The following is a 46,801-nucleotide window of genomic DNA, read 5'->3' on the forward strand; positions in this document are numbered from 1 at the left end:
GTTGCTTACCTAAATAATTAGCTCCTATCTGTTGAACTACATTAGGAGCAACCCCAAACTTTAAACCAATTTGATATGAGCTTTGCTCAGTATCCATAATTGCCTTTGCAATATCAGACTCGGTTATATTCTTATTGATTACCGAGGATACATTGGGCGATTTTTGCATGTTCAATATGCCTCCGCTTACTGTAAAACATGCATCAATCCTATAAAAGTCAGGGGTTAAATTATAGTACCGCTATACTTTACAATTACTTTTGATTTGAACTTTATTTGTTTTAAAGCATGCATCAGGACTGCATTTTTTAAAGATTTAAGTAGGCTTGGTGTGCAAAAGACATGTGCTACCACAAACGTGCTCTATAGGTATAGGGACATGTACGTATGTAGTTTGTTTGTGAGCTGTTGTGGCAGCATGGATTAATAGGGGATAAAGGCACAAAGCGTCCTTGTGCCATTTTTGCCTGTTAATGGCTATTGGTTCTCCTCATCCTTTAGGTAGTCGTACCAGCATTCATTAATCTGGCTATATAAGATCAAGTAAGTTAAGTTAAAGACCTGATGCTCATTAAAATCTAAAGTAACTAAATGTTCTTCTTCAAGATTAGCTGGGTTTTTAGTAGCCTTAGGGTCATTTACTTGTTCAGAGAGCTCTTTTAAAGCATTCTTTTGTTTAATGGAGGCTACTCTAAAAGAACGGCTATCTCTATCATTGATATTGCCGTAGACTGGGCCAGTTTGGGCATGTCTTGCCTGAGCCTCTAAATAAGCTTGCTCGTAATCATTAGCTAATTTTTCAGCGCTAGTATTGGTCTCTTGAGTACTATTTTCCTCAGTAGCCTGACTATCGGATGCTTCTTTAGCTGTAGCAGCACTTATGTCAGGGGCATTTTCCCCTTGCGGTAAGGCTGTAGCGTTATTGTTCTCTTGTGAGCTTGCCGCTTGAGAGTTATTGTTTTGGTTTGAATCGGCCTCAACGGTGGCTTGTGCTGTGGCAGTGTCAGCTGCTGTAGCTGTAGCTGTAGTTGTAGCTTCTGCTGGAGCAGAAGCGTTGGCTGGGGCTAAGTTGGTATCAGCTTGAGAAGGCTTCGACTCAGTAGGGGCGGTGCTCGGTTCTGATTGGGCATCAGCGGTGGCTTGAGCATTATGTTCAGAGCGATCTGGAGCTTGTACCTTCATTAAGAATGATAGGGAATCATCGCTATCGGAGCCTGGGGTAATAGGGCCAGAGCTGACATTTTTGACCACAGTTTTCTTTAGGGGCTCACGTAAAGTGCGTTGTTTGGCTCTAATAACAGGTTGTTGCTCAGGTGATTGAGATTGAGTTTCGGCCTGGGCCTGGGCGGCAGTCTGGGACTGCTCCTTTTTCTCTTGGTATTCAAGTTCGGCGGTAAGGGCACGGTGAGCGGCCAGGGCTTGAGCTACTAGATCGGCACGCTCTTGGAAGGCCTTAGCCATATTAGCAGCTTTTACGGAAGCACGTGCCTTGGCTAGAATAGCCATGGTATCAATTTCGGCTTGCTCACGCTCTTGCTCTGCTTTAGCATCAAATTCTTGGATGGCTAATTCTAATGCCGTAGGTTTGCCAAGCTTTGGGTGGTTGTCTACTGGAGTATATTGGACAGGATTGTTCATCACGTCAGGAGTAGGGGCCTGATGGAGATCGGCTGTATTGTAGACTACACTTAGAACGTGAGTTTTTGAGGTCACGATATTAGGATCAAGACCAATGGATTTGGCAAAATTGATTAAAGAGTCAATAAAGTACTCACTTAATTCTTTAGAGGAAAAGAGTGGTTCGACACACTTTAAGGCGCACAGACCTAAATAAATACAATCTTTTCTTAAGTTATCAATATTGATCATAAAGTCGAGGTTCTTGATTAAATAGCCATAATCAAGGGCAAACTCATAGGTTTCACGACCAATGCTGTTGTAAATGAGATCTTTTTCCTCTTGTTTAGTTATAGCTGCAAGCTGATTGGAGCTAATACAAGCACCTAAATAAACCAAGAGGGTATCAAGTTCATGGGTACGTAATAAGCACAGGCGATCAACATTATTCTCAAAGTAATAAGAGATATTATGATCTTCATGAAATTTTGCTAGTTGAGGGTGAACCTTATAAAGGCTGTCTTTGATAGCATCATTATCCTTTTGAGCACGCAAAGAAGACTGCTTAGCTCCAAAGTCAGCATTAAAGCTTAGAATGCGGCTGAGCAAATCGCCTTGATTTAATAAATATTGAACGTAGTAAGGACTCATCGCCATGACAAAAGGGCCTTTAAACGAAAAAACAAACTCAACAGAACAATCTAAGGCTCTAAGATACCTAAAAATCATTAAATTGCATAGTCATCAGACCAAAGGCTAATAATAAACCTATGCAAAATAGTTGCTCTTTTTTAGCTATCAAAAGCCAAATATCAGCCAAAAAACCGACCTATACTCTCGTAAGAGCATAGACTAAGCCAACCTAGCAATTAAGGTCTAATTAAGCTCATTCTAGGTTGTTTTATTGTGCTTGAAGGTAGGAATATAGGGCTCTTGATAATATTAGCTATCGTGGTTAGTAGTGGTACTTAACTCTTAAGATGGCAGTAGGCGTTTTAGCATTTTGAGTGGTGGTGTTTATTTGCTGGCGTTGGCTTGACTTGGTTTAGCTTAGCTTGATTTGGCTCTGAGGCTAATAGGCGGTTTGTATTGGGGTGATGGCGTGCGTGCGTTTTGAGAGAGGTTGGTTAGTTTTTCGTTAGGAGGGATTTTGGCGGTTTTGCGGGAGTTGAGAGTGGGTGGTACTGGGGTTTTAAATGTTTTTTGTGAAAAATGAGAGAAATGGGCAAGGAATTAATAGCATTTGCTCTAGGTAGCTTATGCATATAATCTTATAATACTTTGTCTTTTTTTACTTTTGCCTGAGCAAGGATAGCATGACATGATAGCTTTGCATATTTCAGCCTTGGTTTTTATGGCTTATGCCTTAGTATCTTTAATACTGCCACTTAAAATTAAATGGCTCTATAAGGGCTTATTAGCTTTAGTGGTGGTAGCTGCTGGTTTAAAGTATGTAGTGTACTCACAAACTGGTGGTATTTTAGAGCCAAAGTTAGATAGTTCCTATATTGTGGCTTTTGAGGCTGCTTATAGTGCTTTGATGCTATGCGTAGTCTTGGCTTTATTAAAAGATGTAGCGCTATTGTTTATTTGGATAGCTCGTGTTTTAGGTTGGCTTAACCAAGTCAGTATTGCTCATAGCAAAATCTCAACAGTAATTGCCATCGTAGGTATTAGTGCTGGTGTTTTAGGTACATTAAGTCAGTTTAAAGTGCCTCAGGTTTATGATGAGACTATTTACATCACAGATCTACCAAAGGATTTGCAAGGCTATCAAATTGTTCAGCTTACTGATTTACATATCGGCCCTATTTTAAAGAAAGAATTTTTACAAGGCGTAGTAGATCGCACTAATAGCCTTGAGGCTGATTTAGTAGTGATTACTGGTGATCTGGTAGATGGATCGGTAGCTAAGTTAAAGCAAGAGTTTGCTCCTTTACGTGATTTAAAGGCCCGTCATGGTGTGTTGGCTGTAACTGGCAATCATGAGTATTATTCTGGTGCCAACTCTTGGGTAAAAACCTGGGAGGAAATGGGCGTAAAGTTTTTAGATAATGAATCAGTGCTATTACAAAGTGGTAGTTCATTATTAAAGGTAGTTGGTCTACCAGATCCACGTGGTAAAGCCATGGGTGCTCCTGAACCTGATTTTAATCAGGCCATGAAAAATGTCATTACCTATCAATATGGTATGTCTACCTCTATTGAATCACCTCATGCCAAGCCTATGATGGAGGAGTTACCTACCGAAGCACTGGAGACTAATGCTCATGGTGTGATTAAGCAAGGTAAAGAAAAGACAGCAAAAAACAATACAGGTAAAAATAGTTTAGTCAGCTTTAATATTGGGCATAAGAACAATGATAAGGCCTTAAAGAGCTTTAGAGCAGGACGTGGTAATGCTGTTTTATTGTTAGCTCATCAGCCTGTAGTGGCAGATTATGAGGGCGTGAGTGCAGATTTAATTTTAGCAGGTCATACTCACGGCGGTACTATGTTCTTCTTAAAGCCATTAATTGCCCACTTTAATGCAGGATATGTATCAGGACTATATAAGCTCGACAGTAGAACTCACTTATATGTTAGCAATGGTACTGGCATTTGGTCGGGTTTTTCCTGTCGCATTTTTGTTCCAGCCCAAATCATGCGTTTTACTTTGCAAGCAGCTCCTTAAGGTTAGCAAGCATAGTGATGGGGCTAAATGGCTAAAGAAGGCTTTATTGGGCTTTAGGAGATTAAAGGCGTAGTGGGGTGCGTCCTTTAGCCCTAATGCCCTGTTTGACCTTAAGGGCAAAAATATTAAAATAGAGTCATTGGCTTTTAGACTTAAACCTCAATTAGTGTCAACCAGAGAAAAAAATTATGTCATATAAGATTTTATGGTACTCAATTCCTGCATTACACGACAATTCTAATGGTGCTGCTATTCATAATAAGATTTTGTTGGAGGCATTAGCCGCCCGTGGTATTCAGGTAAAGGTATTGAATGCTCTGGTTGGTGATGATGTTAAGGGCTTAGCTGTATTTGATCGCATTAAGTCTCAACTTAAAAAAGACGATAGCGAAAACTACTATCAGTTCCATGATAATGGAGTTGAGTATGTAGTTGCTAAAACTCAAGGCCATTTATCTAATGAAGTTACCGCAGCAGATCAATCACGTATTTTCGACCTCTATTTACAATTTTTAGAGAAGTTCCAGCCTGATGTCGTTATGGGTTACTCAGGTGATGTTTTCTCTGCTTATTTACGTATGGAAGCTCGTGCTCGTGGTATTCCTGTAGTTTATGCCTTATGCAATGGTCTACATCGCTCTTATGCTTTTGCCGACTGTGATTTAATCTTTACTCCATCACAAGCCACTTCTAAGTCCTATTTAGAGTCAGATAACATTGATGTTAAAGCTGTAGGTCAATTCTTAGATGTTAATAAGGTAAAAGATCCTAATCGTGACCCTGCTAATGCTAAGTATGTAACCTTAATTAATCCTACCCCAGAAAAGGGCTTAGCTATTTTTGCCAAGGTAGCTCAAATCTTTAGTAAAAAGCATCCTGAGCAAAAGTTCTTAGTAGTTAAGAGTGTAGGTGACTACAATAACATCTTATTAAGATTACATTATGCTGATGGCACTCCATTTGTAGTTAATGGCGTTAACCCAATTCCTAATGTTGATGTAGCTGAGCACACTGATGATATCCGTTTGGTTTATAACATTACCAAAGTCTTAATGACTCCATCAGTATGGCATGAGGCCTGGGGCTGTGTAGCTACTGAGGCTAATTACAATGATATTCCAGTGCTTTCATCAAAGAGTGGTGGCTTAATTGAGGCCGTACGTGAGGGTGGCATTTTATTAGATGCACCAGAGTGTACTCAAAAGGATTACTATTGTGTACCAAGCGATGAAGAAGTTGCTCCATGGGTAGAGGCCTTAGAGCGCTTATTAGTTGAAGATTGGACAGCCCAATGCCGTCAGGCCAGCGATGAAAACTCCTTACAAAAGAGTGTTGATCGCCTCATGATTTATTTACAGCCACTTTTAGATCAAGGCAAGGCTAACAAAAAGCCAATTGAAAAGTCCTTATACTTCTCTCAAAAGTGTATGGATAATCGCATGGAAGCTTATAAGAAGGCAGGCATTATTGCCGCTGATGGCTCTATTGTTGCCAAACTACAAGCCCAGGCCTCACAAGAGGCAGCAGCTGATCAAGCTGCTGCGGCTGCTTCTGCTGCTCCTGATGCAACTGGTGAGGGCGCTGCCAAGGCTACAGATACTGCACCTGAGGCTAAGGCTCCTGCCAAGGCTGCTGCTAAAGCACCTGTTAAGGCCAAGGCTAAGAGCAAGACTAGCAAGCGCAAATAGCAGATAAGCTTTAAGAATTTATTTTTACAGGCCCTTAAGCGAAAGTTTAGGGGCCTTGTTTTTTTTCTGGTGCGGCAAAAATGATCTTTTTGGCAACCATGGCAAGGTAATAAGAGGCAAAAGCTGCCTTATCAGTAAGTAAAGTACTAGGGGGGAGTTTTTTAGAAAATAAGAGCATTTTGGGGCGGCAAAAGGGCATATTTAAGCCATTTGTCTTGCTGTTGAGAGAACTTAATGGGCTTAAAACATGCGTTGGCATATTGTGTGCAAAACCATAAGTGCAAGTGGGTTTACTCCCTTATTTAGCTCACTTCTAGGAGACAACTATGTCAAGCTCTATTGTTAATTCAATGGCTCCTACCGATATCAGGGAAAATTGGTGGGATAAGAGTAATAAGCTTGATAGTTTCGCTAATTCATCAGTAAATGATATTTTTGGGGCTAATGAAACTAATGGTTCATCCTTTAGTGCTAGCCTTGAGAACATCTTGGCTCGTGCCGACGAAATTTCAGCCAACAATGGTTTGAATGTTTCTCGTGCTGCACCAACTACTGTCACTGGAGAAGCGGTAACTTTTGAAGAGCTTATCAACTCTGAAAATGCGCAGATAAGAGAATTTGCAGTATTAGATCAACAGCCCCTTTCACCAGACTGGGCCGTCTTGAAGAACGCTAATCCCGTTACTCCAAGCAATTTCAAGGCTCTTAATGGTTTATCAGATGGCTTAATGCTATCTCAGCGCTTTGCTAATGCTCTATATGCTGTGTAGCTTGATTAGTAAATAGTTGCAATAAGATAATTTTGATGGATGAGGTCTCGCTATGACCTTGAATCAGTCTTTCAATAAAAATTAAAAAATTGTGCTTACGTAATTTTTATTGAGATTATCTTAGGGCGCTACATACTAAGATTGGCTATATAGTGGCTTATTTCTCTTTACTAGCTTTACTGCTTAAAAGAGTGATCATAGTTAGGTCTTCGTTTTATCTTAATTAAAGGAGTTAGTTGTTGCTTGCTTGTAGTTAGCGGTAATTAACTAATTTCTTTAATAAGAGTTCAAGACCAGTTTTAACAAACAGTGTCTGATACTACTCTTTGACCCTGCATTGAGTGCATCAAGATTGGTGTGCTCTGGCATACTAACTGTTTATTAAAACAACTATGTTCGCCACAAAATGCTCTTACTGCGCAAAGCCACGCTTTGCGCAGCAAGAACTCGGCAGCATTAATAAAGCGCTGCTTTTGTTTTAACAGGCAAAAGCAGCCCTCTTATCTGTTAGTTGTTTTAAAGACATTTTTGCTAATGAAGTTAAAGATCATTGCTAAGCTATTTTGCTAAAGATAGTTTAATAATGATCTCTAGCTCGTTTGCTATTTCTTCTCTCCCTTAATCTTTCCAAATTTGATCATCTCATCAATTATTCACCTCTCTTTTAAATTAGCTGTGCTATGCTTAATTTGACCTTTAATTTTTTGTTTTGATGAGGAATTAAGCATGAACTTTAAAGAGCTTATGGAAACACGCTATACCACTAAGCATTATGATGCTACTCGTAAGGTGGATGATCAGACTTTAAGAGCCATTTTAGAGGCGGTAAGACTAACTCCAACCTCTGTAAACAGCCAGCCATATCATTTTTATGTACTTACAGGTGAGGCTAAGCAAAAGCTACGTGATGGTATTAAGGACTTTAACCAAAAACGCTATGACGCTGCCTCTCATGCTATTGTCATTTCTTGTAAGACCAAAATTGATGAGGAACACTTAAAGGCTGTATTAGAAGCTGAAATCAAAGATGGTAGATTACCAAATGAAGATTTAGTGGCAGCACAAGATAAGTCCCGCCATTTCTTCTCTAACTTGCATATTGAAAATGGTGATTTTGAGGCTTGGACTTGTAAGCAAGCCTATATTGCTTTTGCTACCTTAGTATATGCAGCTCACGATGTGGGGGTTGACTCTACTGCTTTAGAGGGCATTGATTACGATAAGGTCAACGAAATTATGGGCTTTAAGGACAAGGGCGAGGCCTGTGCTTTAGTAGTTTCCTTAGGTTACAGAGCTCAGGATGATTCTAATACTTTAGACAAGCGTCCTAAGTCACGCTTAAGCGTAGAGCAGTTAGTTTCTTTTATTGATTAATATAGTGACTGAGCGCTCAAGCTCTAGGTAAAGTAAGCATGTAGCTATTTTATAGCTGCTATAATTAAGGCCGTGTTTGACCAACAAACATGGCTTTAATTTTTTTTCATTAAATCAAAAAGACAAGGAACTTATTATGAGTGCTGAGTTTTTATCTATTCACCCAGATAATCCGCAGCCACGCTTTATTAAAATGGCTTGCAAGATTTTGCGTGACGGCGGTGTAGCCGTAGTGCCAACCGATTCTTCTTATGCTTTATGCTGTCTTATGGAGCAAAAGAACGCTATGGAGCGTATTGCGCAAATTCGTAAGATCAGTAAGAACCATAACTTTACTTTAATTTGTCGTGATTTATCTGAGCTTTCTACTTATGCCAAGGTAGATAATAATGTCTTTAGACTGCTCAAAAACAATACTCCAGGAGCTTATACCTTCATTTTACCAGCTACCAAGGATGTGCCTCGTCGTGTGATGAATGAAAAGCGCCGTACCATTGGTTTGCGTGTTCCTAAGTGTACTATTTTAGAAGCTTTATTAGAGGAGCTTAATGAGCCTTTAATGAGTTGTTCTTTAATCTTACCTGATGAGGAAATGGCTGAATCAGATCCTGTGGAAATCAATGACAAGATTGGCTCCATTGTGGATGTGATTATTGATGGCGGTGTATTACACCCTCATGCTACTACAGTAATTCGTTTTGAAGACGGTAGCCCTATAGTACGTCGTGTTGGTATTGGTGATCCAAGTCCTTTTGAATAGAGCATTTTGTTAGGGCAGGAAAATAATCGACAACTTACTATTCGCTCTGCGTAAGCTCATCCTTGATAAGGCGCTATTTGCGCCACAATCATTGGCATATACGCTACCGCTATCACTATTAATGGTGCTATAACTGATATAAGCACAGGTTTAGGTATAGGTATGGCCACAGGAATGGGAATGGGAGCTGGCACTGGCATTATCAATGCGCTAGTACTAAGTTGGCACTGCATGGTATGGCACTGCGTTGCATGGCATGGCATGGCATGGCACTATACTTTACTGTACTGCGATACACTAAACAACACTACACCAAACCACGCTGTATGGCGCTATGCTGCGCTAGAGATGAAGCTAGAGAGGTTGGTTGGTTAGTTGGCGTGTAATCTTAGGTGCTTACCCAATAGTTAGCTCCTGCCCTAACAGGAGAAGTTTTTTTCATGGTCTACTATCTCAGCAGTATTGAAACTGCTCGCTGCTTCTTTGGTCTTTAGATTGGCCCTGATAGTAGGGGCACATCTTACTTCTCTTTGAGAAGCATATATCTCTCCTTAACTAAGATTTCCTTGATTTGCTCAAATTTTTTTAATTTAGTTTTACTTTTTTACTTAAACATTAGCTAACTTTTAACCTTTAAAAGTTGTTTTTATCGGACTTATTCAAAATTTTCTTATTTTGTGAGACAGCTTGACACAAAATTCACTCAACAAAAGATGATTTTAATGTGCGTTTTATATTATTTTCATGAGTATCAATATTAAAGCCAGTAAACAAACTATCAAGGTTTGAGGCCAAGTCTATTTTTAGTCATAGTGATAAAAATTATCACAAAAGCCTTATTTGCGAAAAATTGCTCTAGAGAGCAGCTACAGCTGTGCTCGGTCACGCTAAACGCACGCAAAAATATTTTGTAATAAAATAATGCATCTAGGATAGCATAGTAAATTAGTGATAAAATTGATAAATATGAGCTGGCGCACAGATTACCAAGCATGAAAAACTTAAATTTGTGAGCTCACTTGCAAATGAAATTTTCAAAAGTTGGCCTGTGTAGCATATTTGAGAAAAGGGGATTTTATTTCCTTTTTACAATTTGCATAATTACAGCAACAAAAGCGAAGACAAAAATTTTATGTTTTAGCGAAAGATGTTAAAAATTGCTCTTTATCTAGAGTAAGAAATTTTGACTCAACTAAATAAGGAATTAGGCCTTGTATAAGGTCTAACTTTTTATTTTTTCAAAAGGCATCTTAATCAATAAAATCATATTTTTTGTTTTCAAAGGCAAAATACTCTTTAGCTGTCTTAAATTAAGTTTTCGTTTACTCGTGCTTTAAGCTCAGCAGCTTGCAGTACATATTGTCGCTTTGGACAGTAGTTGTTAGTTAGTTTGTTTTTGAAGTTTAAAGTTAAGGACGCAACAATCATTCAGACAAGGAAAGGATATAGCCTGTTAGGTAAAGTTTATAACTTTCTATAGGCTTTGATGCTAGTAGGGACTTAAATTGTAAGATTTAAGTGGCATAGGATATCTCTAGGAGTAGAGATTTTTACCCAATAGCATCAGTGCAGTTAGCATTTAGTATTTTCTATACTTTTATCCTAACTGCCGCAGCGAAAACTTTGTAAAGTCCAAGGTGATAAGAGTAGCCACTTGTATGGTCTTATTGTTAGGCGCTGGTTGGTGTAGAGCCAGTAGTTGCACAACAATACTAAGAAATTAGAAGAAAAGATAAGCAAGTAAGCTTATTCTTGTATGTCTGTACTGAGAATAAGACCAAATTTTTTCCTAAGCTAAGCATCTTATGCTATGTGCATTATGCATTTGATTGCTATCTTAATTTAGGGAAATATTTTTTTGTAAAGAGGACTCCTAGTGAGTCCTTTGCCGTATTTAGCCCTCCTACGCCCAAGCCCAAGCCCAATCACTATAGCTTGCCTAAACTTACTTTGTTTCTTATTAAGCTTTTGTTGCCATTGGAACCATCGTAGCCGTGGGAGCCATGCTTGAGTGCTAATCACATAATCCAAGCTAATAGAACTCTAGTCAAGCAACGCACTGCAAGGGCCTAACATCATGAGTAATAAAGCTTTGAGGCGTTTACAGTTCTTAAGGCTCTTACAGCCAATTAAAGCCCCTTACAGCCTTATGGCAGGGCAAAGTAAGAACTAAGATTGGTGCTAGAGCTATGGTGGGGAACATTATTCTATTGCTCTTGTATAGCTGCTCCATTGGCTAAGAGACAATTTTTAATGATTGTGTCAGGGGTTGAGGTGTGGGAAAGGGCAATTCCAGACTTCATATTAGGCTCGTTGCCGTTGTTAATAATATGGCAGGAGTCAATTTGTAGCTTGCTGCTATTTTCTACAACTATGCCCTTGGTGCAGGGGCCGATATTATTATGAATGGTTAAGTTCTCTAAGGAGAGCTTGAGGCTATTTAGTATGTGAACATTACAAAAAGATGAGTTTTGGCAAGTAATACCACTGACTAAGACCTTTTGTGAATCTTGGATGAGAATGCTCTTAAGGTTAAATCCTGGCTCTGATTGGGACTGTAAAATAGTCGTTCCTGAGCCATCAATAACGCCCTCTCCGCAAATTTCTACATCATGAGAGCCAATAATATTGATAAGACCTACAGGTGCGCTCTGAGAAACTCCTGCAATATTAGTTTGCAAACAAGGGTAGGTATCTTTGTCAGCAATAGCAACTAGGGTGGCGCCTTTTTGTAATACCAGCCTAATACGGGAGGTAAGCTTAATAGCAGAAATTAAGTAAGTGCCAGCAGGCACGATTACCTCACAAGCAATTTGTGCCCTAGGCAAGCTTTGTCCCTTAGCCTCAGGACAGAAGGGAAGCTCTGTTTTGGCTTTAGTAAATGGAGTTGGACGCTCTTTGCTTTGCTCTGGGCAGCAAGGCTTCTTGCATCTTGTGGCATCAGTACGGCCATTATTATGTCCCTGCCCATGTTCATACTCTAGACTGGAGGTCTCAGATAGTATGCTATCTTGCTCGTTAGGTGTTGGCTGGTGCTGTTGCTTGGCAGTTGAATCAAGCAAGATGCCAACATGTTTTTGGTAGATGGCTGCTTGGATGATGCCTTCGACGGAATGGGCAAAAAAGCGTGCTTGAATAATGGCTTCTTGAATGCTCTTAGTATCATTGGTAATACCATCGCCTGTAGCACCAAAGTCTTTGACATTAAAGCTTTGAGCTACGCAAATATTCTCTTTAGGAGCTGCTTTAGTTAAAGAGCTGATATTAGCATTAGGACAAATTTCGTTGTTGAGCAGAACAACTCCAGAGGATAAAACTTGCGGATCATTATCGAAAGCCATAAGAAAACTCCTAATACTTGTAAGGCAAAAAGGTGGGAGCAAAGCCAAGGTTGTTTGATCATGAGCAAAGATAGGTTCTAACTCATCAACTAAATATAGCACAAAAACCATCACATAGCCCTTATGATGTTGCACTCACTTTTGCAAATTGGGGCACAAGCATTAAGATAAATATAAAATTAGTCCTTAGATCGCAAAGTTTTAGCTAAGCTTAGCTTATAATTATATAATTCATTACAGACAGCGCTTTTGGCTGTAGCTAAGACCATAAGCTGCCAATGTGTTCGTTAGATTATAATCTTTTGCTGAATATACCTAGGATACTTTTAATGTATAACCTGCCAAATCTGCTCACTATCTTAAGAGTGGCACTTATCCCTGTTTTTGTAGGTCTCTTCTATTATCCAACCACCAAAACTAACTTTATGGCAGCTGTTGTCTTTGTGATTGCTGCACTTACCGATCTTTTGGATGGTTATTTAGCTCGCAAACTTAAGCAAACTACTAAATTTGGTGCTTTTTTAGATCCTGTAGCTGACAAGATCATGGTATGTACTGCTTTAGTATTGATTGTTGAGTACTATTCCGTTCATGTAAATGAGTTCTTCCCTCATATGAACTTATTAGTCTCTATCCCTGCTATGGTTATTATTGCTCGAGAGATTGTAGTGTCTGCTTTACGTGAGTGGATGGCTGAGATAGGTCAAAGAGCTCAGGTAGCTGTAAACTGGGTTGGCAAATGGAAGACAGCTATTCAGATGGCTGCAATTGCATTATTAATCTATCGTCATAATGAGCCAATGATTTATGCGGCTGTTGGTTTATTATGTGTCGCTACAGTATTAACCATTTGGTCAATGGTGGTTTATCTCAAGGTTGGTTTAAGCCACATGTCAGAAGAAGCCCCTGTTAAAGAGCCTCAAGTAACAGCCACTGTAGTTGCAAAGAGCAGCAGTCAAGATGCTCAGGTATCTGACGCTGCAGCTGCTGACACAGCTGATGGCAAAAATGATTCATTAGCCTCCTCACAGCAAGATGCTCCAAGTGAACCAAAGGCTGATAATGTGCCTAAAGTTTAATTAAAGTTGAACTCTTAGTTAAAAGAAAAGGAACCTAAATAGGTTCCTTTTTTTTGACTAAATACACTTAGCTGGTTTTGGTAGACCTGCTAGTTTGGCAGCACACTTAGCTGCACCGTCTGGAAAGAGTCGAGCTAATTTTACCGAGGAGGCCAGCTCTTCATGACCTTCTTTTTGCAAGAGTTTAATTAGGCCACGAATAGGAGGGGTAGTATCAAACTCCTCATAATACTTGCGTACCATAGCAATAATGACTAAGTGCTCAGCAGTAAGCTCTAAGCCCATTAAAGATGCAATATGATCTCTAAGCCCCTCTGAATAGTCATTTAAACTGAGCAAGTAGCCCTCATCATCAGTAGGGATTTGCTTGCCTTCAAATTCAATATAGCTCATAAAAACCCAGTCCTTAATAATTAACGCTCTCCTTTGAGCATAATACTACTGCTATTCATTCTCATAGTATGGAATAATACCAATTGAGTCTTTTGCTTGGCAAAAAATTGATGGGCATGCTGTAGAAATTGCTCAATATCCCAAGCAATAAAGTCAATATAGCCATAATGAGTGCCTGTAGCTCCACCTATAATAGTGGCAAACTCCTGTTTGTCCTCATCAAAAGCATCACGTAGATCAAAAGCTTCATCAGAGGTCATATTGGAGAGGTCAAAAGCTAAGAATCCTGCTACAGCGCCATCGGCGTGCAGCCTGTTAACACTAGACTCATCCAAGGCAAAATAATCACTAAGCAGGCCAATACAATTAGAGCCACCAGCAATGATGTCAGCCCTTAAAGGGAATGACTCCTCTTGAGTAGGATTCATCTTGTAGCCAATGTAATTATGGTCTAAAAAGTCTTGAGCACTAAAGTCTATGCTACAGCCGTCTTCTTTGAGCTTATCAAGGACACCTTTTAGAGTAATACCAGGCTCTGCTAAAGGCTCATCGAGTACATCCAAATTGTCGATGTAGCGCATATTAATCAGTTCGCCTAAATTAGTATCGGTCAGCAAAAAGAGTAACCAAGTGGCCTTATTCTTATCATGAGCAATAAGATCGCTAAGTTTAGAGCAATAGCAAGATAGGGTATAAGAGTTTTCTTTTTCTTGTTTAAGCCATACTTGGACATCACTGCCATCAATTTCAATGTCGTTAACTTTAAGAGCAAAATTGCCTTTGCCTGAACGGCCAATGGTAAAAGACCAATTTTCTAAGGCCTGCTTAGGAGCATGGTTCATAAAATAGACCAGCTCAAATAATCTCACCACATCGCCCTCAGGTGAGAAGGTGATTTCGTACTTTGGCCCATGATAGCCCACTTCAAGAGCTAAATCAGCAAAGGTGCGCTTAAAGATCTCTCCAAGCATAGCAATAATAGTAGCGCCATTTTGGTGGGCTTCATCTTCGATAAGGGCTTGTCTAATAATAGACTCTTGCTTCAGAAACTCTTGCCAAGTGTCTTTAGTACGTTCAGCAAAACAGCTACTAAAGCTAGGCAGAGCAATTGCTTGCTCGCAATGCTCAATAAATTCTTCAAGATCTGACTTAGGATTGATTAAAGCATTATCCTCAGGGTGAAGCTCTAAAGCCTGTTTAAAGTATTTAAGGGCTAAAGGTTCCTGATCTAAGTAGAAATAAGCGTAAGCTAAGCGAAAATTCCAATTGTAATCCTGATTAAGCTCATACTCTAAAGGTAAGAGTAAATCTAGAACCTTATACAAAGTGGCTCTATCTTCATAGGATCCTTGATTGGCAACATTATTGTAAGCTCGGGCTAGCTCACAAATCATAGCGCTATTTCTATCTGTGCTCTCAATAGCCTCTAAGCTCTCAATAATTTTGAGAAATTCACCTTGTTCATGCCACTTTTGGCACTGAGCTAATAAGTCCATAGTCAGACTCCTTTGTTAGTGCAATCTTATTGCTAAACACTGCATTAAACTAGCAGTATTTCAATCTTAGCGTATAAACCACTACAAGGGTACTAGGTTTGGGAAAAAAGCCTAAGCTTTGCTAGGGATAGCCTCAAAAATGATAAAGAGGGTGAGTGACTGGGGTGACTATGGTGGATACAAAAAACCCAAGCCTTCAAGCTTGGGTTTTAGTAAAGAGATAAGCTATTTTAATCTTGGTGATGGAGGAGGTGACCCATCTTTTGAGCTTTGATGCGTAAGTAGTCTTCGTTAAACTTATTTTCACCATACTCTAATGGTTCACGAGCTACTACTTCAATGCCATGCTGGGCAATGTCGTCAATCTTAGCTGGGTTGTTGGTCATTAAAATAACCTTAGTAAAACCCATAGCACGCATCATATCAGCACACAAGCCATAAGTACGACCGTCAGCAGGAAATCCTAGTTGTAAATTAGCCTCAACAGTATCTAAGCCATTATCTTGTAAACGATAGGCAGCAATTTTGTTAAAAAGACCAATACCACGACCCTCTTGACGCATATAAAGTAAAGCGCCACGACCTTTTTCAGAAATCTTACGTAAAGCAGCTTCTAATTGAAAACCGCAGTCACAACGTAAAGAGCCAAGAGTATCACCTGTTAAACACTCGGAGTGAATACGGGTAAGTACTGGCTCATCAGTGGTCAGATCGCCTGCATAAATAATTGCGTGCTCACGTAATTGGTGATCTTTGAACACTTTAATTCTAAACATACCAAAACGACTTGGAAGCAAAGCACTGGTGCCTTCCTCAAAGATTTGACTTTCTGCCACGATTAATACCTAATAATTCAATAAACTCCTAGCTAATAGTTTACTAAAATTGAGCTATAGCTAGACCACAAAAATAATTGTCTATTATACCTTAGCACTATTTAGCAAACAGAGTGAATTAATTTTTTTCTCAACAAAACTAGCTGCTTAGTATAAAAAGCTAAAAGAATAGTACTTTTAGTAGTGAGCACCATATGGTTAAAGTATTGTTTTGAGTTGACAATCATTTATACAAAAGCTGACTTTGCGCTATGATAGTTAAGGTAATTTAGATAATATATAGTCTAACTATAAGGTTTTTTTAACTACAGGAGGCATACGGCTTAGAGCTAACAGCAGTCATTTGCTGCTTAAGCATTGTGATTGTTATAGCGAATTAAGTTGTAGTTTTACATATGGGAAAGGCTTTTGTTATAGCTGTTGATGGCCCTGGTGGTGCAGGAAAAGGTGAACTTACCAAGCGTTTGGCTAAAGAGCTTGGCTATGATTTATTAGACTCTGGCGCTATTTATCGTGTACTTGCTTATGCAGTACGCAAAGCTGGTCTTGCCATGTTTGATGAGGACTCTATTGTACAAGAGGCTCAGGTCTTATCCTTAAGTTTTGAAATTCAAGACGATGGTGTACATGTATTCTTAGGCGACGAGGATGTTTCTAAGGCCATTCGCACTGAAGAGTGCGGTTTAAACGCCAGCAAAGTAGCTCCACACCCTCTAGTTCGTCAGGCCTTGTTACAGCGTCAGCGTGATTTTGCCAAAGAGCCTGGTTTAGTTGCTGATGGCCGTGACATGGGTACCATTGTATTCCCAGATGCTCAAGTTAAAATCTTTTTAGATGCCTCCCCAGAGGTAAGAGCTAAGCGCCGTGTGCTTCAATTAGAGCAAGCAGGCAAAGAAGCTGACTTTGATTTGATTTTACAAGAAATTACTGAGCGTGATGAGCGTGATCGCAATCGCCCAGTCGCTCCATTAAAGCCAGCTGAGGATGCTTTAATCTTAGACTCAACTAATATGAGTATCGAAGAAGTATTTAACACTGCTATGGATTACATTAAGTCCAAACAGCAGTAATTTATTAAGCATCATTTAGCAAAGCTTAATTTTTAACTAAAGGCAGTGAGCACCTCACTGCCTTTTGCATCAAAGAAATAAACAACACAACGCACCCACCTCCCATCCAAAGACCTCATTCTCATCGCCATCCTTCCATACCATAATGTCATCATAGAGCACTAAGCTGCCAGAGTGCTGCGACAATAAGCCAGCAGTAAGCTGCTAAAAGCCAACAGCCAGTGGCAAGAGGAAAGAGGCATAAGGCCTTTTAATAGCTCTATCAGCAAGATTGCCATGATTCATTGGCAAGGAGAAGGGCGATGGCTAGGGCTGTTGCAATTGCTGTGGTGATTGCACCGTATTGTCCCTATCTGCAAGCTAATCTAATCAAAGCTAAAGTAATAGCGGGGCCGCAGGTAGGAGTAGGGTTGGCTAAGAGAGGCTTAGCTGTGGTGTTTTTAATTGGGCTTAGAATAGAGTACATTGTGAAAAAATTTGTGTAATAACATTGATTCTAATCCAACTGTTTTGCTATAATTTGCGATTACTTAGTTAAATGTGTCATGGATGACACTACATTGATAATTACCTCCTTAAAGCAGGATGCTTTAGGGTGCTTTTGGAATCATTACCTTAATGACTTATAATTTTGCCGAACTCTTCGAAGAGTCCTTATCTCAACAAAACACCCGTCCTGGTGATACCACCAATGCTCAAGTTGTTGCTATTACTGATGACTTTGTAATTTTAGACTCTGGCTTCAAGTCTGAGTCCAGCATCCCAGTTGAGCAGTTCATGAATGCCCAAGGCGAGCTTGAAGTTGCTGTTGGCGATTTCGTGCCAGTAGTTCTCGAGTCCATTGAGGCTGGTGATGGCGAGACTGTTTTATCACGTGAGAAGGCCAAGCGCAATGAGGCTTGGAGCAAGCTCGAGAAAGCCTTTGAGAATGGCGATGCAGTTGTTGGTCTTATCGATGGTAAGGTCAAGGGCGGCTTCACTGTTCAGTTAGGCGGCATCCGTGCTTTCTTACCTGGCTCTTTAGTAGACGTTCGTCCAGTACGTGAGACCACCCACTTAGAGGGCAAGGAGCTTCAGTTCAAGGTTATCAAGCTTGACCAGAAGCGTAACAACGTAGTTGTTTCTCGTCGTGCTGTTATTGAGTCCGAAAACTCCAACGAGCGCGAGAGCGTATTGGCCACCTTACAAGAGGGTCAAGAGGTTAAGGGTATCGTTAAGAACCTTACCGACTACGGTGCATTCGTTGACCTCGGTGGTGTTGACGGCTTATTACACATTACTGACATGGCTTGGAAGCGTGTTAAGCACCCATCTGAGATCGTAAATGTTGGTGATGAGATTGAAGTTAAGGTTCTTAAGTTTGACCGTGAGCGTCAACGTGTTTCCTTAGGCTTAAAGCAATTAGGTGAGGATCCTTGGGCAAACATCGCTGCTCGCTTCCCAGTTGGCTCTAACATCGACGGTAAGGTAACCAACTTAACTGATTACGGTTGCTTCGTTGAGATCCAAGAGGGTGTTGAGGGCTTAGTTCACGTATCCGAGATGGATTGGACTAACAAGAACATTCACCCATCCAAGGTTGTTTCTGTTGGCGACAACGTAACTGTTAAGGTATTAGAGATCGACGAGGAGCGTCGTCGTATTTCCTTAGGCTTAAAGCAGTGCAAGCCAAACCCATGGATGGAGTTTGCTGAGGCTCACTCTAAGGGTGACCGTGTAACTGGTAAGATCAAGTCTATCACTGACTTCGGTATCTTCATCGGTTTAGATGGCGGCATCGATGGTTTAGTTCACTTATCTGACATTTCTTGGCAGCAGTCTGGTGAAGAAGCCGTTCGTGACTTCAAGAAGGGCGACGAGATCACCGCTATTGTTCTCCAGGTAGATCCAGATCGTGAGCGTATTTCTTTAGGCTTAAAGCAGATCGCTGAAGATCCATTTGCAGATTACTTAGCACAGCACCACAAGGGCTCCTTAGTAAACGGCACCGTTGAAGAGGTTGATGCTCGTGGCGCTACCATTAAGTTAGCTGAGGGTGTAACTGGCTATATTCGTGTAGCTGATATCTCCCGTGATCGTGTTGAAGACGCCACCACCGTATTAAAGGTAGGTGACGAGGTTGAGGCTAAGTTTGTAAACCTCGATCGTAAGACCCGTCAGTTAACCTTATCCATCCGTGCTAAGGATGAGGCTGAAGAGAAGGAAGCTTTAGACACCTTAAACGATAAGCAACAACAAGAAGCTGCTCCAAATGCAATGGCTGCTGCTTTCGCTGCTGCTCGTGGTGAGTAATTCTAAAGCTCAAAGCTCTAGACAGATTAGAAACTTTCATTAGTTTCTGCCAACTGTCAAGCTTATGAACTTGATAGTTAAAACCCAGACTTGGATAACACCTTGTCTGGGTTTTGTTGTTTTGGGGCCTATAAAAACAAAATAGTATAAAAACTATACGCAATATAATGGTAGAATTACCTTAGGCCAATTCATTAAATATTCTATAAGGTGCGCCTACTACCATAAGATAGCGCCTGATAGTGCCAGCGCTCAGCGCTTGAGCTTGCTTACTTGCCTTGCACTGGTACAGCTCCTACGCAGCTCCTGCTCATTGCCTTAATAGCACTTTTACTTGCTTAGCATTCGCACTTGCATAGTTTAGCTTGCGCTTGCATTGGCGCATGTTTCCGCTTGTACTTGTGCTTGCCCCGAGCTTGCGCTTGCGCCTTTGCTGCCCATAATGCAGCTCTACTGCATGCTTTGTCGTCTGCTCTATAGGGCTGGATCTTGGTAAATTATCCCTTTAGGGATAATATGCCAGTTGCATTTGCATTTGCATTGTCTTTTTTGCCTTTTGCTTTAGCTGGTGCTCTTTGCTTGAGGGATTGAGGGCGGTTGCGATAGGACGAGCTCGGCTAGCTTATGTGATTTCTTTTTTTAATTTTTTGTCTAAGGAGTAGGTTTGATGTTAAACCTTATAGGAAGTAAGAGTGCCTTGGTGGCGCTTTGTATGGCCTCGTCTTTGTTGGTAGGTTGCCAGTCCAATATTAATAGCGTGCTCAAGTTTACCTTGGGTGAGAAGCAGTACAATGAGTTGCAGTCTCATGAAATTAAGACTGTTTCTGTACAAAGACGCTATATTCTTGAGTTTGCCGAAAACAAACCTTTGGTACAAGCTACTGCTATGCTTAAAACCTCTAAGGCTAAAGAGGGTGTTAAGCAACTAACTGAGATGGCTAATCAAGGCAATAGCTACGCTATGTACTTTTTAGGTGATTATTACACCAAGAAAGGACAACGCAAGTTAGGTAAAGAATGGACGCAAAAGGCCGTAGTGGCTCGTAATTATCTTGCCTTATTAGAGAATTTAGAGGCAGCCCGAAAAACGGCAGATCAGCAAGAAATTGCTAAATATACTCTGGAGCTGGCTATTATTGGCGATCTATCCTGTCAAGTGCTTACAGGCTACAACTATATTTATGGCAATGGCTTGCCTACCATGCATGAGGAAGGCTTAAAGTGGTTGCACAAAGTAGCTGATATCAACACTGATCTTTATGAGTGTGTGCCTGAGGAGGTTGATCAAGCAGCAGACATGATTGCTTCTGCCTCAGGTATCTTGGCTGAAATCTATCATGGCACTGTGCTTTTGGGTCGCTATCAGGATGAAGGCAAGTACAAAAAGTACTTGGCTAATGCTGCTGCCTATGGTTTAGCCGACAAGCAATTAGAGCTTGCTATGATCTATGCTCAATCCAATAGCACTAGCAAATTGGATAGGGCCAATAAAGTATTCCAGCTTGCTTTAGACCCAAAAAATAAATCTCATAAGGTTTATGGTTTAGCCGCTTATGCCTATGCTCAGTTTATTGATGCTCATCCTGAGATCGCTGTTAACCAAGATAGCAGCAAGTATCTCAATATTGCCAAAAAGAAAGGCGTGCTAAATGATTATGGAAAATTGGGCAATTATTACTACAACATGCTTGATTACAGCAATGCTAAGTTGTACTACGAAAAGGCTCTTAACGGAAATCAGGATGACAAGGCCAATGGCTTATTTGGTTTAGGTATGCTTTATTTTGAAGGTAAAGGCGTAAATCAGGACTACAGTCAAGCTTTATCCTATTATGAGCAAGCAAAAGCGCTCAATCATGCTGCGGCTGCGGTAAGATTAGGCCAGATGTATGCTCAGGGCTTGGGAGTGGCGCAAGATAAGGCCAAGGCCATAACTTACTTTAACCAAGCTTGTACTATGGGTGATATTGACGGTTGTGATGCCTCTAAAGAGCTCAGAGGTATAGGTATTCGCTAATCAGCCCCTCCAACTGCCAGAAAGAAGTTGGTATCTTTCAAGGCTGCTAGTGCTTAGAGCAGCCTTATTTGCTGGCAGTTGGTAAAAGTATAATTTAGTTTTAGTCTGCTTGGTTGTTGGAAACATCCAAGTAGATTTGTACCTGGCGGAGTTGATTCACAAGAAGAAAGGATACTATCTTCTAGCCTTAAAAGGAAATCAAGAAACCATATACAATGAAGCTAAAGAGCTGTGCGCTCACTATAAGCCAACCTCAGTAGAAAATGATTGTCATTGGCAACTTGATATCACCTTTAATGAAGATGATACTCGTAAAACAGGAAAAGCTGCGGAGAACTTTTCAAGACTCCTAAGATTTTGTATGAACTGTGTCCGAGCAGTAGTCTTTGGTAAGGATAATAAAGAATCCGTAAAAACCGAAGCCTTTATCTTAGCTAACTCAGAGGATTTGTTAATGCAGTTATCTCTGGTTAATAGACACTCTTATCAGCTCCCTATGTTAAAATTATTTTTACTTTGTTCCTAAGCACAATATTAAGTAGATTGAGGGGCAAAAAGCTCAATTAGCTACACTATAATCCTAAGTCTAGGAGGTGTAGATAAGATTACGCATCAATTGCTAAGCACAAGCTTGCTTTATGGTTAAGAGCACTAATTATTTCTTGAGGAGAAGAGGCTATGTCTGATATGGCCAAGGCTACCATGCCTAGCAAGACTCCAGCTACAGATAAGATCACCAACTATTCTAAAGATATTTATATGAAGGCTATAGATGAGATCTTGTCTGTTAATCCTCAAGGCTATGGCTTTAACAATTTAGAGGCTATACAAGCTAAACAGGCTAAAGAAAGTTCACGGCCTGAGCAACAAAATGCACAAGTAGATAAGACTCAAGTTGAGGGCCGCTCACATAAGAGTGAGCCTAACCCATTGATTCAAGACCTTACAGTTAACACTCCTGTAAAGAGCTGCCACAAGGACAATAGTTTTAATATGAACAATAAAGAAAATTCTAACTCCCCATGGGGCTCTGATGCAGCTGAAGTTGCTGCCGCTTTGGGACTTAGTGCTGATGTAGTGGCAAAAGGTATGGGTGTTAAAGCAACCACCAGCAATAGTTCTGCTACCAATCAAACTAGCAAAGCAGTCAATTCAGCCTCAACCTCTGGCACTAACGGCCAAAGAAAGTCACCATCGCTCAGTAAAGATGGCTCTAGTAAAAATTCCAAGACTACTGCTCATAAGAGTGCAACTACCCAACATAGTGGTAGTGACTTGGAGCATGATAGAAGTTTCCTCTCTATTGAGATTATGAGAGAGTTAGGTTCAGTAGTTAGTGAAGAAAACTATAAAACCTATTGTGCCAGAATGAAAAAGCATGGTCTTGAACCATATAGCCAAGATTTGTTGGTGGCTATGATGGTGTGCTCCTTCTTTTCTAAAGATGGCACTCTGGCGCAAAAATTATCTAACTACAATCCTCGTACTGGCCAGATGAAATTTGCCGATAGCGTAGTTAGAGCCATGGCCAAAAATGATGTCTTAATTGTTGAGGCAGGCACTGGTACAGGTAAAACTTACTCCTATTTGGTGCCACCTTTATTAGCTGATAAAAAGATTGTTGTTTCTACTAAGACTAAGGCCTTGCAAGATCAGCTTATAAGTAAAGATATTCCTAATCTGCTCTCGATGATGGATCTAGAGCATCTGCATGCTATTAGCTTAAAAGGTCAGAGTAACTATATTTGCCGCTATCTTTTTGATGGTGATGGCAAAATCAACATGAGCTCTAAGGCCCGAGATGTTTATACTACTATTAGTGATAAGATTGAAGAGAGCTCCAACTCAATAGATAGAGACATCCGTAACGCTACTTTTGGTGAAATAAACTTTAAAGTACCAGAAAAATTCCGTCGCTATGTAAGTTGTGATTCCAATTTATGTAGAGAAATGTCTAGTAGCTGCCCTTATGCGGCACAAAAGCGTGAGCACTTGAAAAAGGTTACTGAGGCTGTTGATAAGCTAAAAGATGAAAAAGGTGATGTTAACTATGTCATGCGTAACTTTAATAAGTTCAACATGCCTAACATCTCTAGTGAGCATTGCTTTACTTTTGCATCACGCCAAGAAGCTAAACAGCGTGATATTACCGTAATTAATCATGCTCTCTTCTTTGCTGCCTTACAAAGTGATAGTGGCATAGGTTCTATAGGATCTAGTCTACCTCTACCAGATATTTTAATTTTTGATGAAGCTCATACCTTAGCTGAGGTGGGGTGTGAGTTCTATAAAACTGAATTTACTGCCACTATGGTAATTGATCTTATCGATAAGATAAGAACCATTTTCCCAAAGGGCGGAGACTCAGGTCAGTTAAATTGTTATTTGGCTAAGCTAGGCTATGCTGCATTTTTGCTATTCTTAGCTCTGTCTTTAATGTCCGAGGGTCGTTATGGTGTCTCGGCAATTAAGTACTTGCATAACAAGACTCAATCTCCATTCCAGCTGTTGCAATATCGTTTGGCCGATATTCGTGCTCGTCAAGCCCTCATGGACGACTCTTACTACATGGCAGTAGTAGAAAAGGGGCTTAAGGAACATAATGCTAAACTTTATGGTGAGGAGCAGCAAGAGCTAAGTGCTGATTTGAAAAAAGGCAAAGAGAGCCAGCTCTTATCAGAAGATGAGTTACCTTTTGAGACTACTGAGCAAGACAAGCAAAGTGCTAAGCAGGAAGATGCTACCTTAGCTGCCTTATCCGAAGAAGAGCTGAAAAAGGAGCTAAGACGACAAAAACGTCAGAATACCAATCAAGATCATTCAATTGAAAGCTTTGTTAAACTTGAATATCAACGCTTAGCTTTAGACTTACAGAAAAAACTGGGCCCAGCATCATTATATTCTTCTAAGAATGATGTTAGTGATGAGCTTCTTGATGCTATTAAAGATATCAATGGTCTGCCAGTAATTGATTCCTACTTTAGAGCTTTAATGGGTGATATCCATAAGGCCTTAAGTAAGCTCTCCTCCATTTGGGAGAAAAATAAGGAAATCATTGCTGAGGACTATAACCTCATTCAAGAGCGTATTGATAGCTATAAGAATTTTGTTGCTGATTTTATGACTACAGATCGCAACAAGAATCAAGAAGAGTGCTTTAAGAATGCAGGATGGGTGGAGATTGGTAAAGAGGATGCTCCTCCTAAATTAGTAGTATGTCCTATTGATATTGGTGATCGCTTCTATAGTGCTATTGATGATCTCAAGAAAAAAGGTGTAACGGTAGTATTAACCTCTGCAACTATTACCTTTGATAAGAGCTTTGGTAAGTTCTGCCATGAGCTAGGCTTGCCTATAGAGCAGATAACTACCCAAATTGTAGAGTCGCCTTTTAACTATGCTAAGAATGCTTGTCTTTATCTTTCTAAGACTTTCCCAGATGTGTATAGCAAGAACTTCGTAAGTGATAGCTTATACATGATTGATGAGCTGATAAGAAAGGCTACTGGCGGCATCTTTATGCTTTGTACTAGCTTTAATAATATGAAATTAGCTAAAGAAGTGCTAGAAAAGCGCTATGGCTCTAGTCGTACCATTTTGATGCAAACTGAAGATACTGTGCCTAACTTAATCAACCAGTTCAAAAAAGATGGTAAGGCCATTTTAATTGGTACCTCATCTTTCTGGGAAGGTGTGGACGTGGCTGGTAATGCCCTGTCTTTAGTAATCATTGATAAGCTGCCTTTTAAGCAAGTAGGCGATCCTATACAAATAGCACGTAAGAATAGGGTAGAGAAACTTGAAAAAGGCAATTTCTTTAATCAAGTACAAGTCCCTGAGGCTACTATTGCTTTACGCCAAGGTGTAGGCCGCTTGATCCGTAATGAAGATGATCAAGGTGTATTGGTAATTTTAGATAATCGCTTGCTAACCAAGGGCTATGGGCCAAAGTGTGTTAACTCTTTACCTCCTATGACCAGAGTAGATAGCGTTAAAAAAGCATTACCATTTTTCAAGAAGGTCTAAAAACAACAAGGCAGCTTAATGGAAATAAGCTGCCTTGCTATTATGTGTCTACCAAGTCTTAGAGCTTAATATAAACTAAGTCATAAGGGCCAAAAGTACTTGAGTTAATGACTATAGGCATAGCATCAGGATCAGTAACTTCAATACGATAAATGCCTTCGTAATACTTATTCAAGTTGGTTTGTTTTTTCCATATGTTGTAGGTCTGCTTTAAAGAAAAGCTCTTATGTCTTTTTGATAAAGGCAAACTTACTTTGCTTAAATTAAGTTTAAGCTCCAAACCTGTAGTAATAACAAAGTTTTCATTTACCTGTTCATCCAGCCAAGATGATGTGCTATTTATGGTAGAATGACAGTCCCCAGCAGCACCCTCTAACATGGAGCTGCTAGGTTTTACCAATAAGTCACTACCTAAGTAAATAATTAAACAATCTTGTCCCCAACTTTCTAGCATCTGCTGCGCAGCACCTAAAGCATTGGGATTAATAGTCACTAAACATAGACGTGAGTCAAAAATATCCCATAGCCTTGGAAAACTAATACTCAAGCGCCTTATTTGTCGAGCCATCAGCGCCCGCTCTTTTTCTATTAATGCGCCCAAACTTTCAATCTTGTCTTTTAACTCTACAGTTAAGATCTGGTGGGGCTTTCTTTGAAATTGAGATAGTCCAGGTAAATCATAATTACGGGTGCGATTAGCATTTATGGGGCCAAAAGCAGGAGCATTGGATAACAGCTCCATTACTCCATAGGTATTGTTATTTACCATAGGTGAGGTAAAGAACTGCTCATTTGGCTCAATAGCATCTTGAAGCTCCGACGATGCCTCTACGACGCCCCTCTCCTCAGTAACAAGTCCATTAGATGCAAGCTCATTATGACCTTGCTCCTTACTTGGTAGAGCCTTATTGGCCTGCTCCATATTCTCCAAGGTTTGCAATGCTTGCTTAGATCTTTTAGGGATCTTGGTAACACCAATAGCCTGAGGAGGCATAGCGTCTTCCCTGGCTTTTAGTACTTTAGGGTTAAGACGTTTTGAGATGGAACTCATGCCTAAATAGTCAATTTCGCTCTCGTCACTAGATTCGCTTTCTAGCTCTAGTTCCAAGTCCTTTCTTTGGTAGCGTTTGGCTTTAGGGCGAGGCATTTGAGCCCAATCAAATTCACCTACCTCTTCATTTAAGTATTGCTTAATTTCTCGGCCTAAAGTGGTTCTACCATCGATTTTACGAGAGTTAAGATTAATATTAGGGAAAAATACATCTTTGCTCGGATCCTTTAAGGACTCAATCAGGCCATCATCCATCATGGCTATGCGATCTAACTCAAAAGAGCTATAGTCAGGATTTTTAACGTTTTTAATGAGCTTTTTGAAGTTATTTAGTGATTTATTAGTGTTTTGGGCCTTAAGTTTAAGAAAATCAGCAGCCTTTTCATACTCTTGTGAAGTAGTAACCAGCTTTTCTAAAAGGCGATAGTTAACGACCACACTTTTAGTACCAAAGAATAACTCTCTGGCATCATGAAATTGCATAAGGTAAAACAGTACAGCAGGGGCAGTGCGGTACATAATATGGAAAAAGCTGCGATATTCATTACTAAAAATAGTTCTATGAACAGTCAAAAGCTCTTTTAGTAAGTCAACACTGTAAAGATAGTCATCCTGATTAGCTATAAGCTCAAAGCAAAGTCGTTGATAGTCATCATAAGCTTGATTTAAAGCAGCATAGACTAATTCAAAATCAAGAGGTCTACCAATTACTTGCTCATTGTTTGGTAACTTATCAGACATAGCACTCCAATAAAATCTACAAAAGCCCAATCTAAAACTGATTATTAATATAAAAAAGGCGGACTTGCGCCCGCCTCTAAATATAAAGAGAGAGATATTGTTATTCTGTTAGCCTAACAAGCTTAAAGCGATTGTTGGGCGCTGGTTAGCCTGAGCAAGCACTGATTGAGAAGCCTGCTGGATAATGTTGTTCTGGGTAAGAGCAGCAGTCTCAGAGGCAAAGTCGGTATCACGGATACGGCTACGTGCATCAGCCTCATTCTCAGAAATATTAGCCTGATTGCGAATAGTGCTTTCCATACGATTTTGCAAAGCACCAAGCTCTGAGCGGCGAGAGTCTACTGCTTGAATAAAATCATCTATATGAGCAAGTGTTTTAGTTGCATTTTCGGCAGTGGAAATACCCCAAATCCACTGTTCAGTATTGCTATCTACTTTACGTTTTACAAGGCCTCTGGTATTGTTTGCAATTGCAACAGCAGAATATGCTTGACAGAAAATACCAGAAATAGCAAAAGATTTCACCCAAGATAAATTAAGGGTGTCATTCGCATTGGCTCCAACTTGGAATACCACATTACCGTCTGCTGGAATAAGGCCTTTTCCTTTACCTTGTAAAATTGTTTTACCTGCAAAAGTAGTTTGGTTTGCAATACGGGTAATTTCAGCAGAAAGCTTATCTACTTCTTGTTGAAGTGCATTACGGTCTTCTTGGGTATTGGTGCCATTAGCTGATTGCACGGCTAAAGTACGGATACGCTGGAGCATATTGGTGGTTTCGTCTAAAGCACCCTCCATGGTTTGAGCTAAGGCGATACCGTCATTGGTATTACGATTTCCCTGATTTAAACCATTAATCTGGGAGGTAAGACGATCAGAAATCTGTAAGCCAGCTGCATCGTCTTTTGCAGAGTTAATGCGCAATCCTGAGGCAAGACGCTGATAGGATACATTCAAGCTATTGGTAGCATTGGTTAACTTTCTTTGGGCATTAATAGAGCTTACATTAGTATTAACATAAAGTGCCATAACAATTCTCTCAATAAATGATACAAATATAAGAATATCATTTGACCTATTAGATAGTGTAATTAGCTTGAATATAGGCTTTTACAGTAATTGCGTATACCATAAGCTAAGTTCTTCTTTAAGAGTTCTTTAATGAAAAAACATCTCTACCCAAGGTCTTTACTATAGTTTAGTGCTATAGAGTAGTATTTTCTAGAATTTAGAAATGCAATATAGGTGCCAATCACTCTATCAGGACGCTAAAATAAAAAAGGCGGACTTGCGCCCGCCTCTAAATATAAAGAGAGAGATATTGTTAGTCTTATTGACCTAATAAGCTAAGAGCAATGGTTGGTCGCTGGTTAGCTTGTGCAAGCACTGATTGAGATGCCTGCTGGATAATATTGTTTTGGGTAAGAGCAGCAGTCTCAGAGGCAAAGTCGGTATCACGGATACGGCTACGAGCATCAGCCTCATTCTCTGAAATATTGGCCTGATTACGGATGGTACTTTCCATACGATTTTGGATAGCACCCAGCTCAGAGCGCTTAGAATCAACCTTTTGGATAAAAGCATCAATATTAGCTAAAGTTTTTGTAGCAGTATCTGCTGTAGAAACCTGCCAGACATATTGTTCTGTTTGACTATCAACTTTCTTTTTGGTTATGCCTTTATCATTGGCTAAAGCTGCATTAAAAACTTGTGAATAAAGTCCAGACAAGGTAAATGAACGAGACCAAGCAAGCGCTAAAGTGTCACCAGCATTAGCGCCAACTTGGAAAGTTAGCTTTCCTTGGTTATTACCACCTGGAATTAAACTTTTTCCTCCAGTATTAGTTGGATTAGCTCCGTCTAGTACTGTAGCACCAGCAAAAGTAGTTTGTTTGGCAATACGAGTAATTTCAGCAGAGAGCTTATCAACCTCTTGCTGTAATGCCTTGCGATCCTCGGCGGTATTGGTGCCGTTTGCAGCTTGCACGGCTAAGGTACGGATGCGTTGGAGCATGTTGGTGGTTTCGTCTAAAGCACCTTCAATGGTCTGTGCTAAGGCAATACCATCGTTTGTATTACGATTTCCCTGATTTAAACCATTGATTTGTGAGGTGAGACGATCGGAAATCTGTAAGCCTGCAGCGTCATCTTTTGCAGAATTAATTCTAAGGCCTGAGGATAGTCTCTGGTAGCTGACGTTTAAGCTATTTGTAGCATTGGTTAGCTTTCTCTGGGCATTGATCGAACTTACATTAGTATTAACATAAAGTGCCATAACAATTCTCTCAAAAATGATAAAACTTATGTACTATCACTCGACTGTATAGATAGATTTATGCGCTTAAAATAGGGATTTACAGTACTTGCTTATGCCCAAAGCTAAATTATTCATTATGATTTTGTTAATGAATAAATCTCTATACTATATGGTCTACCTATAGATAACATCTATAGGATGGGTATTTTTTACTTAAAAAATAAAAAGCATGATATGTGCCAATCATTTTATGACACTTAGCTTAAATTGCTTAACAGTACTAGTATTAAGCACTAAAGCTCGTTGTTTTTACTAGCTTCTTAGAGTTTCTGTAATGATTTAGATTAGTCCTCAAATAATTTCACGCCTAATCTGTTCATTTTATGGCTATGTAGAACTGTAGTTCTACTGTGCTTAGTATTAAGAGAAACACCTTCATTATTAGAGCTAAATTGTTCATATGCTTCACGATAGGATTGAGCCATTTTATCCATTGTGGTGTTCAGATTACTCTGCTTAATTTGCTCTTCATTAAAAAATCCTAAATATGAAGGTATATGTTTGGCTCCCTTAATATCTTTCCAGGTATTGTTAAATTGTGGCCTATCAAAGTCAGAAGTAATCTTTTTTCTGTCTAACGATTGAGAGGCTTGGTTCTGAACAGTGTTATTTATCGAATTTTTGACGCTTTCTTGAGTATTTGCTGAACATGTGGTAGCAATCTCTAAGGATTCAACCGTGTCCTTACTGGAAGGTACCTTATTAGCTGTGGTAGAAGTTAGGGCAGTTTCATGAGCATTCTCTTTAGCTCTACCAGATAGAACTACAGTATTATCAGCAACTTCTAAAGCTTCAACTTTGTTCTTACTAGAATTTAGCCTAATAGCATGGTTAACTGTTGGAAGTGAGTCCTTACTAGTAGTAGAAGGTAAGTCAGCATCCTGAGCAATCTCTATAGTGCTATTAGGCGCAGTCTCGTTATTGGTAGCAACTTCTAAAGCTTCATTCTTGTCCTTTCTGGATGTTACCTTATTAGCTGTTGTAGAAGTTAGAGCAGTGTCCTTAGCAGTCTTTATAGTGCTATTAGGCTCAGTCTCTTTATTGGTAACAACTTCTAAAGCTTCAACCTTGTCCTTTCTGTAAGGCACCTTATTAGCTGTTGTAGAAGGTAAGTCAGCATACTTAGCACTCTCTGTAATGCTATTAGGCATAGTCTCTTTACTGGTAGCAACTTCTAAAGCTTCAACCTTGTACTTACTTGAAGGCACCATATTAGCTGAGGCAGATGGTAGGTCAGCATACTTAGCACTCTCTGTAGTGCTATTAGGTACAGTCTCTTTATTAGCTGCAACCTCTAACGCTTCATTCTCGTCCTTACTGGATGGCACCTCATTAGCTTTTGTAGAAGTTAGAGCAGTGTCATGAGCAATCTCTGTAGTGCTATTAGGCGCAGTCTCTTTATTGGCGGTAACCTTTAGAGCTTCACCCCTTGTATTCTGTGAGGGTGCTTGCTTATTAGCGGTGTCTTTAGTTGGCTTGTTCTTATTGCAGCTGTTAGGTGATTTACTACCATTAGAGGTTTGCTTACAAGCGTCCTTTTTAGAGGCTTTTACCTTAGCTTTGCTTTTTGACTTGGCTTTAGGTGAAGCTTTAGTGCCAGCTATAGGCTCAACAGACATTTCATTCAAAGCCAAATCGCTGCATTCATCTATAAAGGTGGCAAAATCAAATAGCATGCCCTGTTTAGGTAAAGTTTCAATAGACTCAGTATTTACTTTTGCTGGTTGATCGTTAGTGCTTTTTAAGGGATTAGGCTGCTCTTTAACTTGAGAGGTTAAATCGGACTTATCGATTAGAGAGTTAAAGAGGCTATGACCAAAAGCACCAGCAGGTACTTTATTTTTGCTATTAACAATTGTGCTACTATCGCTATCTTTAAGCTTCTTTGCCTTAGATTTAGTGGTTTTCTTAGGAAAATGGCAAGCATCTAATTGCTTTTTTTCTATAGAAGGACGCTCTATCTTATGGTGCTTATTGTTGTTCTCAGTGTAGAGGATATTCTCATTATAGATAGGGCTATAAAGAGCTTGGTAATCTTCTGAAAACTCAAAGCCAGTAGGTTGATAGTAAAAGATGTTGTTAGGGCAGGATAAGTGCTTAGGAACTGCAACATCGACTAAAAGATTTAAGCCCTTTTTAGAAGGCAGCACGTGCACTCTACAAGTATCGCTAATACTTTTAGACAGTAATTCATCCTGGGACTCATTTGCAAAAGGACTACTATTAGAAGTTTTTGCTAAGTCTTTCTTTAAAGTCTCACTGGAATGGGCTGCCTCTAACTCTAGCTCTAAGCCCTGGCTATTAGGGGTAAGGCTCACCTCAGTCCCATCATCATTATTATAGAGTTCACTATCACTTGAGATGGTGCTGGCAGTTTTTGCTAAGTCTTTCTTTAAAGGTTCAATGGAATGGGCTGCCTCTAAATCTAGCTCTAAGTCCTGGCTATTAGGGGTAAAGCTCACCTCAACCCCATCATCATTATTATAGAGTTCACTATCACTTGAGACGGTGCTGGCAGTTTTTGCCAAGTCTTTCTTTAAAGGCACACTGGTGTGGTCTGCCTCTAACTCTGGTTCTAAGTCCTGGCTATTAGGGGTAAAGCTCACCTCAGTCCCATCATCATTATTATAGAGTTCACTATCACTTGAGATGGTGCTGGCAGTTTTTGCCAAGTCTGTCTTTAACGGCTCACTAGAGTGGTCTGCCTCTAACTTTAAAGCTAAATCTGAGGTGTTAGGAGTAAAGTTATCCTCCATGCCTGACTCTGGGCTATTGTTAGGGCAATAAGCATCATATGGGGCTATATCCTGGTGATGGGCATGGGATTGAGGGTAATTTGCTGCTGGTGAGCATGCTTGAAGTAGCTCAGGCTCTAAATTAGCTTTAAGAGCTGATTGGTCTTGCTCTTGGCTTTTGGAAAAAGTTGAGGTCTGATGATTGAGGTAAAAATTGCCTTGCTTATCACTTTGGTATGGGGATAAGAAATCATCTTGAGAGGCATTAGTAGTTTCGTGTACGTAGCTAAGAGCATCTACAGTTGCTCCAAGGTCTGGGCTGTTGCTGGAGGTGCTATAGTTGCCTTTTAAGGAGCGGGCGATTTGAGTAGTAGAGTTGTGCTCTAGCACTCTATTTTCATTGAGGTTAATAGCTCTCTTGCTGCTAGAAACGCAGCCCCTGTCATCCATACTTGAGGCGTTACCATATGATGGTGTGGTATTGGTAGCGCCAGTAGCTGTTGTAGCAGCAGTTGCTGTTGCGGCTGTGGTGGTAGTGGCGTCAGCAGCGGCTGGAGAATGGCTGTAGCTACGGCCTTCGCTATGGCCGTGGCCTTGGCTGCGGCCTGGGGAGCTGGTGTGCTCCTCGATATAAAATTGGGCGTAGCGAGGGTAGTGGGAAGGTGGCAAGTCCTTAGTAAAGATATGATCATACTTATAGGTACGAGCATAGCGAGAGCGCTGGTGAGAGCTAAAGCTTTTAAATCTAAAGTAAGTTTGGAGGCTTTCGTAATCAAAGTCCTCAAAGCATTCAAAAGTATCAAAGTATTCACTGAGATTGAATAAGCTACAAATTTGATAAATGCTAGGATCTTGACTGCAAATGGTATTAATTAAATCATTGCGATCTTGATTTAAGGTAAAGCAAAAGTAATCATGCTCTCCAACAAAGAGCAGGTGATAATGGTCAAAGTACTTAGAGGGCTTAAGTTTTACCAAGAAAGCTACTTCATGATTAGTATTAGTATGGGGCTCTTCTAGCTTGCTCTTATTTGCGCAAAAGTATAATGAAGGAGTGTCTAGAGCTAGCATAAGCTCATCAGGGCAAAGCTCTGCAAGGGCACCATCATAATTAGTTGTGGTTGTAACTTGGGGTTCGTTTTGGGTAGCTGTAGGGCTAATCTTAGTATGCCAAGCGCAAAGATCATATTTGTAGCTGGTAGTTGCGCCCTTGTATTCAAAGATTTGCACAAAGAGCAGATCTTTTAGGCCTAGGGTGCTAGTTTTATAAAATGATTTATTCACTCCAGGGTACATGCTAAGAGGCTGAATGGCACCAGTCTTTCTCTTGGTGGCTCCATTATTGGTGCTATTGGAAGTGAGGGCATGATTGATACCTTGCTTAACTTTATTACGGTAAGTAAAGGTAGTGACTTTCTTTTGGCTGTAAGATAGCTTCTTTTCTCTATTATGGGCGAGATTCAAACCATAAGTTACAGCTTCGCTCTGTGCTGCCTTTCTTGATTGCTGCTTGCTCGATGCATAAGGATTTTCGTCATTAGAGAGCGCCTTAATCTGTTGATTAGGGTAAATAGGTGTCATACGCTGTCTTTGGATGGTAAAAGAGCTTTTTTGCTCAAAGTTCATACGCTTATTAGGGCTGCTAGCAATAGCATATTGAGGGGTAAAGACAGGCTCTAATGGTAGCAGCTGAGAGGGCGCTATACCTGGGACGTTGAAATTAGACTCTTGACTGGTAGTGTCTAATGCTTTAGCGATAATAGGGGCAATGCTCTCATGTTCATCTTTAGTGGTACATAAATCAAGCTGAGCATTTAAAGTGAGTTCTGTAGCATGAATATTAGCTTGCTTTTGATGGAAAACATGAGACTGGCGATTGCGATTAGCAATAACACGTACATCATGTTCAAGTTGCTCGACTGTAAGCTCTGATTGATTCTCCATAGGAGTACGCTCAATAGAAAATACACGGCATAGTTTCGAAATAATCTCAACATAGGTTAAAGGGCCTAGGGATTTAATACGTTCAATGGCTCGGTATTCAACTATAGCGCCCACATCATGACAAAATGAGGATAGCTCATTACTTTCGTATAGTGCAATGATTCCTTGTACATCAAAATAAACTCTTAAATCAAAGAGATCAGTGACAGTTTTGCCTTGTAAAGTAATGGTATGGGTTGTTGCAATAGTAGGGTAGTTTCTAGCCATCAAAATTCACCCTTAGGGTCTTGCTAAATATAAGAACTGCTGCCCATAGAGCACTAGCAAATATCTTTGTTATCAAAAGATAAAAGCTAAGGCAGGCAGTTGTAAATAGGAGTTACTAGTAGTAGTTTGAGCTGTAAAACAATAAAGTAAGAACTAAAGTACAAAGAATAGCAAAAGCTTAGCAAAGAGCCTCTTGGCTTTGCTGGGCTTGCAGGTTCTTTCATATTAAGCCTTATTAGTGCTATGGAGGCTTAATACTTAACCTTGTCTAAAACGATACAGCAGTTGTTTGTAGTGTTCAGTCAACATCGATCAAGTTGACTGCTCTATAGGCTTGGCAGCTCTTAAATAGTAATGTTGTATAGAAAAAGCATAAGTTAGCTATGCTCAGGAGCTAATATTGTCCAACTATAGAGTAGTATTTGCGTAAATTTAAAAAACTTTACAACTAAAAGCCTTGTCAGGCAAGTGTTTATTAGGCTTTGCGCTGTTGAGAGTTAGTACAGTTGAGGGCAAAATTAATTACTTATGCACTTTATAAGCACAACTTAGCTACAGCAAAAAAATTTATTAAAAGATACGTACAAAAGGCTAATGTGGCGGCCACAAGAAGCAAGCTTGCCTAAAAGTTTAGCCACTGTGCTATTATGCACAACTAAAATCACTTAAGGTAAGAGTAAAGTTGTTCCTTACTCTAAGTGCTATCTGTTTTTTCGTTGTTTTAGAGCAGCTTAGGATATTTATATGAGCGTGCAGACTATTTTAGCTATTGATACTGCTACAGAAAATTGCTCCGTAGCCTTAGGTCATAATGGTAAGATTTTCTTAAAGAGTGAAGTTGCTCCTCAAAAACATGCCAATTTAGTGTTAGGCATGATTGATGAGTTATTGACCGAAAATAATGTTGACCGTAGTGCAATTGATGCTATTGGCTTTGGATCAGGCCCTGGTTCTTTTACTGGTGTACGTATTGCTGTATCAACAGCTCAAGGCCTAGCCTTAGGTTTAGATAAAAAGGTTTTTGGCCTTAGCGATCTTAAGTTGTTAGTAGTAAAAGAGTTATTAGCTAAAGGTACCAGCCAAGAGCCTTGCTTTGGTCTTGGTTGTATTGATGCTCGTATGGGTGAGGTCTATTTAGCTCTTTATAGTTATGATGGCCAGAATATTAATACTGTCATTAGTGAGCAAGTATTAAAGCCAGAGAATGCTATTGCACAGCTTAAAGCACATCAAGATAAGCTGCACTCCAACTTAGTCTTAGCAGGTAGTGGTATTGCTATTTTACAAAGCCAAGACCCACAGTTAATTCCTGGTGAGGTCAAAGAGCTTTATCCTCAGGCTGATGCTATTATTGCTTGTGCTCAAGTAGAAAAGGTAGACCTTAGAGATCCTAGTGAGGCTGAGCCTTTATATTGCCGCAATGAGGTAACCTGGAAAAAGATAGGCGAGCAATAGCAATTTTTAGTATTGGTTGGTGGAATGAGACTAACCAATACTTTTGAAGAATAGTTGTATCTGAGCCATTATTATGTGCAAATTAAGGCAAGACCTATAGGTTGGCACATTAATTTCATATCGCATTTAGTCTGAAAAGATAGTTCAGGATGATCACTTTACAGAATTTATAGCAGGCTGTTTAGTACAACTTGCTAAACAGGTGCGTTTATAAGTATTTACACCTTTTGTCAAAAGTGCTTATTTTAAGGCTAATAAGAAGAGCTTTAGGATAGGTAGGCAAGAAAGGGTGGCATCAGAGCAAGACTCTGATGCGCTAACATGAATACAGCAAAGGCATAAGAGCTTATGCCTCGGTAAGTAGGGCAAATACTTACCACTGTTTAACTAAAGGTGAGAGCCTTTAGTAAAGATCTCTCCTGAGCTATCTGCTCAGTGGCTGGGGGTTTTTGGACTTAGGAATTTAAACCCTCAGCGTCCTACTATTGAATACGGCCTATTTAAGAAAAAGTTTAGTGATTTAATTAAATATTTCTCAAATATTAGCGCTTTTTTCTATTTCTCCCTCCTTCAAAGTCAAGTGATCCCTTTATTTATCAGCTTTTAGAGCTACTTAAGCTTTTGCCGTTTTGACCTAAGCTAAGCTGTATTATTTTTGCACTATTAGTGAACAAAATTTCAATAAATGCGATATTTATCGTATTTGTATTATTGTGAGTAAATAAAGTGGATACGGCAAAAATTGCCGCATTTTCGCAACAATAGATATACACTTACTCACTCATGTGCTCTAAAAGTACCGAGCTTTAGGATTAATTATGGTTAGTTTGGGTAGGAACTAGCCACAGGGCTCTTATAGGAGATGCAGTAAGTGCAGAGGCTATTTACTTTGCTAGCAGTGACTCTTGAGCTTGGGTAGGTACTCAATAGTAGGTTTAGCTTTAGCTTAAGCTTTAACTAAGGGCTTATAGTTGCGCTTAAATAGGGGACAGCCACCACTATCGCTAGGCTAATGGAGGGCCTTGAATTACATTAAGCGTGAGCCTTGGAAACAGGATGGCTAAAGGGCAGTGGGCAAAGGGTAAAAGGTAAAGGGCAGTAAGGCAGTTGCCTTTAAGAGAAAAATTAGGCCTCGAATACGTCCTTAAGAGAGCATATATAGAGGCCTGTTAGGCAATGCTTTTAGTCAAAGTTGTAATGGTAGCTTTGTAAGATACGCTCACATAAAGGTGAGAGCTCTTCAAATTGTTGTTTAACTACTGCCGCTTGTGATTGACGGCCAAAGAGTTCACAACTTAAGGTAGCTATAATGTTGTGGCTGACAATACTGCGCTCATAAAAATAGTTTTGCATATCAGGCAAAACGCCATCACTGCCTTTTTTAAGATATGCTCTTAAACTTAACTCCATGTAGTGATCATTTGGGTCAATAGGGTAGTTAAAGACGCTTTGATGGGAGCCTTGGTTAGAAATCTTTAGTGCATCTTGAGTGCTTCTAACCTCTTGCAAAATCTCATACTCACCATAAAGCATATTATCCTTATCACTAAAACGCTGCAAGAGGCGTGCTTTAAAGTCATCAAAGCTTAAACTTTGCTCATCATCAAGTGGAGTGATCTTTAAGGTGATCATAAAGTTGCTATCGTCAGCGCTATAGCTAATCACAGTAGTATCACCTGCTACCATAAAGCTCTCAGTAAGATCTTTAGGGTAGTCAAAAGCTACATTCACAGATTGAGCTGCGATTTGAGCTGGCTCGGAGGATTGGGGATGAGCAGGCGCAAAACTATTGCCAGAGCGTAAGCCTAAGCCTTGAGCATTGCCAAGATAAGCTCTTCTTTGATCAGCAGGATCATCGCTAGAGTGAAAATGGTCTTGTGCTAAATCTAAGTTGATATTGTGTTCACAACGAGCCATTGGCAAATTACTGGCCATACTTGGCAGTGGGCTAGTTAACTTGGCTGTTCCTAAAACATCAGAGCTTTTAGCCTGAGCAGGGCTTTGATTCTGAGCCTGCTCCTTAACCTGGTCATGGGCCTGAGCCTGAGTTTCAATGGAGCTTACCGCCTTATCAATGCTGTTTTCAATGCTAGTATTAGCGTCTTGAGCTTGTAAAGAGGTATATGCGCCAGAGATGGTAGAGCTTTGAGCATTATCATTATGATCAAGAGAGGCAATATAATTACCCTTGTCTGCCTGAAACACAATATCCTCTGAATAGAAATTGTCAGCAGAACTATTAATGCTTGGTAAGGAAACAGGCTCTAAATCTTTATCTCGATTACGATGGCGGTCAGTTGCGCCAATACGTAAGGTATTGGTTTCGCCACTATCATTAGAGGAGCGAGCGCTAGTACGACTGTTAAAATTCTCCATGCTGTCAGCATAAGCAGATGCAGCAGCTGATGAAGTTAAAAGAGCCAATAGCACGCTGGTAGATAGTGAAGAAAACTTGTTCATAAAAAAAACCGAAATTTAAAAAGTTTGTCCAGCTCTCTCGAGCTCACGATCAAGGCACGATAAATCCTTATTCTTGCATCCGCAATGAATAAGCACCAAATAAAACTATGTGCTTGTTAGGCAAGCGTAAAGGAGCAGCTTGTTGCTCCTGGTTAGTGATGCGATTGATCGTTAAAATCTGTTTGCCTGATTATTTGGTCTTAATCTTTAAGTTTGTACAAACTTAACGTATAAGCTACGCCATTAAAGAACACAAGGGAACATAATAATCAACTTATACAAAGACCGAATTTGAGTAATAGTCAATGCATGTAAAATCACGAAAGTGAAATGATATTTCCTTAGAGTTGTTGTCGAATTATCGAGGCACATATTAGATCAATGTTTATGGCTTTTCTACAAACTTAGGCTAAACCTAAGAGCTATATCACATCTCACTCAATATCTATTGATTAAAAAGCAAGCATGCACAGAAAATAAGCAACATGACCTGAGTGCAAAACAAATCTAGGCAAGCATCAATGCTTTAAAATACCTCACAAATTATGATTTCTTTGTTGCGATATTTCTGACCTAAAAGTCAGTAAATAAAGGAACTAAGAATCTTTATAGCAGCTTTGTTAGACTACCATTTCAGGCATAGCTAATGTAATTTATCAAAAACTCTATTGCAAGCAACAGAGAGCGGGATCAGCAAATTTGGCTAAAATTTAATTGAGAAAGATCTGTTTTGGTGCACGGTTAAAGGTCGATCACCAAAAGGGTTAGTACTCTTGAGCAATCTAAGAGCAATTCACAAAAGCATCAATGATCTTGCGATTAAGTGATAGTAGAAAATTACAAAAGCCTGTAAAAATAAAGGTTTGTATCTATTGTTTAGTGAAAATAAAAGCAGCTTAAAGCTGCCTTATTATTTAATTACTGGCGGTGAGGGCGGGATTCGAACCCGCGATACGGAGTTACCGTATACACGCTTTCCAGGCGTGCTCCTTCAGCCACTCGGACACCTCACCGCACCAGAACATCCCACTGTCGTGGTTGTTTGGAACGGTGCTCATTATATAGAAAATTTGGCTCAATGCAAGCCTTTGCGCAAACTTTTTACAAAAAAGCCGCAAGCGCAGTGCACCAACATCACCTCAAGTGCTACCTTCTCACCAGAATAACCTTACAAAAAACAGATAAACATCGCATTTGCTAACACCAAATTTACAAAGCTTCCAGTCCATCCATCAAGCACATAAAAAGTGAGCACTACCATCACCCATAGCCAAGCCCAAGCTCAAGACTAAGCTAAAGCTCAACTCCAAGCACCAGAGCAAATTCCAGTGCAAGCTTAAAGGCAAGTCCATTAGGCAAACCTAAGGATAAGTTTATGAGCAAGCTAAAGGGCAAAGCTGTTGGCAAGTCTACGGGCAAGCCAATGAGCAAGCTTATGGGCAAGTCCATGCAGCGCATAATGGGTAGACTAATTTAATAAAGAAGCCGTATGGTGCTATTGGCCATACTTCTTTGGCAACAAAAGAAAACAGCACCTGAACTCTACAAACAAGCCCAGGTGCGGAAAAATTACATAACTTAGTGATTATTGTTAGTAATGAGTAAAAGAAAGCAAAATTTAATCAAACATAGCCTAACTATGCTAGAGCGGAGCTGAGATCGGCAATAATATCGTTAACGTCCTCAAGACCTACGGAAAGACGAATTAGATTAGGGCTAATGCCTGCTTGTGCTAATTGCTCATCAGTAAGTTGGCGATGAGAGGAGCTAGCAGGGTGAAGCACAATAGTCTTAATATCGGCTACGTGTACTTTTACGTTGATAAGATCTAACTTGTCGACAAATTGTGAGCAATCGTCTTTGGTGCCTTTGAGCTTAAAGGAGAGCACACCACTTGCGCCTTTAGGTAGGTACTTATTAGCTAAAGCAAGTTCACTGGAGTTTGCAAGTAAAGGATAGAATACTTGCTCTACTTTTGGATGGTTTGATAAAAACTCAGCCACCTTTAAGGCGTTGGCACTGTGGCGATCCATACGTAAAGGTAAAGTCTCTAAGCCCTGGTTAACGTAAAAAGCATTTTGTGGGCTTTGCAAGCAGCCCAAATCACGAATTAATTGGACACGAGCTTTAACAATATAAGCAGCCTTGCCAAAAGCCTCAGTATAAACACTACCATGGTAGGAAGCATCTGGCTCACTAAACTCTGCAAACTTATCCTTATGAGCTGCCCAGTCAAAATTACCAGAGTCTACAATAGCACCACCTAAGCCCAAGGCATGGCCATCCATATATTTGGTAGTGGAGTGCACTACGATGTCAGCACCAAACTCAATAGGGCGGCATAAGTAAGGAGTAGCAAAAGTATTATCAACTAATAAAGGTACGCCATTATCGTGAGCAAGCTTTGCTATACGCTCAATGTCTAAAACCTTGGTGCAAGGATTAGAAATGGTCTCTGCTACTAAAGCCTTGGTATTAGGCTTAAAGTAAGAGCTAAGCTCCTCATTAGACTTAGTTTCATCAATAAAGCTTACCTCTATGCCAAAGCGCTTTAAGGTAACTGCTATTAAATTAATAGTGCCACCATATAAATTGGTGCAAGCTACAATGTGATCACCACTTTGGCAAATGTTTAATAATGCAACCATCCAGGCGGCCTGACCAGAGCTGGTACAAATAGCACCTACACCACCTTCAAGAGCGGCTATTTTTTGCTCAACAGCATCAACAGTTGGATTAGCTAAACGAGAGTAGAAGAAGCCAGCTGCTTGTAAGTCAAAAAGCTTAGCTACTTGCTCAGTAGAGTCATATTTAAAGGTAGTGCTTTGATAAATAGGGAGAGCTCCTGCCTCTCCATTTTTAGGTTGGTAGCCAGCATGCAAACATTTGGTTGCAAATTCCATAAAAATCTCCTTAAAGGTCAAGTCTACTCACAAGACGACAACAACAAACCAGGAAACATGCATTTCCCAAAGTGATCTTAAGGATCAAAAAGGCTTGACCATATAATTGTCCAAGTGCTTTATCATAAGCGACCTATTATGCTGACTATGGCTTTTGCACCAAACCTTTCACCACCTCACCAAAAAAACATAACCTCTGCTCATTTTTAAGGCAAAACTACCATTACCCGCCGCAGCTGCCGCTGCTGTAGCGTTCTCAGCAGCTACTACTGCTACTGTTACTGCTACAGCAACCGCAAAAACAACAGCTCGTTCTCTTAGACTGGCTATTTCAGTCGCTTGAGAAAGTTGCTACTTTTACTAAGCAAGTTATGTTTTCGTGCCAGCAAAGTCTCTTGCTATTAATTGCTAACTGATTCTCTGTATGTAAAGGTAGTTTGCTCAATGGAGGAAATGCGGCTCTTATACGTTCAAATGGTGAGCAAGTCTAAATTGGGTGTAATAGGGTAATGCCTCATACGCTTAACAGTAGCTTGATAAAGTTGCTACTTTTACTAAGCAAGCTATGTTTTGTGCCAGCAAAGTCATCTTGCTATTAGTAGCTAACTGGTTCTCTGTATGTAAAGGTAGTTTGCTCAATGAAGGAAATGCGGCTCTTATAAGTTGGTATGGTGAGCAAGTCTAAATAGGGAGTAATAGGGTAATGCCTCATACGCTTAACAGCAGCTTAAGTAAGTTGCTACTTCTACTAAGCAAGCTAAGCTTTTGTGCCAGCAAAGCCTCTTGCTATTAATGGCTAACTGATTCTCTGTGTGTAAGGGTTGTTTGCTCAATGAAGGAAATACGGCTCTTATAAGCTGGTATGGTGAGCAAGTCTAAATAGGGAGTAATAGGGGTATAGTTTTTAGTTAACAAGGCATTAAGGCATTAAGGGTCTATGATCAAATAGCAGGGGAGGTATTCTTAAGCTAAGCTTTTGGTAAAAGATGCTATCAAGAAAGGTTGGGGCAGGAGTTTTTATTATCAATCAAATAGATAAATATCTATGTGAATAGGCAAAATAAAAGCAGCTTTAAGCTGCCTTATTTCTTACTTACTGGCGGTGAGGGCGGGATTCGAACCCGCGATACGGAGTTACCGTATACACGCTTTCCAGGCGTGCTCCTTCAGCCACTCGGACACCTCACCGCTCTAAACAGTCCACTGTCGTGGTTGTTTGGAACGGTGCTCATTATAAGGAAAAATTAATGACTTGCAAGCTTTTTTAACAAAAATTTACGCAAATTTTCATGTACCACTAATAAAAAGCCATAAATAAGCCATTATAGGCCAGACACAATGCCATACATATTTGCACTAACTTGCAGCTAAAACCATAAATCCATCATGAACTTGTACCCCAACTCATGATTTCCTAATTAAGAGTATTGAGTTTTAATTAGTTGATTACTTTAAAGGAAGCAAAGGTAACTCTGGTAAGGGAACCCTATATAAATACTTAATAGGAATGCTATATGCTATAGCAGACCTATAGTATGCTAATGCCTAAAAAAATATTTTTTTCTGAAAAGTAGATATTAAAGGGGGTTTTTGCTTAACATTTATGACGGTAGGGAAGCCTACCTACTAAATCCAAGGTTTTATGCTCAGAGCGTTAGCGCTAATTCACAGTTTAATTTATCTTGTTTTTTTCAATAATTAGGTAAACATTCCACTTACTTTCACTTGTCTTTCAAATTAAGGCAGTGTCGTGGCAGATAGGTAGGCAGGTAGGTAGGTAGGGCAGGCATATGGCATATGGCATATGGCATATGGTATATGCGTTGCAGCTAATGCCAACGTAACAGTGCGCCTAAACAGGTACAAGTGCGACAACAATGCCATGGCGTGATTTGGGTATTGATACTAGGGCGTAAAGCGGGCATTTAGGTATTGCCGTTAAACTGCGTATAGATCCAGCCACTTATACTATTATCATGGTCGGATTTTGAAAGATAAGTGTATATTTTTGCCAGTTAATATTGATAAATATAAATGTGACCTTTTGTTAAAAAGCCCAAGTGTCAGAGAACTATGATTGATCTTGCACTTGGGCTTTAAATTTGGGCTGCTAGAATATTATCAGTGCTAGCAGCCTTAGCAGTGTTAGTTGTGAGGGAGGCTACTCTTCGTTGTTATTTTGAGTTACTAAATTGATAGCCTCTTGGTTGTAGATAATGTCACTTAAAGCACGTGCTTGACGGTTTAAGCCATTTTGTACTACCACATTTAAGTATTGAGCATATGGAACGTTCATTACCTGAGCGTAAGTCTTAAGATCCTCAGCACTTGTCTCAGTTACTTTCTTAAGCACAGCTAAGGTCTCAATACCGTTGTTATCATTAATAACATAGGCACCCTTAGTATCAGATGGTAAAGCATAAATTGCTTGGCTCATCTGGGCACTTACAGAGTTTACGCTAGGGGATAAAATAACGTTCTTCTTTACGCTAATGTTCTTAGCTAAAGAAGCATTCTCATCTTGAGTTACCTTAACAGCAACTTGCTCTAAAGCCTCGTCAATAGCAGCATTAAGCTTGTTATTGTTAACAATCTTGGTAGCTAACTCTTTTACGTCCTCAAAGCTACGTAAAGCAGCCTCATGGTGCTCATAAACATTAATAACAATAGAGTTGTTGTCATCAATGGATACTACCTGGCTATTAACACCAGAGGAGTAAACTTCCTCATTGAAAGCTAAAGATTGAACCGCCTCAGTGTTAAATGGCCACTTAGCAGCGCTATCGCCCTGGTTAACTTTCTTAGAGTCTTGAACCTTAATCTTTAAAGCCTCAGCAGTAACATCTAAAGAGTCTGGGTTTTCAAAAGAAAGATCAGACATGGTAGTTACACGCTCGTTATAGAGATCACGAGCCTGGGCATTAACATAAGCAGTCTTAACCTTGTCTTTAACATCAGCAAGCTCAGGAGTATGGGCTGCTTCAATCTTAGTTAAGGCTACAAAGTGGGTACCAAAGTCATCAACGATAGGATCGCTAATTTGACCTTCTTTAGTCATAGAGAATACTACAGCATCTAAATTAGCGGCTAACTGACCTTGGCTAAATAAGCCCATATCGCCGCCCTTGTCCTTAGTAGCATTGTCGTCAGAGTACTCTTTGGCTACCTTAGCAAAGCTTTCACCACGAGCTAAGGCTTTCTCTACAGCCTCAACACGCTTAGCAGCATCTTTAGAGTTAGCACGAATAATAATGTGGGCTACTTGGCGTTGCTCAGGGATCTTAAAGTCCTCTGAGTACATATTAAAGAAGTCCTCAAGCTTAGCATCTGTTACCTCTACTTGAGAGCGTAAGTCGTCCATAGAAAGTAAGAGGTAATTAAACTTTACATTAGCAGGGGCTTTAAACTCATTAGGGTTATTATCGTAATAAGCCTTAACCTCTTCATCGCTAACAGTAATATTCTTAGCTAAATCAGCTGGATCAACAGTGTAAAGGTCAACTTCACGAGTTTGGGAAATAACTTTAGCTACATTATCAAGCTCAAAAGGAAGAGGCATGGTAGCAGTGTTTAACAATGGACGAGCTACGCTTTCAGACATTAAAGAAACACGTAATTGCTCACCATAGTAATCTGGGCTCATACCCATGTTACGGATAGTAGCTAAATATAACTCATTGTCAAAACGACCATCCTTTTGGAAGGCTGGAGTTCTACGGATCACATCACGTACTTGCTCATCACCAATACGTATGCCTAAATCCCAAACAGTGCTATTAAAAGCTACATTATCAATCATGCGCTCTAATACTTGCTTCTTTAAAGTAGCAACGTATTGTGGGTTTTCAAGTAATTGAGCTCCACCTTGCATGCGGTGTAACTGTTGAGCTTGGCGATTGTATTGATTAGTCCACTCGTTGGAGCTAATTTTGTAATCACCAATAGAGACTGGATCAGTATCAAGTCTAGGAATTAAATAACCACCCACACCAGTGAGCACAAAAGAGACCATGATGAGGCCAAGGATAATCTTAAATCCTTTGGAATTGGCTCCATCTCGTAATTTATCCGATAACATTAAAAATCCTCAGCAAATCCATGAGCACTATAAGGCTAGAGAGTAATTTAATATAAGCAAGTTAGATTTTGCTTAGTATAAAGACAATCTAAATTAGTTCAGACTTGCCACTAACACAAATCAACTAGTTTGAAAGTAGAGTGCCAAAGCACTCAAGTACTATTAGTAGGGCTAAATATTATCATACGCATAAGTGCTAATGCTAGGCACTTATCAGGCAAAAGCATAAGATTAGAAAAAATAAAGCGCTTGTACCCAAAAGTACAAACGCTTTTTTTGACTAAGCTAAAGTAATATAGCTAGCAAGGTTATTACTTGGCGTTAACCACATCCTTGAGGTTCTTACCTGGACGGAAGGATGGAACTTTAACAGCTGGGATCTGTAGAGCCTCACCAGTACGTGGGTTGTGGCCTGAACGAGCAGCACGCTCACGAACTAAGAAAGTACCAAAACCGATTAAGGTTACATTATCACCATTGGAAAGGGCCTCTTGTACGGCAGCGGTAAAGGCGTTAACGGCAGCAGCGGCTTCCTTTTGAGTAAGTTCAGCCTTCTCGGATACCTTTAAAACTAAGTCACTCTTATTCACTTTATTAACTCCTAAAAATTCAAAGAAAAGCAATAAGTCTTAACCTAACAAAGGCCTTAAACCACGATGATATTAAGTGTTTGGTTTAGGGCTTTGATATACGGGTAAGTTACTACACAATTTGCACTCTTGAAGGCACTCTTTGGGGTCATAACTTACGGTTAAAACTCAAAGAGCCAGGTACTAACATAGCTCCCTAATGACTCATAATCAGTTGTCCAAGAGAACTAGCCATTTAAATCCCTATACTCTAAAAGCTAACTATAGCGGTCTTATACTAACAACTAGTCAAAAAAATGTTAGATGTAAGGAAAATACAGGGATATGCCGCCCTTGCCTTGATCTTTATGAACATCACAAAGACCCTCAAGTAGTTAAATGGGAGGCAGTATAAAAAGCTGTAGACAGTAAGCTATGATGTTTAGAATACTATTAGTCAAGCTAAACACACACTGCAAAGCTTGCTTGCAGCTTTCTTGTCACAATTATGCACAAGTAAACTATAAAAAAAGTATCTTGATATAAAAAGCGGGATCTAGTTCGCAACTTTTTTCCAAAATTACACTCAAATTGCGACGGCCTATACGTTTTTAGAGCACTAAGGCTACGCTCTTAAGCCGCACCATATCTAAGCTAGCGGCTTTTTTAACATTGTAAAAATATGTATCTATTTAAAGAGAGTTTTTAGCACTCATTACTCCATATCGACCGACATTAAGCGCTGGTTGAACAAAATGTGGCAAAATCTTGTAAAAACACCATCGACAAAACTACACTATATTAACCTTTATGCAAAGTAAATATGTGATATAAGTCACATATAGTTT

27 protein-coding genes, 2 tRNA genes and 1 pseudogene are annotated in these 46,801 nt (G+C 39.9%); 13 read left to right on the plus strand and 17 right to left on the minus strand.

Annotation, left to right across the window (positions count from 1 at the left end; translation table 11 throughout):
- Window positions 1–477 precede the first annotated feature (477 nt).
- Window positions 478–2,274, minus strand: coding sequence for a hypothetical protein (locus MXE38_RS06210; RefSeq protein WP_246913240.1), 1,797 nt, complete (start codon window positions 2,272–2,274; stop codon window positions 478–480).
- 664 nt (window positions 2,275–2,938) lie between these two features.
- On the opposite strand from MXE38_RS06210, the gene MXE38_RS06215 reads away from it, so the two are divergent.
- The gene (locus tag MXE38_RS06215) at window positions 2,939–4,291 is read left to right on the plus strand and encodes a metallophosphoesterase (RefSeq protein ID WP_246913241.1); all 1,353 of its coding nucleotides are present in this window, start codon (window positions 2,939–2,941) and stop codon (window positions 4,289–4,291) included.
- A 188-nt stretch (window positions 4,292–4,479) separates the two neighbouring features.
- A complete protein-coding gene (locus tag MXE38_RS06220; RefSeq protein WP_246913242.1) occupies window positions 4,480–5,979 on the plus strand; it encodes a glycosyltransferase in 1,500 nt (499 codons plus the stop codon).
- Window positions 5,980–6,025: 46 nt separating this feature from the next.
- On the opposite strand, the gene MXE38_RS06225 is transcribed toward MXE38_RS06220, so the two are convergent.
- Window positions 6,026–6,238, minus strand: a complete 213-nt coding sequence (locus tag MXE38_RS06225) for a hypothetical protein (protein ID WP_246913243.1) — start codon at window positions 6,236–6,238, stop codon at window positions 6,026–6,028.
- Window positions 6,239–6,305: 67 nt separating this feature from the next.
- Between MXE38_RS06225 and MXE38_RS06230 the strand changes: the two genes are divergently transcribed.
- From MXE38_RS06230 to MXE38_RS06240, 3 genes are all read left to right on the plus strand, one after another.
- Window positions 6,306–6,749, plus strand: a complete 444-nt coding sequence (locus MXE38_RS06230; protein ID WP_246913244.1) for a hypothetical protein — start codon at window positions 6,306–6,308, stop codon at window positions 6,747–6,749.
- Between the two features lie 726 nt (window positions 6,750–7,475).
- A complete protein-coding gene (locus tag MXE38_RS06235) occupies window positions 7,476–8,123 on the plus strand; it encodes a nitroreductase family protein (RefSeq protein WP_246913246.1) in 648 nt (215 codons plus the stop codon).
- Between the two features lie 136 nt (window positions 8,124–8,259).
- Complete coding sequence (locus tag MXE38_RS06240) at window positions 8,260–8,883, plus strand: L-threonylcarbamoyladenylate synthase (RefSeq protein ID WP_246913248.1); 624 nt, start codon at window positions 8,260–8,262, stop codon at window positions 8,881–8,883.
- Between the two features lie 1,305 nt (window positions 8,884–10,188).
- Here MXE38_RS06240 and MXE38_RS12415 read toward each other — a convergent pair.
- Window positions 10,189–10,311 carry a hypothetical protein gene (locus MXE38_RS12415; protein ID WP_281503158.1) on the minus strand — a complete coding sequence of 41 codons (123 nt, stop codon included), beginning with the start codon at window positions 10,309–10,311 and terminating at the stop codon, window positions 10,189–10,191.
- Between the two features lie 779 nt (window positions 10,312–11,090).
- On the minus strand, window positions 11,091–12,224 hold the full coding sequence (locus MXE38_RS06245; protein WP_246913251.1) for a glycosyl hydrolase family 28-related protein: 1,134 nt from the start codon (window positions 12,222–12,224) through the stop codon (window positions 11,091–11,093).
- A 329-nt stretch (window positions 12,225–12,553) separates the two neighbouring features.
- Between MXE38_RS06245 and pgsA the strand changes: the two are divergent.
- Window positions 12,554–13,099 (plus strand): annotated as a pseudogene (gene pgsA / locus MXE38_RS06250) (CDP-diacylglycerol--glycerol-3-phosphate 3-phosphatidyltransferase); the annotation flags it as partial.
- Window positions 13,100–13,360: 261 nt separating this feature from the next.
- Here the strand turns inward: pgsA and MXE38_RS06255 are convergent.
- The 3 genes from MXE38_RS06255 to ribA form a co-directional block, all read right to left on the minus strand.
- On the minus strand, window positions 13,361–13,696 hold the full coding sequence (locus tag MXE38_RS06255) for a TusE/DsrC/DsvC family sulfur relay protein (RefSeq protein WP_246913253.1): 336 nt from the start codon (window positions 13,694–13,696) through the stop codon (window positions 13,361–13,363).
- Window positions 13,697–13,716: 20 nt separating this feature from the next.
- Entirely contained in the window at window positions 13,717–15,192 is a 1,476-nt protein-coding gene (locus MXE38_RS06260; RefSeq protein ID WP_246913255.1) for a tetratricopeptide repeat protein, read from the minus strand.
- A gap of 230 nt (window positions 15,193–15,422) precedes the next feature.
- Window positions 15,423–16,028 (minus strand): GTP cyclohydrolase II, encoded by a 606-nt coding sequence (gene ribA / locus MXE38_RS06265; protein ID WP_348647362.1) that lies wholly within the window; start codon window positions 16,026–16,028, stop codon window positions 15,423–15,425.
- A gap of 395 nt (window positions 16,029–16,423) precedes the next feature.
- Between ribA and cmk the strand changes: the two genes are divergently transcribed.
- The 6 genes from cmk to MXE38_RS06295 all read left to right on the plus strand — a co-directional run bounded on the left by cmk (window position 16,424) and on the right by MXE38_RS06295 (window position 25,433).
- Window positions 16,424–17,098 (plus strand): (d)CMP kinase, encoded by a 675-nt coding sequence (gene cmk, locus MXE38_RS06270; RefSeq protein ID WP_246913258.1) that lies wholly within the window; start codon window positions 16,424–16,426, stop codon window positions 17,096–17,098.
- Window positions 17,099–17,400: 302 nt separating this feature from the next.
- A complete protein-coding gene (locus tag MXE38_RS06275) occupies window positions 17,401–17,583 on the plus strand; it encodes a hypothetical protein (protein WP_246913261.1) in 183 nt (60 codons plus the stop codon).
- Window positions 17,584–17,716: 133 nt separating this feature from the next.
- Window positions 17,717–19,390 (plus strand): 30S ribosomal protein S1, encoded by a 1,674-nt coding sequence (gene rpsA, locus MXE38_RS06280; protein WP_246913263.1) that lies wholly within the window; start codon window positions 17,717–17,719, stop codon window positions 19,388–19,390.
- 712 nt (window positions 19,391–20,102) lie between these two features.
- Complete coding sequence (locus MXE38_RS06285; protein ID WP_246913264.1) at window positions 20,103–21,407, plus strand: tetratricopeptide repeat protein; 1,305 nt, start codon at window positions 20,103–20,105, stop codon at window positions 21,405–21,407.
- 151 nt (window positions 21,408–21,558) lie between these two features.
- On the plus strand, window positions 21,559–21,933 hold the full coding sequence (locus MXE38_RS06290; RefSeq protein ID WP_246913286.1) for a hypothetical protein: 375 nt from the start codon (window positions 21,559–21,561) through the stop codon (window positions 21,931–21,933).
- A 152-nt stretch (window positions 21,934–22,085) separates the two neighbouring features.
- Window positions 22,086–25,433, plus strand: a complete 3,348-nt coding sequence (locus MXE38_RS06295) for an ATP-dependent DNA helicase (protein ID WP_246913265.1) — start codon at window positions 22,086–22,088, stop codon at window positions 25,431–25,433.
- Window positions 25,434–25,491: 58 nt separating this feature from the next.
- Here MXE38_RS06295 and MXE38_RS06300 read toward each other — a convergent pair whose 3' ends face one another.
- From MXE38_RS06300 to MXE38_RS06315, 4 genes are all read right to left on the minus strand, one after another.
- Window positions 25,492–27,225, minus strand: a complete 1,734-nt coding sequence (locus MXE38_RS06300; RefSeq protein WP_246913266.1) for a hypothetical protein — start codon at window positions 27,223–27,225, stop codon at window positions 25,492–25,494.
- 108 nt (window positions 27,226–27,333) lie between these two features.
- Window positions 27,334–28,254: a flagellin gene (locus MXE38_RS06305; protein WP_246913267.1), complete on the minus strand. Its 921-nt coding sequence runs from the start codon at window positions 28,252–28,254 to the stop codon at window positions 27,334–27,336.
- 301 nt (window positions 28,255–28,555) lie between these two features.
- Complete coding sequence (locus MXE38_RS06310; RefSeq protein WP_246913270.1) at window positions 28,556–29,500, minus strand: flagellin; 945 nt, start codon at window positions 29,498–29,500, stop codon at window positions 28,556–28,558.
- Between the two features lie 326 nt (window positions 29,501–29,826).
- Entirely contained in the window at window positions 29,827–34,488 is a 4,662-nt protein-coding gene (locus tag MXE38_RS06315; protein ID WP_246913272.1) for a hypothetical protein, read from the minus strand.
- Window positions 34,489–35,232: 744 nt separating this feature from the next.
- On the opposite strand from MXE38_RS06315, the gene tsaB reads away from it, so the two are divergent.
- Entirely contained in the window at window positions 35,233–35,943 is a 711-nt protein-coding gene (gene tsaB, locus MXE38_RS06320; RefSeq protein ID WP_246913273.1) for a tRNA (adenosine(37)-N6)-threonylcarbamoyltransferase complex dimerization subunit type 1 TsaB, read from the plus strand.
- Between the two features lie 1,182 nt (window positions 35,944–37,125).
- Here tsaB and MXE38_RS06325 read toward each other — a convergent pair.
- The 6 genes from MXE38_RS06325 to MXE38_RS06350 form a co-directional block, all read right to left on the minus strand.
- Entirely contained in the window at window positions 37,126–38,403 is a 1,278-nt protein-coding gene (locus tag MXE38_RS06325) for a hypothetical protein (RefSeq protein ID WP_246913276.1), read from the minus strand.
- A gap of 922 nt (window positions 38,404–39,325) precedes the next feature.
- Window positions 39,326–39,416 (minus strand) — tRNA-Ser (locus MXE38_RS06330).
- A 624-nt stretch (window positions 39,417–40,040) separates the two neighbouring features.
- Window positions 40,041–41,306: an O-acetylhomoserine aminocarboxypropyltransferase/cysteine synthase family protein gene (locus MXE38_RS06335; RefSeq protein ID WP_246913278.1), complete on the minus strand. Its 1,266-nt coding sequence runs from the start codon at window positions 41,304–41,306 to the stop codon at window positions 40,041–40,043.
- Window positions 41,307–42,403: 1,097 nt separating this feature from the next.
- Window positions 42,404–42,494 (minus strand) — tRNA-Ser (locus MXE38_RS06340).
- Between the two features lie 973 nt (window positions 42,495–43,467).
- Entirely contained in the window at window positions 43,468–45,384 is a 1,917-nt protein-coding gene (locus MXE38_RS06345) for a SurA N-terminal domain-containing protein (protein WP_246913280.1), read from the minus strand.
- Between the two features lie 311 nt (window positions 45,385–45,695).
- Window positions 45,696–45,974, minus strand: a complete 279-nt coding sequence (locus MXE38_RS06350; protein WP_246913282.1) for an HU family DNA-binding protein — start codon at window positions 45,972–45,974, stop codon at window positions 45,696–45,698.
- Window positions 45,975–46,801 lie beyond the last annotated feature (827 nt).

It is taken from the genome of Anaerobiospirillum sp. NML120448 (genome assembly GCF_023050945.1).
Lineage (GTDB): Bacteria > Pseudomonadota > Gammaproteobacteria > Enterobacterales > Succinivibrionaceae > Anaerobiospirillum.

Bases quoted from the DNA above. Each gene is read 5' to 3' on its own strand.
- MXE38_RS06275 (WP_246913261.1), top strand. From the start codon at position 17,401: ATGGCTAGGGCTGTTGCAATTGCTGTGGTGATTGCACCGTATTGTCCC.
- MXE38_RS06300 (WP_246913266.1), bottom strand. From the start codon at position 27,225: ATGTCTGATAAGTTACCAAACAATGAGCAAGTAATTGGTAGACCTCTT.
- MXE38_RS06225 (WP_246913243.1), bottom strand. From the start codon at position 6,238: ATGCCAACGCATGTTTTAAGCCCATTAAGTTCTCTCAACAGCAAGACA.
- MXE38_RS06255 (WP_246913253.1), bottom strand. From the start codon at position 13,696: ATGAGCTATATTGAATTTGAAGGCAAGCAAATCCCTACTGATGATGAG.
- MXE38_RS06295 (WP_246913265.1), top strand. From the start codon at position 22,086: ATGTCTGATATGGCCAAGGCTACCATGCCTAGCAAGACTCCAGCTACA.
- MXE38_RS06240 (WP_246913248.1), top strand. From the start codon at position 8,260: ATGAGTGCTGAGTTTTTATCTATTCACCCAGATAATCCGCAGCCACGC.
- MXE38_RS06235 (WP_246913246.1), top strand. From the start codon at position 7,476: ATGAACTTTAAAGAGCTTATGGAAACACGCTATACCACTAAGCATTAT.
- MXE38_RS06315 (WP_246913272.1), bottom strand. From the start codon at position 34,488: ATGGCTAGAAACTACCCTACTATTGCAACAACCCATACCATTACTTTA.
- cmk (WP_246913258.1), top strand. From the start codon at position 16,424: ATGGGAAAGGCTTTTGTTATAGCTGTTGATGGCCCTGGTGGTGCAGGA.
- MXE38_RS06285 (WP_246913264.1), top strand. From the start codon at position 20,103: ATGGCCTCGTCTTTGTTGGTAGGTTGCCAGTCCAATATTAATAGCGTG.
- MXE38_RS06230 (WP_246913244.1), top strand. From the start codon at position 6,306: ATGTCAAGCTCTATTGTTAATTCAATGGCTCCTACCGATATCAGGGAA.
- MXE38_RS06305 (WP_246913267.1), bottom strand. From the start codon at position 28,254: ATGGCACTTTATGTTAATACTAATGTAAGCTCTATTAATGCCCAAAGA.
- MXE38_RS06215 (WP_246913241.1), top strand. From the start codon at position 2,939: ATGATAGCTTTGCATATTTCAGCCTTGGTTTTTATGGCTTATGCCTTA.
- MXE38_RS06325 (WP_246913276.1), bottom strand. From the start codon at position 38,403: ATGAACAAGTTTTCTTCACTATCTACCAGCGTGCTATTGGCTCTTTTA.
- MXE38_RS06345 (WP_246913280.1), bottom strand. From the start codon at position 45,384: ATGTTATCGGATAAATTACGAGATGGAGCCAATTCCAAAGGATTTAAG.
- MXE38_RS06310 (WP_246913270.1), bottom strand. From the start codon at position 29,500: ATGGCACTTTATGTTAATACTAATGTAAGTTCGATCAATGCCCAGAGA.
- MXE38_RS06245 (WP_246913251.1), bottom strand. From the start codon at position 12,224: ATGGCTTTCGATAATGATCCGCAAGTTTTATCCTCTGGAGTTGTTCTG.
- MXE38_RS06220 (WP_246913242.1), top strand. From the start codon at position 4,480: ATGTCATATAAGATTTTATGGTACTCAATTCCTGCATTACACGACAAT.
- MXE38_RS06210 (WP_246913240.1), bottom strand. From the start codon at position 2,274: ATGGCGATGAGTCCTTACTACGTTCAATATTTATTAAATCAAGGCGAT.
- MXE38_RS06260 (WP_246913255.1), bottom strand. From the start codon at position 15,192: ATGGACTTATTAGCTCAGTGCCAAAAGTGGCATGAACAAGGTGAATTT.
- tsaB (WP_246913273.1), top strand. From the start codon at position 35,233: ATGAGCGTGCAGACTATTTTAGCTATTGATACTGCTACAGAAAATTGC.
- MXE38_RS06335 (WP_246913278.1), bottom strand. From the start codon at position 41,306: ATGGAATTTGCAACCAAATGTTTGCATGCTGGCTACCAACCTAAAAAT.
- rpsA (WP_246913263.1), top strand. From the start codon at position 17,717: ATGACTTATAATTTTGCCGAACTCTTCGAAGAGTCCTTATCTCAACAA.
- MXE38_RS12415 (WP_281503158.1), bottom strand. From the start codon at position 10,311: ATGATTGTTGCGTCCTTAACTTTAAACTTCAAAAACAAACTAACTAAC.